The sequence below is a fragment of the Anaerozeibacter quisquiliarum genome (assembly GCF_051162045.1).
GTDB lineage: Bacteria > Bacillota > Clostridia > Christensenellales > Aristaeellaceae > Anaerozeibacter > Anaerozeibacter quisquiliarum.
Genome location: NZ_JBISDI010000001.1, coordinates 114619 through 172289 on the forward strand (window position 1 = coordinate 114619; position 57671 = coordinate 172289).

A 57671-nucleotide genomic window follows, 5' to 3' on the forward strand; every position below is an offset into this window, starting at 1 on the left:
ACGGAGGCGGTGAGGTCGCTCGCGTCCTTCATGTTGAGCACGAACAGAATCGAGCCGGTCAGGTCGCGCTCCATGCCCACGAGCATGCCCGCCACCAGGGTCTCCGGCCCGCCGAGCAGCTCGGTGATGGTCTTGAAGTCGCACAGCGTCGCGGTGGGCACATTGAGCCCGATCGGACGGTCGAGCATCGAAGAGAGCGCCGTGACCGCATGTCCGGCCCCAATGTTTTCAAGCTCTTTAAAAAAATCCAGCTGATCGGCTGACATTCCCTTCATGGCCGTGCCCCCGCCCTTCATGTGTTTTGGTATTCATTTCAAGAGTTTACCACAATCGCGCGAATCCATCAAGAGGAATCAGCCGCCGCACATTAAGGCATGCGCGAGGTGTCGCCCTATAGGAAAGGCCGCCCGTCCAACGATCACGCGGTTTGGGCGGGCGGCCTTGCTGACCTTTACAGGATATACTCTCCCTTTCTCTCCGGTCTCCCCTTCATCTCCTCGCGCTTGGCGCTGTGCTTCTCGCTGTCGAAGCCCATGACCGCGTAGGCGGCCACCTTGCTCTCCTCCACGCCGGGCTGGTTGAACGCGTCGATGCCCAGCAGCGCGCCGGCGTAGGCGGTGACCAGTTCGAAGAAGTACAGCAACTGCCCGATCGTGTGGGCGTTGACCTCGGGCAAGGTGATCGTCTGGCTCATGCGGCCCGAGCGGTACAGCGCGTACTCGGTACCCTGGCGCTCGGCCTCGATCAGCTGGTTGTGACTCTTGCCGCCCAGGAACGCAATGGTGTCGATGTCGGGCACGCCGTGCGGGATGGGCGTCTCGGCGCGGAATTTCTCCACCTTCAGGAAGGTCAGCACCTTGTCGTAGGGGCCTTCGGTGTACAGTTGCAGCTGCGAGTGCTGGTCGGTCACGCCCAGCGTCTTGACCGGTGTCTGGCCGACGTTCACGCGCTCGCCCGTAAGCGTCACGTTCTTGCCCAGGCTCTCGGCCCACAGTTGTGCATACCAGTCTGCGATCAGCCTCAGCGAATCGGCGTAGGGCATCATGACCGAGATGTTCGCGCCCCACTGCATCGCCAGGTGCATCAGCCCCGCGTCCATCAGCGCCGGGTTCCGCCAAGGATCGCCGACCTTGCAGCGCTCGTCCATCGCGCGCGCACCGGCAAGCAGCGCGCGGATGTCGATGCCGCACACCGACGCCGCCAACAGCCCCACCGGGCACAATTCCGAGAAGCGCCCGCCCACGCCGTCCGGGATGTAGAAGGTCTCGTAGCCCTCGCGCTCGGCAATCTTTATCAAGAAGCCCCGGGTCTTGGAGGTGGTCGCGATAATGTGCTTCTTGTAGTCGTCTCCGACCGCTTTCTTCAGCGCCTCCAGCACGATCAGGTACTGGCTCATCGTCTCGGCGGTGCCGCCCGATTTGGTGATGACGTTAAAGCAGGTCTTCTTCAGGTCGATCACGTCGAGCAGCGCGGCCATGCGCTCGGGATCGATGTTGTCCTCGATGTACAGCCGGGGTCCCCGCTTCTCGGCGGGCAGTTGGTTGTAATGCAGGTGGCAAAGCGCCTGATGCACCGCGGCCGGGCCCAACGCGCTGCCGCCGATGCCCAACACGACGAACGCGTCGAATTGCTCGCGTACGCGCTGGGCGCTCCGTTCGATTTCCCGCACCACTTCGTCCTGGTTGTACGGCAAATCCATCCAGCCCTGCATGCCCTTGCCGCGATTTGCCTCCACGGTTCCGTGCGCCATAACAAGTTCGGGAATCAGCGTTTCATATGAAGCGCGCGCAATGCCGCGCCCCCCAATGATATCGGCCATCATGTGATTCACATCGAGCTTGATCGCCTGATTCATGATACCCCTCCTATTTCACTCTGTTGCCATTATAACCATCTAATGTTAAATCAATGCCATGAAATACATTTGCGTTTCGACCTTTTGCGTGGGATAATTGTCGCGGGGGATCCATAGCATGGAACGGAGGGATGGGCATGAAAAAGCGGACGATTGTCTCCGCGGCGCTGTGGGCCGCGGCCTTGCTGTGCGCGCTGCTGCCCAAGCCCTGGCTGGCCGAGCGCGTGTCGCGCCCGCTTTTGAAGCTGCTCGGCCGATGGAGCGCGGGCGTGCCGTTCCCGATCGCGGAGCCGCTGGTGATCGCGCTGATTGCCCTGTTCGCGATCGCGCTGGCCGCCGCGCTGATCCGGTGTGTGACGCTGCGCAGGGCCTCCCCCCTCGCGCGTTTCGCGCTGGACGTCGCGATGGTAACCGGGGCCCTGACGCTTTTGTACTTGATCGTCTGGTTCCCCGTCGCGCGCACCAGCGCGCTGGCAACCCCAACGCCCGCCCAACCGCGGCAGGCGCTCTTCGCGCTGTGCGAGCGGCTGACCGAGCAGGCGGACGGGCTGCGCGCGCTGTTGCCGGACGCCCTCGACTACAAGCGCGAGCGCATCCCGGAGGCGGCACGCCTGGCGATCGGCGCGCAGGCGCCCGCGAAGCTGGCGCGCTACCCCGAGTGGATGGACGCGCTGGGCATCGCGGGCATGCTGTTCCCGTTCACGGGCGAGGCCATCCTGGACCCGGGCGAGCCTATCCTGACGCTGCCGTTCGCGGCCGTACACGAATTGGCGCACCAGCTGGGCTACGGGCGCGAGGACGAAGCCAACTACGCGGCCTACCGCGCCTGCCTGAACGGCGATCCGTTCTTCCGCTACTCGGGCACGATGTACGCGCTGCACTACGCGATGAACGCGCTGCGCTTAGAGGACAGCGCCGCGTGGCTTGCGCAAATGGACGCGATGAGCCCGACAGTGCGCAGAGAGCACGAGCGCATGGGCGGCTACCCGGAGGCCGAAATCCCGGAGCGCATGGCGCGCCTGAACCGGGTATCGGAAGCCTTCCTGCGCCTGAGCGGCCAGGACGGCCTGAAAAGCTACGGGAAGATGGTCGATCTGCTGTTGATGGATGTCGAAACGCCCTGAGGTTGTCCGGCGGCGCCGTGAACAAGGCGTCCCGATTGTACAACCATTGGAAGGCCGCCCGCTCTCGAGTGGGTTTTGCCATCAAACGGAGCGAGCGTCTGTAACGAGGCGTCTCCCCGCAAATTGCATGTCAAGGATCGCTTTATTCAATGTATTTCCGATCCAGCATCAGGTCGCCGGCCGATATATACGGGTTGCGGTATCGCTTCCGCCTATCCGGAAGTCTCATCATGCGCATGAGGGGCGTGTTGATTTGTCGAAGCTGTTCGGGCGGCAAATGGTATTTCACGGCCTTTTTCGGGCAGTAGGAGACGCACGCCATGCAGCAACTGCAATTGTGAAGAAACACAGGGCGGCCGCCTTGCATCACGATATTCCGCTTCGGGCAAACCCTCGCGCATATCCCGCAGGCAACGCAATCATCTGAAGCCGAGAATCCCCTGTCCACCTGCGCTTGTATGGCCTGGTACTTCGGCATCATCCTTGGGTGAATCAGCCTCGTCAGCCAGCCTGCCTTCGGGTAGACATTGCCGGCCCTCCCCTGAATCATGCGAGCTACCTTTATAAGTTTTCGCTCCGTTCGGGGAACGCGCCACCTTGGGGGAGGAAACGGAGGATACACGATGCAGAGATTCGCAACCGAGAACACGCGCTTGGCGTATTGCAGCCTCGCACCTTTCTCCTGCATGAGATGGTCCAGCACCTCAAACGAAAAGCCGTTGATGAAGCTGGGGGTTGAAACGGCAAAGACGTAAGCCCTCGGGTTGATATCCAATGCGGCAATGAAATCTCGTATCGCCTCACAAATCGTCCAGTGATACACCGGAAACACAAACCCGACGACGTCCGCATCGACCGCCGGCACATCGGACGGATCGCACCGCATGGAAATAAGCTCGGTATTGCCCAACGCTTGCGCAATAACCTCAGCGGCCCTCATGCTGTTCCCGGTTCCCGAAAAATAGTATATCCTGTTTGCGCCCGACGACATACCGTCACCTCCAACCCGCCGCATATCACTTCGACACAGAACCGAAAACTCCTTCGCGCAATGGCAAAAAGCGCATGAAAAACCGCCTCGCCCGAGGCGGTCGACGTCCGCCTCCCGCAGCCTTTTACCTCCCTGTCCAATATCTATATGTAGTCCCGCACCTGCAATATAAGTCGTAAGCGATTGCCATTGACAATCGCAGGAAAAGTGACTACACTACAAGATGGGAGTTAATGGATAGGGAAGGAGCGACCTGCATGTTCAAGAAATCACCGATCGTCACCATCGTCGCCATCGGCATCGGCGCCGCGCTGTTCTTCGTGCTGGCCCGGTTCGTCGCCATTCCGAGCCCGGTGCCCAATACCAACATCTCGATCCAGTATGCGCTCCTCGGCTTCATGTCGGTGCTGTTCGGACCGATGGCGGGCCTGGCCATCGGGTTCATCGGCCACATGCTGGCGGATATGTCCTTCGGCTATGGCATCTGGTGGAGCTGGGTGATTACCTCGGGCGTCGCGGGCTTCCTGATGGGCTTCGCCGGGCGGAATATCGAGCTGACCCAGGGCGCGTTCGACAAGCGCGCAATCGTCAGGTTCAACCTCTGGCAGGTCGTCGCCCACGCGGTATCCTGGTTTGCGTTGGCGCCGCTCCTGGACATCCTGATCTTCGCCGAGCCGGCCGCCAAGGTGTTCACACAGGGCCTCATGGCGGGCGTGGCCAACATCATCACCACCGGCATCCTGGGCACGCTGCTGCTCATGGGTTACGCCTCGGCGCGCCCGGCCAAGGGCAGCCTGAGCAAGCAGTAACCGTGATGTTTCATTAAAGAAACCGGGGCCGGATCGTCTTCCCGGCCCCGGCTTTTACTGCGGAGGATAATGTGAGCCGTCCGGTCATCGAGTTCGATCATTTCAGCTTCCAATACGACGCGCAGTCGGAGCCGACGCTCCGGGATGTGAGCCTGACCGTCTTCGAGGGCGAGAAGGTGCTCATCGCGGGGCCGTCCGGCTGCGGCAAATCCACGCTGGCCCACTGCCTGAATGGGCTGGTTCCCTTTGCCTATCCGGGCAGGACCTCCGGCTCCCTGCGGGTGATGGGGCGCGAAACCCGCGAAATGGGCATCTTCGAGCTCTCCAAGCGGGTCGGCACGGTGCTGCAGGACGCCGACGGCCAGTTCATCGGGCTGACGGTGGCGGAGGACATCGCCTTTGCGCTGGAAAACGACGTAGTGCCGCTTCCCGAAATGCGGCGGCGCGTCCGGGAAGCCGCGGCGCTGACGGGCGTCGAGGGACACCTGGCCCACGCGCCTCACGAGCTGTCCGGCGGTCAGAAGCAGCGGGTTTCCCTCGCGGGCGTGATGGTGGACGACGTGGACATCCTGCTCTTTGACGAGCCGCTCGCCAACCTCGACCCCGCCGCCGGCCGCCAGGCGGTGGAATTGATCGACGACATTCGGGCAAAGACCGGGGCGACGGTGGTCATGATCGAGCACCGCCTGGAGGACGCGCTCCACCGCCCGGTGGATCGGGTGATCCTGCTGGACGACGGCCGGGTGGTCTGTGACTTGCGGCCGGACGACCTGGTCTCAGGCGACCACCTCCTGGAGATCGGCCTCAGGGAGCCGCTGTACACGACGGCGCTCAAGTACGCGGGGCTTTCGATTCATCCCGGGATGCGCGCCGGTTCCGTAGCGACGCTCACGCTGTCGGAGGCGGAGGTCGAAGCCGTCCGCCGGTGGTTCCGGCGCGCGCCGGAGGCGCCGCCCCGCCCCGCCCCGAAGCCGCTGCTGGAGGCGGAAAACCTGAGCTTCCGGTATCCGAACGGGCTCAAGGCGCTGGATGGGATCAGCCTGGACGTGGGCGAGGGCGAGATGATGGCCATCGTCGGCTGCAACGGCGCGGGCAAGTCCACATTCGCAAAGCTGCTGTGCGGATTTGAACGGCCCGAGGGCGGCGTCATCCGCTATAGGGGCCGGGACGTCGCCGGGGACAGCGTGAAAAATCGGGCCGACCGCATCGGCTATGTGATGCAGAATCCCAACCAGATGATCTCCCACGCGATGATTCGGGACGAGGTGGCCTCCGGCCTCGTCGCGCGCGGCTTGGAACCGGACGAGATCGACCGCCGGGTGGAGAAGGCGCTGACCGTCTGCGGCCTCTTTCCGCTGCGCGCCTGGCCGGTCTCGGCGCTGTCCTTCGGGCAAAAGAAGCGGCTGACCATCGCGTCCATCCTGACGCTGGAGCCGGAGGTGCTGATCCTGGACGAGCCCACCGCAGGGCAGGATTTCCGGAACTACACGCGGATCATGGAATTCCTGCGCACGCTCAACACCCGGGGCATCGCCATCATCATGATAACCCACGACATGCACCTGATGCTGGAATACTGCCTGCGCGCGGCGGTGTTCGCGGGCGGCAGGCTGATTGCGGACAAAACCGGCGCGGGTGTGCTGACCGATCCGGACATCGTAAAGGCGGCGAGTCTTCGGGAGACTTCGCTGTACGCCCTGTCGCTCAAGTGCGGCATCGCCGACGCGAGGGCGTTCGCGCAGCGGTTCATCGACCACGACCGGGAGGTGCGAGGGTGATAAACCTGTTCAATTACATCGACCGGCGCTCCCCTGTCCACCGGCTGACGGGCGCGGCGAAGCTCATCTGCCTGCTGGTCTCAACCTTCGCCGCGATGACTTCCTTTGACCCGAGGTTGCTCGCCGCAATGGCGGTGCTGTCGGCGGCGCTGTTCCGGCTCTCCCGCATCCGCCTCTCGGACGTGAGGTTCACGCTGGGCATTACCTTCTGGTTCATGGCGCTGAACAACATCCTGATCTTCCTGTTCGCGCCGGAACACGGCGTGGCGCTCTACGGCGCGCGGCATGAACTCGCCAGGCTGCCGCTGGGTTACGCCCTGACGGCGGAGCAGCTCTTTTACCAGTTGAACGTGGTGCTCAAGTACTTCGCGACCATCCCGGCGGTGCTGCTCTTCGTATGCACCACCCAACCCAGCGAATTTGCCGCGTCACTCAACCGCATCGGCCTCAGCTACAAAATCGCCTATTCGGTATCGCTGGCGCTCCGGTACATCCCGGACATCGAGCGGGAGTACCGGGACATCTCGCTGAGCCACCAGGCTCGCGGCATCGAAATGGGCAAGGGGGTCCCCGTGATCCGGCGGATCAAAAACGCCTCCGCCATCCTGTTCCCGCTGATTTTCAGCAGCATGGAGCGGATCGAGGCCATCGCAAACGCGATGGAGTTGCGCGGCTTCGGGAAGCACAAGAAGCGCAGTTGGTACAATGCCCGCCCCTTCGCGCGCGGGGACATCGCGGCCATCGCGCTCAGCGCGCTGCTGCTCGCCATATCCGTCGCACTAACGGCAGCAAACGGCAGCCGCTTCTACAACCCGTTCCGGTAATACATCGAAGGCGCCCGTCATTCGCCTTCCGTACGTCCCCTTACCGCCTCCGCCACCCGCCGCGCGATCGGCACGTCCGCGCCCGTCATCTCGGCCAGCATTTCGGTAAGCTCCGCGGGCGATGCCCAGCGGGCGCGGTCGTGGACGGTCAGGCGCATATCGCCGGCGGTCCATATCGTCCAGTAGGCGCGCAGCAGGATCTCGCCGCGTTCGTAGCGGTGGAGGCTCTCCCCTGCCGGTTCGAGCACGCGCGCCTCGATGCCAAGTTCCTCGCGCAGCTCCCGTCTGAGGCAGGCGCGCTCGTCCTCGCCCGGCTCGAGCTTGCCGCCCGGGAACTCCCACTTGCCCGCATGCGACTGCCCGGACGCGCGCCGCAACAGCAGCACCCGGCCTTCCCTTTCGATCACCGCCGCCGTCACCACGCGCGCCACGCTCACCCCTCCGTTTGGACACGATTTTATTGTTATGGTAATTCAGCGCGCGCGGCAGGAAATCCTGCCCCGCGCGCTGAATTACCATAACAAATCAATATGCAGGAGGCTCGTTATGCACTTTGAATTGCTGCACCCCGCCGATCAGTTGGTCATGCTGATGGAGCGCATCTACCGATACGGCATGACGACCACATCGGGCGGCAACCTGTCGGTGCTGGATGCAAACGGAGACATCTGGATCACCCCGTCGGGCATCGACAAGAATTCGCTCACCCGGCACGACATCGTACAGGTCAAGCCCGACGGCACGCTGATCGGCGCGCACAGGCCGTCGGTCGAGCTGCCGTTCCACAAGAAGATCTACGAGGCGCGCCCCGATCTGCGGGGCATCGTGCACGCCCATCCGCCGACGCTCGTCGCGTTTTCGCTCGCGCGCAAGATCCCCGACACGCACCTCGTGCCCAACGCCTCGCTGGTCTGCGGCAAGGTGGCGCTGGCCAAGTACGACGTGCCGGGCAGCCAGCAACTGGGCGAAAACATCGCGGGCGAATTCGCCAAGGGTTTCAACACGGTGATCCTCGAGAACCACGGCATCGTGTGCGGCGCGCTCGACGTGTTCCGCGCGTTCATGGCGTTTGAGACGCTGGACTTTTGCGGGCGGCTGGAGATCGACGCGCGCAAGCTGGGCACGCCCCGTTCGCTCAGCGACGAGCAGATCCAGATGGACTCCTTAAAGGCGCACCCGGCGCTGGACGCGTTCGTGTCGCGCTCGGTCACGAGCGAGGAATGCGCCGCGCGCCGCGACATGTGCGCGCTGATCCACCGCGCCTACGACCAGCGCCTGTTCACCAGCACCCAGGGCACCTTCTCCCAGCGGCTGTCCGACGGCTCGTTCCTGATTACGCCCTATATGGTGGACCGCAAGTACCTCGAGATTCAGGACATCGTGCGCATCAAGGGCGGCATGTGCGAGGCGGGCAAGACCCCCAGCCGCTCCGCGCTGCTGCACAAGGAGATCTATGATACCCACGAGGACATCCACTCGATCATCATCGCCCACCCGCCCGCGATCATGGCGTTCGCGGTAACCGAAGCGCCGTTCGACTCGCGCACCATCCCCGAGAGCTACATCATGCTGCGCGACGTGAGGCGGCTGCCGTTTGGCGCGACCTCGCTCGACCCCGTCGGCACCAGCGCCGCGTTTTCCACGCATACCCCGGTCGCGATCGTGGACAACCAATGCGCCATCGTCACCGGCTCGTCGTTGCTGAACGCGTTCGACCGGCTGGAGGTGCTCGAGTACTCGGCCTCGGCGATGATCGCCGCGCGCGACATCGGGCCGCTCATCATGATCTCCGATGAAGAGGTGGACGCGATCAGGCAGGCGTTCAATCTGGCGTGACCGACAGACGCGCATCCGGCTTCGGCCGGATGCGCGTAACCAATTTGACAAGCAGAAATGCTTGCAATTGTAACCGTGAGGTTCTATAATGCATATCGTATGAAGGCATTGTGCTTGAAACGGAGTGTTACGTATTCCATGAAGATCGGCAAACGATGGTCGGCGGCGCTGGCGGGCGCGTTGCTGGTGCCTGTGCTGGCGCTGGCCGAGCCCGACGTGCCCGAGCAGTCGTACGCGCAGGACGAGGCAGTGTCGGGCACGCTGCTCACCGAGCCGGAGGGCGCGCCTGAGGAGGCCCCCGAGCCGCCCGAGGGCGAGAGCGCCGAAGGCACGCCGGACTTAGACGTTGAGCCGGTCCTGGTCCGGTCGCTGAGCGTGTCGCTGTCGTCCGGCGTGCTGTTCCCCGGCGGCAACCTCGCGGCCCGCTGTCATGTATCACCCGAGGGCGCTTCGCAGGATATCGAGTGGTCGAGTTCGATGGAGGCGGTGCGAGTGGACGCGTCGGGCATGGTGCGGGCGGCCTCGCGGCTGAAGCTGCCCGACGAGGGCCTGGATGTGGACATATGGGCGCACGCGACCGACGGGAGCCTCGTCATGAACTGCGCCACGGTACGGCTGATGCCCGCGGCCACCTTGCTGCGCTTCTTTGAGGAAACGCTCGAACTCAACGCCGACCAGGACGAGCGCTCGGCGCGCGTGACGGTGGAGCTTGCGCCCGCGGCGCTCTACGGCATCACCCCGATCGAATGGAGCAGCTCCGACCCGGATGTCGCCCGCGTCGAGGGTACGGGCATGCGCGGCGAGATCGGGCTGATCCGCTGGACCGGCACGCGCGGCAGCGCCGTGATCGTGGCGCGCGCGGCCGACGGCTCGGGCGTCCAGGACGCGCTGACCGTCAACGTGGGGTAAAGTGGACGGCCGCGGGCTGTCCACCACATTTTACATAAAAAGTTCTTCGCTTGTGTTTTCTACAAATCTGCCCGGTATTCCCTTTTTCAATCATCCGATATTGCCAGTTTGTCAATTTGATTAAAATCACCGTCGCTGTTTCCCGCTCTTTCGCGCCGATGCGCGCACAATTGCGCGAAACGGCGCTTGCGCGGGGACGCGCGTTTGTGTTAGACTTGAGCGGATTGGGTATACCCTGCATACGTTGGGGGATACCGCATGCTTTTTGTTTGCGAGGAGGCTCATTATGCAAGAAGCGCTTGTGGCGCGCGATATCGGCGCCGCGCTTACCAGGGATCAGATTGTGGAGAGCATCCAGGGCAAGCTGGCGCGGCATTTCGGCTGCGAGATCATCGACGCCACGCCCGACCAGCTCTACCAGGTGATCGCGTCCACCGTGCGCGACGAGGTGATGGCCCGCCGGGCGCAGTCGCGCGGCGTACGCAAACAGGCCGGCAGCAAGAAGCTGTACTATCTGTCGGCGGAATTCCTCGTGGGCCGGGCGCTGCACAACAACATGATCTCGCTCGTCAACGAGCCCAACTACATCGCGGCCTTTCGGGAGCTTTCCATCGACAAATCGCTGATCTTTGAGCAGGAGCCCGAGCCGGGTCTGGGCAACGGCGGGCTGGGTCGGCTCGCGGCCTGCTTTCTGGATTCGCTGTCGGCCTTGAAGCTGCCGGCGATGGGCTGCACGATCCGCTACGAATACGGTCTGTTCCGCCAGAAGCTGGTGGACGGCTACCAGATCGAACTGCCCGACAACTGGCTGGCCAACGGCAACCAGTGGGAGGTGTGCCGCCCCGACCAGACGGTCGAGGTGCGCTTCGGCGGCCACGTCGAATCCTACGAGCAGGACGGCGTGACCTGCTACCGCAGCGTGGACCAATCGACGGTGCTGGCGGTGCCCTACGACATGCCGGTGCTCGGCTACGACTCCACGATGGTCAACATGCTGCGCATGTGGTCGGCGCGCTCGCCCAAGCAGCTGGACATGACCTCGTTCAACCGCGGCCAGTACGCGCAGGCGATGCAGGAGAAGACGCTGGCCGAGGTGATCTCGAAGGTGCTCTACCCCGAGGACAACCACGACGAGGGCAAGGAACTGCGCCTCAAGCAACAGTACTTTTTTTCCTCCGCCACCGTGCAGTACGCGGTGAGCGACTTTCTCAAGCTGCACGGCCCCAACTTTTCGATCTTCCCCGACAAGGTGGCGCTGCACATCAACGACACCCACCCGGGCATGGCGATTCCGGAGCTGATGCGCATCCTGATCGACGAGCACCACCTCCCCTGGGATCAGGCGCAGGACATCGCGCGCCGCTCGTTCGCCTACACCAACCACACGGTGCTGCGGGAGGCGATGGAGCGCTGGCCGATCGACCTGGTCAAGCGGCTGCTGCCGCGCATCTACATGATCCTCGAGGAGCTCAACCGCCGGCTGTGCGACGACCTGTGGCAGGTATATACCGGCCAGTGGGAGCGCATCGGGCGGATGGCGATCATCGGGTACGGCTACGTGCACATGGCGAACCTGTGCGTGTCGATGTCGCACACGGTCAACGGTGTCAGCCAGATCCACGCCGACATCCTGCGCCGCCAGACCTTCCACGACTACTATCTGATCGACCCGCCGCGCTTTTTCGGCATCACCAACGGCATCACCCACCGCAGATGGCTGATGCAGGCCAACCCGCTTTTGACCGCCCTGCTCGACGAGGCGATCGGCGAGGCCTGGAAGAAGCAGCCCGAGCGCATGGCCGACCTGATGCCGTTCGCCAAGGACGCCGCCTTCCTGGAGAAATTCGACCGCGTCAAGCAGGCGAACAAGCTGCGGCTGACAGCGTTCGTGCAGCGCTCGCAGGGCATTGCGCTCGATCCGGGCAGCATCTTCGACGCCCAGGCCAAGCGGCTGCACGAATACAAGCGCCAGCTGCTGAACGCCTTGCACATCCTGACGCTGTACAACCGCATCGCCGAGGATGCGAAGTTTACCATGCCGCCGCGCACCTTCCTGTTCGGCGCGAAGGCCGCGCCCGGCTTCTATCGCGCCAAGCTTATCATCCGGCTGATTAACGCCATCGGCGAGCTGGTGGCGAAGCACCCGCGCGCGAGTCGGCTTATCAAGGTGGTGTTTCTCGAGAATTACTGCGCCTCGATAGCCGAGGTGCTGATGCCGGCGGCCGAGATCAGCGAGCAGCTGTCCACGGCGGGCAAGGAGGCCAGCGGCACCGGCAACATGAAGTTCATGATGAACGGCGCGCTGACCGTGGGCACGATGGACGGCGCGAACGTCGAGATCTCCCAGGCGGTCGGCCGCGACAACATCTACATCTTCGGCCTGTCGGCCGAGGAGGTGGAAGCCGGCTACGCCACCTACAGCGCGCACGAGATGTACGAGACCCATGTCGGCATCCGCCGCGCGATGGAGCAGTTGATCGACGGCACGCTCTCGCCCGACAACCCGCGCCTGTTCCAGGAGCTGTACCACGCGCTGCTGTTCGGCGACGGCGGCGGCATGGCCGACCCCTACTTCGTGCTCAAGGACCTGCCCGACTACGCGAAGACGCAGCTGCGCGTGTCGAAGGACTACCAGGACCGCAAGAAGTGGCTGTCGATGGCGGTGAAGAACGTGGCCGGCTCGGGCGTGTTCTCCTCCGACCGTACGATCGCCGAGTACAACGACCTGATCTGGCACCTGAAGCCGCTGGAACTGTAATATGCTGAGGCACGATTCAAGGGATTCGCGCCATCGCACACCCCCGGGAGCGGGGGTGTGTCTTTCGCGCGTTACGCTGCGGCTCGAGGCCGAGGAAGGCGACCGAGCGTTCTTGCGGCTGTGGTGGGACGGGCGCGAGCAACTGATCGAGATGTACCCGTCGGACGCTCTGTTCGAGGCGACGGTCACGCTGCCGGACCGCCCCGGCAATCTGTGGTACAGCTTCTTTGTCGACCGCGCGGACGGGCGTCTGTGGTACGGCAACGCGCCCGACGGCCAGGGCGGCGAGGGCGCGCTTTACGCCGAGGAGCCGCCCGGCTACCAGATCACGGTGTACGACCCGAACTACCGCACGCCCGAGTGGATGCGCGGCGCGATTTTGTATCAGATCATGGTCGATCGCTTCTGCGCGTCGCGTCCGGCAGGCGACCGGGAACCGCCCTACATGGGCTGGCTGCATGAAGACTGGTACGAGCCGCCCGCGCTTCGGCGCGGCGGCCCCGACGGCGACCAGGAGGCCAACGACTTCTTCGGCGGCAACCTCGCGGGCGTGATGTCCAAACTCCCCTACTTCGAGGCGCTCGGGGTGACGGCGCTGTACTTCAACCCGATTTTCCGCGCGCGCTCGAACCACAAGTACGACACCGGCGACTACCACGAGGTCGATCCCTCGTTCGGCGACGAGGCCGATTTCCGCGCGCTGTGCGCCACGGCCCGCGCGCGCGGCATGCGCGTGCTGCTGGACGGGGTGTTCTCGCATACCGGCGCGGACAGCCGTTACTTCAACATCCGCGGCGCCTATGACTCGGTGGGCGCGTACCAGTCGAAGGACTCGCCCTACGCGCGCTGGTACAGCTTTGAAAAGTGGCCCGACAAATACGCGTGCTGGTGGGGCTTCCCCACGCTGCCCAACGTGCGTGAGCTGGAAGAGAGCTACCTCGACTTCATCATCCGGGACCCGGACGCGGTGTGCGCGTTCTGGGTGCGCGCCGGGGCGTCGGGCTGGCGGCTGGACGTGGCCGACGAGCTGCCGATGGTGTTCTTGCGTCTGCTGCGCGAGCGCGTCAAGCGCGAGAACCCGGACGCCTGCCTGCTGGGCGAGGTGTGGGAAGACGCGTCGAACAAGCTGACCTACGGCGAGGCGCGCAACTACTCGGCCGGCGACACGCTGGACAGCGTGATGAACTACCCGCTCAGGGACGGCGTGATCGGCTTCATGACCGGGCAAACGGGCGCGCCTCAGTTTGCGCGCATGTACGAGCATTTGCAGGAAAACTACGCGCCGCCGTTCTTCTATTCGCTGATGAACATGCTGGGCAGCCATGACAAGCCGCGCATCATCGACGTGCTGTCGGGCGTCGGCGAGCTCGAGCCGCCGCGCGAGAAGCGCCGCGCGCGCCGTCTCACGCGCGCGCAGTACCGGCTGGGCAGCGCGCGGTTCGTCGCGGCCTGGCAGCTGGTCTGCGCGCTGCCGGGCATGCCCTGTCTGTACTATGCCGACGAGGCCGGCCAGACCGGTATGGCCGATCCGTTCTGCCGGGGCACCTACCCCTGGGGGAAAGAGGACAGGGCGCTGCTGAAAGCGGTGGGCGCGATCAACCGCGCGCGGCTCGCGTCGGACGCGCTCAAGACCGGCGAGCTCAGGCTGTACGCGCCGTCGGAAGACGTGCTGGTCATAGCGCGCCGCATCGCGCGCGGCCGCGACGCGCTGGGCAAGCGCGCGGACAACGCGCTGGTGCTGTGCGCCGTCAACCGCTCCGGCGAAGCGCAGAGCGTTCACCTGGAGCGCGACGAATGGCTGCCGCGCGCTCTGACGCTGACGATTGAGCCGATCTCGGCAAGGCTGATCGAGCCATAGTCGCGACGGCGTCCTCCCCCATTCCCCTCCCCGGAGGGGCATTTTTCATTACGCCTCGTGCGCCTTCTCCATCAGCGTAAACCGGTTCTTCTCAAACGTCACCAGCCCTTCGGCCTTGAGTTTTCCCAACTCCGTGGACATGGCGCTGCGGTCGACCGACAGGTAGTCGGCCAACTGCTGGCGGTCGAACGGGATCTCGAACGCGGCCGAACCAGCCGCGCGCGAGGACGAAGACAGGTAGGACAGCAGCTTCTCGCGCGTGGTGCGCCGCGCCATGTGCGTCAGCTTCCCGGTCAGCTGCAAATTCTTCTCGGCCATGACCTCCATCAGGTTCATAATCAGCCGCGCGTGGAACTCGCAGGCCAGCGAGCAGCCGCGCGCAACCCGCTCGATGTCCATCTGCATCACCGCGAGCTTTTCCGCCGCCACCACGTCGAACGCAAGCTTCGCGCCCGAGACCGCGAACGACTCGGCGTACATCTCGCCCGGCTCCACCCCCGACAGGATCGACCGGTTGCCCCAAAAATCCTCCCGGATCAGCAGCGCACGGCCGTGAAGCACCAGCCCGACCGCGCGCGTCTTTCCGCCCGCGCGCATCAGGTATTCCCCCTTATCGTACTGCGCGCGCCGCGCGCCCAGGCAGGTGAGCATCGAGCGGATATCCTCTGGCTCCATTCCGCGGAACAGCCGCGAGGTGCGAATCACCGCAAAATATTCTTCCATTTGGCCCTCCACGTTGTTTTTCAAACAGATTCTTTTGCCGCATTGTACTATACTTTCATCCGGGCGGTCAAGAGGCCGCGCGGGAGGAATTTGTTGTGAAACGCCAGATCATACACATTGACGAAGACCGGTGCAACGGCTGCGGCCTGTGCGCCTCCGCCTGCCACGAAGGCGCGATCGCCATGGTGGACGGCAAGGCGAAGCTGATCCGCGACGATTATTGCGACGGGTTGGGCAACTGCCTGCCGGTGTGCCCGACCGGCGCGATCCGCTTCGTCGAGCGCGAGGCCGCGCCCTTTGACGAGGCGGCGGTGAAAGCCGCGCAGGCGGCGAAGCCGGCCCACTGCGACCCCATGGACGGTTGCCCCGGCTCGCGCGCGCATGCCATCGAACGGCCCCGACAGGCATCCGCCGCCGACGCGCCGTCCGAGCTTAACCAGTGGCCGGTTCAAATTAAGCTGGCGCCGGCGAACGCCCCTTATTTCCGCGGCGCGGACGTGCTGGTAGCCGCCGACTGCACCGCGTTCGCCTGTGGCTCGTTCCACGCAAACTTCATGAAGGACCGCGTCACGCTGATCGGCTGCCCCAAGCTCGACGAGGGCGACTATGCCGACAAGCTGACCGACATCCTCAGCCTGAACGACGTGCGCTCGCTGACCGTGGCGCGCATGGAAGTGCCTTGCTGCGGCGGGATTGAGCGCGCCGCCCAGGAAGCGATCGCCCGCTCCGGCAAGGACATCCCCCTTTCCGTCTCCGTGCTGTCCGTAGGCGGACGGCTGATTGCCAATCGTTGACCCTTAGGTAAGCGCTGATTAAAGCACGCGTGCGGTGGCGAGGTGATTTTTCGTTCCGGTGTGCCTGCAAAAACCGCGGGACTAGCAGCGCTAATTCAAGTGTTTTTGCAGGCGCACCGGGGCGGAAAAGCATCCGTCTCCGCGCGTGGGATTTGATCAGCGGTTACTTAGGACGAAGAAGGAGGAACAGACAATGAGTGAGATGTTTTGCTTCCAGTGTGAGCAGACCGCGCGCGGCACCGGCTGCACCGGCCGCATGGGCGTGTGCGGCAAGACCGACCTGGTGGCCGACGCGCAGGACAAGCTGACCGGCGCGCTGATCGCGCTGGCCCGCGCCGCCGAGGGGCAAAAACCCGGCGAGCAGGCCACCGAGGCCATGCTCGAGGGGCTGTTCACCACGGTGACCAACGTCAGCTTCGACGAGGCCTCGATCGAGCGGATGACCGCCCGCGTGCTGGCCGAGGCCGACGTGCTGGGCGGCGGCGACACCTACGACATGGGCGCTCTGTGGCATGCGCACGCCGATGTGCGCTCGCTCAAGTCGCTGCTGCTGCTGGGCATGCGCGGCATGGCCGCCTACGCCCACCACGCGCGCGTGCTGGGCTACCGCGACGACGAGGTCGACGCTTTCTTCTACACCGGGCTGCGCGCCGTGGCCGATGAGGCCGACGCGGGCAAGCTGCTTAACCTGAACATGGAGCTCGGCCGCGTGAACCTCATCTGCATGGCGCTCTTGGACAAGGCCAACACCGAGCAGTACGGCACGCCGACGCCGACCCATGTGCCGCTCGCGATCGAGCCCGGCCCGTTCATCGTAATCAGCGGCCACGACCTCAAGGATTTGCAGCTGCTGCTCGAGCAGACAAAGGGCAAGGGCGTGAACATCTACACCCACGGCGAGATGCTGCCCGCGCACGGTTATCCCAAGCTCAAGGCCTATCCGCAGCTCAAGGGCAACTTCGGCACCGCGTGGCAGAACCAGCAGAAGGAGTTTAACGGCATGCCCGCTCCGGTGCTGTTCACCACCAACTGCCTGATGCCGGTTAAGGACAGCTACCGCGACCGCGTCTACACGACCGCGATGGTGGCCTATCCGGGCCTTCGGCACATCGGCGAGGACAAGGACTTTACCCCGATCATCGAGCAGGCGATCGCGCTGGGCGGCTACAAGGAGCGCCATGAGATGACGGGCATCAATGGCGGAACGAGCGTCACCACCGGGTTTGGCCACGGCGCGGTGCTTAAGCACGCGGCGGAGGTGGTCGCGGCGGTCAAGAACGGCGACATCCGCCACTTCTTCCTCGTGGGCGGCTGCGACGGCGCGAAGCCCGGCCGCAACTACTACACCGATTTTGCGGCGTCTTCGCCCGCGGATACCGTGATCCTGACGCTGGCCTGCGGCAAGTTCCGCTTCAACGATCTGGACCTCGGCACGGTGGCGGGTCTGCCGCGGCTGATGGACATGGGCCAGTGCAACGACGCCTACGGCGCAATCCGCGTGGCGTTGGCGCTCAGCGAGGCGTTCGGCGTAGGTGTGAACGAGCTGCCGCTGACGCTGGTGCTGTCCTGGTACGAGCAGAAGGCCGTGGTCATCCTGCTGACCCTTTTGCATCTGGGCATCAAGAACATCCACATTGGCCCGACGCTGCCCGCGTTCGTATCGGAGGGCGTGCTCAAGGTGCTCGTCGAGCAGTTTGCCCTGACGCCGATCGGCGAAGCGAAAGAGGATTTAAAGAAGATCCTGGGATAGTCGATTTGAAAAATGAGAAAACCGGCCCTGAAAAGGGTCGGTTTTCTTATGGCCGCGAGCAGCCCTTCTCATTCCCCTTGCGCATCAGCCCTCGTCTTCGGGCCGGGCCTCGTCCTCCGGCTGCGCCTCATGAGTCCCCTCCGGGGCCTCCTGCGCCTTCGGCCAGTTGATCTCCACGTTCACTTCGCCCTTTTCGAAGGCTTGCGCGACCGGTTGCTCGGGCGCCTCGGGCGCAGCTTCCGGCGGCTCTTGCGCCTCGTCGGGCTCGGGCTCAAGCACCGGCGCGTCCTCGGGCAGCCGCGCGCCGCAGCTGGCGCAGAAGCGCGACTCGACCGGCTGGACGCCGCCGCAGCTTAAGCAGCGACGCTGCCGCTTGATCTTGTCGATCGAGTGCGAGAGCTCCTCCGCCTGACCGTTCAACTCGTCGATTTGGACGCACAGCCGATCGGCCGCCTCGTGCCTGCCCTGCGCATCCCGCGTGGCGTAGTATGCCTTGCCGATCTGCGCAAACAGCTCGTCGATCTGCTCCCGGACATCGCCCAATCGTCCGTTCAGCCGGCCGATTTCCGCCGCCTCGATGGCGCGCTTGCCCACGGCCTGCGCGGCCCCGGTCAATTGCTTGCCCAGTTCCTCAAAAAACGCCATACCCTCACCCCTCCGTTCCAAGCTATGCGGGCCCAGCGGGCATCCATGCCAACGACGCACGGGCTCGTAGCATTAGTTTGCACATCTTTACGGAAAAAAGCAAGCATTTCCGAAAAAGTCACATAAGATCTTCCCTGCTTGCGCACCCTTGACAGGTGGAGGGACGATATATGCTGACCATATTTCTGCGCGCCTTCGTGTTGTACCTGATTATGCTGCTGACGCTTCGGGGTATGGGCAAGCATCAATTGGGCCAATTCCAGCCCTACGAGTTCGCAATGGCCATCATCATCGCCAACCTGATTTCCACGCCGATGAGCGACGTGGCCACCCCGCTGCTGCACGGCGCGCTGCCAATCGCCGCTCTGTTCATCACCCACGGCGCGATCACGCTGCTGGTCATGCGCTTTGACAGCTTCCGCGCGTTCATATCGGGCAAGCCGTCGATCGTGGTATCCAGTGGCGTGATCAACCGCAAGGAGCTGCAAAAGCTGTGCCTGACGCTGTCCGACCTGCTCGAGGGCATGCGCTCGAAGGGCATCCTCGACCCGCAGGAGTTGGACACGGCGATCGTGGAGGCCAACGGCTCGGTCAGCGCCTTCCCGCTGTCACAGAAGCGCGCGCCGACCGCCGAGGAACTTGGGGTTGCGACAGCGCGCCACGGCATGCCGCTGATGCTAATCATGGACGGCCGCGTACAGATGATGAACCTCTCGATGAGCGGGCAGGATGAACCCTGGCTGTGTGCGCTGCTTAAGCACTACAACCTCGCGCCCACGGACGTGCTGCTGGCCAGCCTCGACACCGAGGGCATGCTGCGCGTGCAGGACATGCGCGGCGCGCTGATCAGCATGCAGGCGCTCAAGAGCGCGGAGGTGATCTGGTAGTGCGCGTCAAGCTGATCGCCACGCTCGCCGTGCTGGGGCTGGCGCTGGCCGTCTGCGTCGCCTCGATGCTGTTCGTGTTTACGCTCGTCGACCAGATGGAGGTGATGGCGGCGGTGGTGCTCGAGCGGATGGACGTGAACGACACCGTAGGCGCGCGCGAGGCGCTCAGCCAGCTGGCCGAGAAGTGGGCGCGCGCGGGCGGCTGGCTCAAATCGCTGACCCCGCACGAGGACCTGCACGAAGTGTCGATCCATGCGACCGAGGCCGCGACCACCTTAGAGGCCGGCGACACCGACGACTTCCGCCGCTCGATGGCGCTGCTTATGGAATCTCTCAAGCACCTGCGCGAGCATGAGTCGTTCAGCCTGTCGAACGTGCTCTGAAACGGACATAGGCGCTCCGATCCACTTGGATCGTCGCGATCGGCACCTCGACGACGGGCGCGTGGCAACTGGCGTACAGCAGCGCGTTCGCCGCGTATTCATCGCGCTCGCCCGTAACCCGCAGGAGGCCCGGCAGGAGCCTCGCGGGCAGGCCGCGCAGCCCGGCTTGCGCGTCGCGCAGCCAGGGCCCGCCGCGCAGCCTGAGCAGCACGCGCGCGAGCACGCATCGAAGGCGCCGCCTCACCGGCAGTTCCCTTACGTCGCGCGCGCCCAGCACCAGCGCGTCGGGCGCGTCGAGCAGCGCCTGCGCCACCATTTCGATGTCCTCGGCCGCGTGCCGCCCGTCGGCCGCGCAGGTGACCACCATCATCGCGCCGGTCAGGTTCAGCCAGTTGAGCCCGGTCTTGAGCGCCGCGCCAACCCCGCGGTTGGCCTCGTGGTAGAGCACGCGCGCCCCCTGCAGCCAGGCCTCGTTAAAGACGGGCGCATAGCGCGCGCCACTGCCGTCGTCGACCACCACCACCCGCCCAAAGCCTCGCCGCCTGAGCGCGCCGATCAGCGCGTTGAGCCGCGCGTCCGGCCTGTACGCCGGGATGAGCACCGCCACTTCCCTCATAAAATCCCGCCGTCCTTCATGATCATGCCTGTCATAGCATATGCTGGGATGGGCCTGTACTTGCGGACAACCTACGGCTTGCTTCGCACGTTTGCGGCAAAAATGAATCAAAATTCCGCCGAAGGCTGGAACATTCTGGGGATCGAGGCCGTCTATTGGGCAGTGAGAGTTCAAGGGGGATTGTTTTATGAAGATCAAGAAGACCGTCAGCGTGCTGCTCGCCGCGCTGTTCGTGGCGACATGCGTATCGGCCTCGGCCCTCACGCTGGGCGTGGTGCGCATGCCCAGCAAGGACGGCACCGTGTGGCTGCGCTCGGGCGGCGGCACGAGCTATCCGCAGATCGGCTATGCCAGGCACGGCGACATCCTCGGCGTCAACCGGCAGGGCAACTATTGGTACAATGTAACGCTGCGCCAAGGCCCGTCTTCGGGCAAGACCGGCTGGATGTACAAGAAGTACATCACCTTGCTCAAGGACCCGACCGATATGGGCGGCTGGGGCGCGCTGGCCCGGATCAAGACCAAGTACGCCGGGTCCACGGTCAACCTGCGCAAGGGTCCGGGCGATAGCTATGCGGTCAAGGACACCCTGGCCCGCAACGAGATGCTGATCATCCTCGACAAGTACAACAGCAAGTGGTACGAGGTGCAGGTGGTAAGCTCGCTGCGTACCGGCTACGTGTACAAGGAATATATCACCAACGGCGCGCTCGGCAGGACGACGGCCAACGTCAACCTGCGCAAGTCGGCGAGCACCTCGGCGCGCATCCTGCTCACGATCCCGAGCGGCGACGCCATCACGGTGCTCAGCATCGGCAAGAACTGGTCCAAGGTGCGCTACGACGGCAAGACGGGGTATATCTGGAACGGGTACTTCCGATTCTCGTAAGTTGAACGACAAGGGGGCTGCGGCATCAGCAAGTGACGCCGCAGCCCCCCTTTTTTCTCGGCTCCCTCCGGCGCGCGCACCCAAGGATGCGCGCGCCGGAGGGACGGGGAGGGCCTCCCCGTCCCTCGTCAGACGAAGATATCCGTCAAACTCCCCACCGCGCCGGGCAGGCCGGGCATGGGCATATTGCGGGTGCGGATGACGTTTTCGAGGTTCTTCACGTCCGCGGGCGGGATGGGCTTGGGGTTGCCCAAAAGCTTCGCCACGATGATCGACTTGCCCGCCGCCTCCATCATTTCCAGGAACTCGAGCGCGCGCCATATGCCCTCGGAACTGACCATGAGCGCGCCGTGGTTTTCCATCAGGAAGCCGTTCGACCGTTCGATCACCGCCTCGAAATTCTCGGCCAGCTGGTCGCTGAGCGGCTCGGCGTAGGGCACCATGACCATCGGGCCCACCTCGATCGCAGGTTCCGGCAGGAACGGCATCTTCAGCCAGTCGCCGCCCGCGATCGCGAACCCGGTCAGGATGGGCGGATGGGCGTGCACGATGCCGCGCACGTCGGGGCGCCTGTTCATGATGCGCACGTGGAACGGCCACTCGCCGGTGGGCTTGCGGCCCTCCTTGGCGTAGAGCACCTTGCCCTGCATGTCCACCGCGCAGATGTCCTCAAAGGTGATCGAAAGCTTGGCCACCTTGGTGGGCGTAATCAGCACCACATCGTCGTCCGCGCGCAGCGACAGGTTGCCGCCCTGGCTGGTCACGAATCCGACCTCGGCCAGGCGGTTGGCCGCGCGCCTGAGCTCCTCGATCTGCGCCTCGTACTTGCGTTGGAAATCCGTCATACACAGTTCCTCCTCCATGTCATTTGGTAGCGGTTTCTCTGGGATGCTTGAGTGTTACGCCGCCCGAACCTGTGCCCGTCAAGGCCGGAATACAAACGCGTAGTTGCCGCCCGGCGCGTCTTCGGGCATCTCGAGGGTGAGCAGGTATAATGCGCCCCACAGCGCGCGCGCCGGCGCGTCGAGGTCGAACGGCTGCACCGAGACCGCCAAGCGGACGTCGTGGGACATCGTCACCGGGCCCAGAGCGATCAGCCCTTCACCCAGGCGCGGCCGGTGGGGCGTGACGAACCGGAACGCGGCCCGGCCGGGCACGCCGTCGAAATCGAACACCTCCATCAGCCGCACGCCGCCCTCAAACGGGGCCAGCATCCAGGTGCGCTGCCAGCAAGACAGGCGCGCCTCGCGCGGATAGGCCGAAGCGATGTCCATCGACAGCATGCGATAGCCCGGCCCTTCGCGCAGCGCCGCGTCCTGCGCCGGATGACCGTTGCGCGCCTGCTCCCGCCCGTTGACCAGCGGCACCGAATGCGTCTCCGCCGCCATCCCCGCGTCCACGAGCACCGGCTCGCCGCCGTAGAACAGCACCGCATTGCCCGCGTCCAAGTGCGCGCGCGGATCGCGGTTGTCGGTGCCGGTCAACGCCACGTAGAAGCCTTCCATGCGCGCGGCCAGCAGCACGTGTTCGGGCGATTCGACCGCCTCGGGATTGCGCTCGCGCGCGCTCTCGCGCATGAGATCCGCGCGCGAGAGCGCGTCCATCACCTGAGAAAGCAGCGGCGGGCTCGGCCGGTCAAACGGCATGTCCGCAGCGGCCCCCTGCCGGTTCAGGCAGGCGGCCAGCGCGCGCAGCGGTTTCAGGCGCGCGGCCTCCCCCAACCGGAACAGCCGGTCGGGTTCGAGCTGCGGGCGCATCGAGCCGCCGCCGGAATTGAGGAACCAGGCGCCGCCGATGTGGGCGTCCGGGAAGGCGCGCGCCATGGCGATGAACAGCGGCTCGTCGCGCAGCTCCACCTCGCCCCCGCTGGCCTCGCCCAGCAGCGCGAAGCAGTCGTTGACCGCCATCGCGCGATCGAGGTAGTTTTCGAGTCCGAGCGCAAACGCGACGCTTTCGTCCCGGGCGTTCAGGTGCGCCTCGAGCAGGCGCAGCAGTCGCCGGATGCACAGCCAGCGCCGGCGGTCGTCCTCTTCCAGCAGCAGCGCCGCGGTCAAAAGCGCCGCAGCCGCCCGGGGCACGGCCTCGTCCTCGGCCGGCAGCAGCTCGGCCTCGCGCGCGATCAGCGGCGTCAGCAGCCGCCGCTCGACCTCCCAGCGGATGCGCGCGGCGATCAGCGGCGAGAGGGCGTCCAGCTGCGCGCGCATGAGCGCCAGCGCCAGCGCCATGAGCGCCCCGGTCTCGCAGGCGTCCGCGTCGATTGCGCGCAGCGTGAAGTCGGGGTAGCCGCCCTCGCCGGGCGCGCGCGACCAGTCGCTCTCCTCCGCGATCGCGTAGATCAGGTCGGCGGCGCGCTCGGCATAGCGGCTCACGCCCGAGGCGCACGCGCCGAGCAGCAGCGCCTTGAGCAGCTCGCGCCGACTGACGGCAGCGGCGATGTAGCGCGCCGGATTGGTCTTGAGCGCGCCGGCGGGACAAATCGGCGCATCCGCGCGCAGCGCTCGCTCGGCGCGCTCGACGAGCCACCGGGCCAATGCGCCGTCCACCCGCTCCCACGCGCGCCGGTCGCCAACCTCGGGCACCAAACGCACGCTGCCGGCCGGGCGCAAGCTGAGCAGCAGCGCGTCCTGCCTGAGCGAAACCATGGTCTCACCTCCATAGGGAGTTACACCTTTACCCACCGCCGCTCGGCGGCCGACGTCCTCATCGCGTCCATCAACGCCTGCACCCGCGCGGCCTCGAAGGCGTCGGGGCTAACCGGCAGGTCGTGGGCCACGGCATTCAGGAAGGTGTGGTAGCAGTGCATGTGCGCGCGGTCCCAGCCCACGGTGTTCTTGGGCAGGAACGAGCCGCCCGGCGGGGCGTAGCGCTGCACACAGCCAAGGCGCGTAAAGCCGCGCTCGCCGCCGAGCGGCGCTTCGGGTTTATCATTGTCGAAGAATTCCAGATAGTCGGCGCGCATCAGATGCCAGCGCAGCGCGCCGCGGCTGCCGTAGATCTCAAACGCCAGCTCGTCGTCGGTGCCGGTGGCGATCTTGCTGGCTTCGAGCGTGCCCAGCGCGCCGTTCTTCAGGCGAATCAGCGCCGCGACCTGATCCTCGCCCAAGTCGCTGACCGGATTGCCCTCGCGGTCCGGGCGCGAGGGATAGAGCGCGCGCATCTCGCACAAGACCTCTTCGGCCTCGCCCACCAGGTGGCCCATCAGGTCGAGCGCGTGCGAGGCCAGATCGAGCAGCACCCCGCCCTCGCGCATCTGCTTCCAGCCGACCGGCCGCTCGCGGTCGATCGAGCCCGAATGCAGGTAGTCGAACTTGAACGACAGCACCTCGCCGATCCTTCCTTCGTCGATCAACGCTCGGGCGCGCAGCGTGGACGGGAAGAAGCGGTTGTTGTGGGCCACCTGCAGCTTGCGCCCGCTGCGCACGACGGCATCGCAGATGTCCTCGGCCTCGCGCGCGTCCATGCACAGCGGCTTGTCCACGTAGACGTGCTTGCCCGCCTCGAGCGCCGCGATCACCATGTCGCGGTGCAGCGCGTTGGGCGTGCAGATCGACACCACGCCTATGTCCTCGCGCGCAAGCAGCGCGCGGTAGTCGTCGGTATAATGCTCAAACCCGAAGTCCTCGCAGGCCCTCCGCGCCACGTCGATGCGCCGGGAGCACACCGACTTCAGCACCGGCTGAAAATCCATGTCCGGATAGAACATTCGCATCCCGCGCAGCGCGTGGGTATGGGTCTTGCCCATAAACCCCCAGCCGACCACGCCGATCCCGATCTTTTGCATATCAACCCTCCCAGCGAGTGACTGTAGCAAGTCCCCGCAATACGTCGTATTGCCGATTCCCTTTTAGCCCGGCCAGCTGCGCGCGCGATATGAACACGCCCGCGCGGAAGAACAGCCCGAGTATGGGCAAGTCCTCGACCACCTGCAGCTGCACCTTGCTCATCGCCGTTTTGAGCGCTTCGTCGGTGTCGGCGACGAAGGCGTCGTGGAGCCAGCCGTCCATGACCGAACTCGAGTAGCGCGCGTAGTTGCCGCTGTTCTTGGCGTTTGACGCCAGCAGGAACGCCAGGTTGGGCGTGGCGCTCAGCTCATACCCGATCAGCGCCAGGTCGAACTTGCCCTTGTCGATGTCGGAAAGCGCCTTGTCCAGCGGTTTGGTCTCGGTGATGATCTCGAACCCGACCAGCTTAAGCTGGCGCGCGATGGCCTGCACCGCCTCGGAGCGGGTGACCGTGGTGCCGCGATCGTAGGTAATCAGGCCGAGCGACAGCCGCCGGGTCTCGCCGCCGATCGACTTTTCGAGTACGCCATCCTGATCCAGGTCGTTCCAGCCGGCGTCCAGCAGCAGCTGCTGCGCGCGTTCGGGGTTGTAGCCGAATCGGGTGGCCTGAGGTTCGTACAGCCAACTGCCCGGGATGACCGGCACCTCGCTCTCCTGTACCATGCCGGCGTAGTTGTTCTCGCCGAGCGTGGTGCGGTCGATCGCATACATCAGCGCCTGGCGCACGGCGAGGTCGGACAGGATGTCGCTGCGCAGGTTGGGCACGATGCACTCGTAGGTCTGGGTGGAGTAGTCGCGCGTCAGCCGATCGGTCAGGCTGCGGCTCAGCGAGGCCTGCGGATAGTCGGTCGCCAGCGCGTCGACCTCCTTGAGCTCCAGCCCCACCATGGCCGACTTGATCGATTTGTAGCAGCGCACCACCACGCTGTGGATGGCGTCCGTCGGGATGCGCCACCAGTTCGGGTTGGCCTCGAGTCTGAGCGCCACGCCGGTGTCGTAGCGCATGTACCAAAACGGACCGGTACCCGACGGCTGCTCGAGCGCGACGCTCGAGCGCTGCGCCACCGGGAAGGTCATCGCGTACAGCAGCATGTATCCCATGCCGCCGCGGCTCCTGACGCGCAGCGTACGGTCGTCTTGAGCCTCCATCCGATCGATCGACTGCACGAGCTCGTACCAGATTGTCGACTGATTGCTCAACACCGCCTCGTAGCTGGCCACCACGTCATAGGCGGACAGCAGCTCGCCGGTGTGGAATTGCACGTCGCCGCGAAGCGTAAACGTCCAGTCGTTGCCCGAGACCTCCCAGCGCTCGGCCAGCATCGGCGTGGGACGCATGCGCTCGTCGAACTCCATCACGCTCTCGAAGACCAGCTGGTTGACCGCGTAGAAATCGCGGTAGGTATTCTGAAACGGGTTGATCGGCGCGCCGTCGCCCACCACCACGCCGTAGGTCAAGTCTCCGCTGACCATGCTGCCCTCGTTCGAGCCCGGCCGGGCGGAGTCGGCGGGCGCGGACCAGTCGCTCAAGTCGGGCGCGGCCGGCATGATTTCGTCCTCATAGTCCGCAGGCGCGTCCGGCGCGTAGTAGTCGGCGGCGGCGTATTCGCCCTCTGTCGCGCTCTGCTGCGGCGCGATCTGCGTCGGCGGCGCGACCGGCGTGATCGCTCCGTCGCCGGCGCTCGACCGGCAACCGGACAGCAGCGCCGCGACGGCCAGTATCAGTGCCAGCAGCAGCGCCGGCGCTCGTCTCGTCATGCCTCGGTGATCTCCTTGTACTTTTCATACACCTGGCGCACGTGGCGCACGTAGGCGCTCGTGGCCTTGAACGGGATGTTTTCAAGCGTTTGCCCGTCGGGGGAATAAGCGTCGTCACTGAGCCACTGGTCCACCTTGCCGCCGCCGGCATGGTAGGCCGCGGTGGCCTTGGTGAGGTCGCCGTCGAATCGGCCGTCCAGGTAGTTCAGGTACCAGCAGCCGTAGCGGATGTTGGTCTCGGGGTCGAACAGCCGGCCTTGCTCATAGCCGGGTTCGTTCAGCTTCTGCGCGATCCACGCGCCGGTCTCGGGCATGATCTGCATGAGCCCTATCGCGCCGGCGCTCGACACGGCGTCGGGCCGGAAGCTGCTCTCGCAGTAAATTACGGCAAGCACGCGCGCGGGCTCGAGCGCGTATTCCCCGGCGTAGCGGTCGATCATCTCCTCATATTCGAGCGGATAGATCTTCTGCTCCATCCACCCCGGAAACAAGCCGACATAGTACCACGCCGCGCCCACCAGAGCGATGACCAGGACCGCCAGCAGCAAGCCGCCCGCCCTTCGCCGGCGTCGTCGCGGCCTGCGCCGGCGCGCGCCATTGAGCGCCATTTTGTCCATTCGTTATCTTCTCCTCGTAAGCTCCCGGTATAGGCGCTTGAGCTCCGCGCGTACCTCGTCGATCGGCCGCCCGGTCGAGATCACGCGGTCGGCGCGCGCCTCCTTTTCGGCAAGCGGCATCTGGCTTAAGATGCGCGCCTCGGCCTCGGCGCGCGTCAGCCGGTCGCGCGCCATCACGCGCAGCGCCTGCTGCTCGCGCGAGGCCGTCACCACCCACACCTCGTCGCACAGCGCGTCGAACCCGGTCTCAAACAGCAGCGGCACGTCCAGCACCACGACGCTCGCGCCTTCGCGGTCGGCCTCGTCGATTTCGCTCAGCATCTTGCGCTGGATCGCCGGGTGCAGGATGGCCTCGAGCGCGCGGCGCTCGCCCACATCCGCAAACACGCGATCCCCCAACGCCCGGCGGTCGAGCGCGCCGTCGGGGCCGAACACCGCGTCCCCGAACCGCGCGCGGATGGCGTCAAGCGCCTCGCCGTCCTCGGCGGTCAGCGCGCGGGCGATCTCATCGGCGTCCACCACATGCGCGCCCAGCGCCTTGAGGTGCGCGGCCGCGGTGCTCTTGCCGCAGCCCACGCCGCCGGTCAAACCCAACCTGATTGCCTTATCCCTTGCAGTCATGCCAATTGCTCCCGGATCGAACGTCGGCCGCAAGCCTCGCGTCGAGGTGCGCCGCGCCTTCCATCGCGTCCTTCAGTAACGCTTCCACCCGCGCGCGCTCGGCCTCGGGGCACTCGACGATCAGCTCGTCGTGCACTTGCAAGATCAGCCGGGCTTCAAGCCCCTCCGCGCGCAACGCGGCGCTCGCGCGGATCATCGCCAGTTTGATGATGTCGGCGGCCGTGCCCTGGATCGGACTGTTCATCGCCGCCCGCTCGCCGAACGAGCGGGTGTTGTAGTTGGGGCTTTTCAGTTCCGGCAGGTAGCGCCGCCGCCCGAACAGCGTGGTCACGTAGCCCTGCGCCTTGCCCTCGGCCACCTGCGCGTCCATGAACCGCTTGACGTACGGATAGCGTTCGAAGTAGCGCTCGATGAACTGGGCCGCCTCGCCGCGCGTCACGTTGATGTTGCGTGCCAGACCGAAGTCGGAAATACCGTATACGATGCCGAAGTTGACCGCCTTGGCGGCCGAACGCATCTCGGGCGTGACCGCCTCGAGCGCCACGCCGTAGACCTCGGCGGCGGTCCTCTGGTGAATGTCCTGGCCCGTGCGGAAGGCGTCGAGCATCACGGGATCCCGCGCCATGTGGGCCAGTACCCTGAGCTCGATCTGCGAATAGTCGGCGTCCACGAGCACCCAACCCTCGCGCGCCACGAACGCGCGCCGGATCTCGCGGCCCTCGCTGGTGCGCACCGGGATGTTTTGCAGGTTCGGTTCGCTCGAGCTCAGCCGGCCGGTGGCGGTGCCCACCTGGTCGAACGATGTGTGGATGCGCCCGTCCGGCCCGCGCAGCTTGAGCAGCGCTTCGATATAGGTGCTGTTGAGCTTGAAGTACTTGCGGTATTCGAGGATCAGCGGCACGATCTCGTGCCGGTCGGCGAGCGACTCCAGCACCTCGGCGGTGGTGGAATAGCCGGTGGCGGTCTTGCGCCCGCCCGGCAAACCGAGTTTACCAAACAGCAGCTCGCCCAGCTGCTTGGGCGAATTGATGTTAATCGGCCCGCCCGATAGCGCCTGGATGCGCGCGGTGAGATCCGCAATACGCGCGGCGTAGCCCTCGCCCAGCCGCTTGAGCTCCGCCTCGTCGACCAGAAATCCCTCGCGCTCCATCTCGTAGAGCGTATAGGCCAGCTTGAGCTCGATGTCCTTGTAGAGGCTCATCAGGCCGTCCGCCTTGAGCTTTTCCGCCTGGCGCTCAGCCAGCTCGAACAGCCGTGCTGCGCTCGTCGCCGCATCGCCGGGCTCGAGCCCCTCCGCCTCGAGCAGCGCGCCGAGCGCAAACGAGGGCCGCTGGGGGTTGAGCGCGTAGGCGGCCAGCATGACATCCTCCACCGCGCCGCGCGGTGCGATGCCGTGCCGATCAAACGCGGGCAGCAGCGCCTTGACGTCGTGCGTCAGCACACGCCGCGCCTCGGCGAGCGGGCGCGCGAGCGAGCGCACCGCGTCCTCAAGGCTCAAACCAGGCGTCAGCAGGTCGCCGCCCGTCGCCACACCGGCCTGCCGCCCGTCCTCAAACGCGACCGAACAGGCCGCGTTTCCCATCGCGACCGCCATCGGCTGGCCGAAGGGGCCCGTCTCGGCCCAGGCGCGCAGCGCCACCGCGTCGGGCAGGGGCTCGACCGCGCGCCAACTCCGGTCTGTTTCTGTTTCAGACTCCGGTTTGTTTTCGGCCTCTCCCCGCAGCTCCGCCGGCAGCGCCGACAGCCTGGCGGCCAGCGACTTGAGCTTCAGCGCCTCGAGCGCGGGCAGCGCGTCGGCCATGTCGTGCAGGCGGCAGGCGCGCGGGTCGATGTCGAGCGGAACGTTGCGCTCGACCGTGGCCATGACCTTGGAAAACCGGGCTTGGTCTGCAAACTCGATCAGCCGCTCGCGCAGCTTGCCCTTTTGTGAATCGCTCGCGGTCTCGAGCACCCTTTCGAGCGTGCCGTGTTCGCCCAGCAGCTTGAGCGCGGTCTTCTCGCCCACGCCGGGCACGCCGGGGATGTTGTCGGAGCTGTCGCCCATCAGGCCCTTGAGGTCGATCATCTGGTCGGGGGTCAGGGCATATTTCTCCATCAAAAAGGCGGGCGTCACGCGCTCGGTGTCGGTGATGCCGCGCTTGGTATACAAGATCGTGGTGCGCTCGCCCGCCAGCTGGAACGCGTCGCGGTCGCCGGTGATGACCAGCGCGTCGATCCCCTGCTCCTCGCACAGGCGCGACAGTGTGCCCAGCATGTCGTCGGCCTCGTAGCGCGGAAGGCTCACGATCGGGATGTGCATCTGTGTAAGGCAATCCTTCAAAAGCGGCACCTGCGGCCTCAGCTCGTCGGGCGTGGGCGCGCGCCCGGCCTTGTAGGCGTCGTACTGCTCATGGCGGAAGGTGGGCCCGTGCAGGTCGAACGCCACCGCGCAATAGGTGGGCCGCTCCTCCGAGATCACCTTGAGCAGCATCGACAGGAAGCCGAAGACCGCGTTGGTATACACGCCCTCGCCGTTGTCCAAGAGCGGCAGCGCGTGAAACGCCCGGTACATCAGGCTGTTGCCGTCCACCATCACCATCTTTTCGGCCATGGGATATCCCCCTGCATCGATATATTATGGATATTATACGCGTTCCGCCCGAAAAAATCAACCGCGCTGGACAGGCGAGGTGCGTTCGTGGTATCATTGGGCGTTGAAATCATGTCCGTTTGGAGGGAATTCCCATGAGCAAGGCGGCCAAGATCGTGAGCGCGTTGGCGATTTTTGCCTGTGCGCTGACCGCGTATCTGCTGGCGAGCGCGCACTTTCAGGCCGTCATCCTGTCGGTCGAGGTGGAGAGCGCCGCCGACCGGCCGGACGCATTCCGGCCGCTGGCCGAGGCCATCGAACGCGGCGACCTGAGCACGGGTCAGTTCGGGACGCTGAGCAGCGACGACCCCGCCGACTACGCCTTTGTCACCTATGCCGTCGAGCTCAAGGGGCGCAGCCCGCTGCCGGCCGAATGGGCGGTGCTCTGCCTGTCGCCGTTGGGCGGCGACGTAGCGTTCTTGCCGGGCACGGCAACCGACATCCCCCCGTTCGGCGCGCGCACACTGACCGGTACTTTGCTGACGAGCGCCGCGGACGCGGGACAGGCGCGCCACCTGTGGGCGGAATACTACCTGTTCGGGCGGTTGCTGTCCGCCGTGGCGGAGGCCCCGTGAGCACCTTAATTGTGGCTGAGAAGCCCTCGGTCGCGCGCGACATCGCGCGGGTGCTGGGCTGCAAAACGCGCGCCGAAGGGGCGCTGCGCGGCGAGACGTACGTCGTCACCTGGGCGATCGGACACCTGGTGACGCTGTGCGAGCCCGACGAAATCGATCCGCGCTATAAGAAGTGGCGCGCCGAGGATCTGCCCATCTTGCCCGAGGTGCTGCCCACCAAGGTGCTGCCCAAGACGAAGTCGCAATTCGCCGTCGTCAAGGCGCTGATGAACGCCAGGGAGACCGAGCGCATCGTGTGCGCTACCGACAGCGGACGCGAGGGCGAGCTGATCTTCCGCTACATCTATGAGCAGGCCAAGTGCAAAAAGCCGGTCGACCGGCTGTGGATCTCCTCGATGACCGACGCGGCCATCCGCGAGGGGTTCGCTAAGCTGCGCCCGGACAGCGACTACGACGCGCTGCATCTCAGCGCGCGCTGCCGCGCCGAGGCCGACTGGCTGGTGGGCATGAACGCCTCGCGCGCGTTCACGCTCAAGTACGGCGCGCTGCTGTCGGTGGGGCGGGTTCAGGCGCCCACGCTCAAGCTGATCGCCGAGCGCGACGAAGAAATCCGCTCGTTCCTGCCCGAGGACTACTGGGAAATCCGCGCCGACTTCGGCGACTATCAGGGACTGTGGCAGGATCCCGAAAAGAAAGACGGCCGCTGCCGGGACGCGGGACTGGCCGCGCGCGTAAAGGCCGAGACCGAGGGGCAATCGGGCACGGTGATCGAGGCGCGGCGCGAGGAAAAGAACACGCCGCCGCCCCAGCTCTACGACCTGACCGCGCTGCAGCGCGACGCCAACCGGCTGTTCGGTTACTCTGCGGCCAAGACGCTCGAGCTCGCGCAGGCCCTCTACGAGAAGCACAAGCTGATTACCTATCCCCGCACCGACAGCCGCTACCTGCCGCGTGACATGATCGGCAAGGTAAAAAAGACCTTGGTCGCTTTCGGTGCGCCCTACGCTGCGTTCGCCGAGCGGCTGCTGCCCGATCCCCCGACGCCCGCGCGTGTCTATAACGACCGGAAGGTGTCCGACCACCACGCGATCGTGCCCACCGGTCAACAATTAGACCTTGGTCGGTTACCCGACGCCGAGCGCAGGCTGTTCGACCTGGTGGCGCGGCGGCTGATCGCGGCGCTCTACCCCGACTACCGCTACGAGTCCGCCGTCGTCACGACGCAGGTGAAAAATCACCTGTTCCGCACGACGGGCCAGACGCCGCTGGTCGAAGGCTGGAAGGCGCTGTACAAGGGCGTCGAGAAGGCCGACGAGGTCGAGCAGAAGGTTCCGCAGTTGGCGGTGGGCGACGTGCGGACGGCGCAGGCGGTGACGCTCAAGGCGATGAAGACCAAGCCGCCCTCTGCGCACACCGACGCGTCGCTGCTGGGGCTGATGGAGCACGCCGGGCGCGCGGTCGACGACGAGGCGCTCAAGGAAGCGCTCAAGGACAGCGGGCTGGGCACGCCGGCCACGCGCGCGGCGGTCATCGAGCGGCTGATCGCGGTGGGCTACGTGGTGCGCAATAAGAAGGCGCTGAGCGCGACCGAGAAAGGGCTGCGGCTGATGCAGGTGGTGCCCGCGCAGATCGCGAGCCCCGAGATGACGGGCCGATGGGAGCGTGCGCTCAGCGCCCTGGCACGGGAAACCGACCGTGGTTTGATTTCAGCGCGGGCGGAGCGGTTCATGGGCAGCATCCGGCGGTATGCGGCTTTTTTGGTGGAGGCGGCACGCGCGGCGGATGCGTCGGTGCGCTTTGAGCAGGAACCGCGCAAGGCCGGCAAGGGCAAGGCGCGGGTGACGACGCTCGGGCGGGCATGCCCGCTCTGCGGCCAGGGCGAGGTCACGGCGAACCAGAAGGCGTTCGGCTGTTCGCGCTGGCAGGAGGGCTGTAGGTTTACAATCTGGCGCGACCAGCTGACGCGCCAGGGCGGGCCCGCCATCGGGGTCAACGACATGAAAAAGCTGCTCGACGGGCATGAGCTGACCGTAGAGCAGGGAATTGTAAAGCTCGTACAGGGGCGGCTGATGTTGTCCCCGCGTGAGCGGTGACGGGAGCCAGGCAATCGCTGATTAAACGGCGGTGAGGGGAATTCCCGTCAGATCGCGCTTGCAAAAGCCCACAGCGCGGCGGCGCAGCGCCGAGGATTATGTGGGCGCGAGGTGGCGGGCATGAGCCGCCGCCGCGCGGGATTTCATCGACGCTTACCTGGAATGCGCAGCCCTTTGGCGGGGCCGGGGCGCACAGCCCCCAACGTTCTCCCTACCCCATAACATCCTTGACCGCCTCTTCGCGGAATTGGTTCGCGTACAGCCGATAGTAATGCCCCTTGCGCGCGAGCAGGTCGCGGTGGATGCCCTGCTCGATGACCTTGCCGTCCTCGATCACCAGAATCCGGTCGGCGGTGCGGATCGTGGACAGCCGGTGCGCGATGATGAAGCTGGTGCGGCCGTGAAGCACCGTGCCGATCGCCTGCTGAATCGCGCGCTCGGTCTCGGTATCGACCGAGCTCGTGGCCTCGTCGAGCACAAACAGCCGCGGATTCGCGATCAGCGCCCGCGCAAACGAGATCAACTGCTTCTGGCCGGTGGACAGGCGGCCTCCGCCCTCGCCCACCTCGGTGTCGTAGCCCTTCTCGAGCGCCTCGATGAACGGATGCGCCGCCACCCTAAGGGCCGCTTCTTCCACCTCGCGGTCGGTGGCGTCCAGCCGCCCGTAGCGGATGTTGTCGCGCACCGTGCCGCTGAACAGGTGCGGCTCCTGCAATACGTAGCCCAGGTGCGACATCAGCCACAGCTGGCTGCGCGCCTTGTAGTCCACGCCGTCGATCAGGATGCGCCCGCCGGTCGGCTCGTAGAATCGGCACAGCAGGTTCACGATCGTGCTCTTGCCGCTGCCGGTCTCCCCCACCAGCGCGATCGTCTGGCCGGGCGCGACCGACAGGCTGAAGTGCTCGAGCACCTCCTGGCCGCCCTTATAGCCGAAAGACACGTCCTCGAACTCGATCGCGCCCTCCATCTCGGGCCAGTTTTCTTTCCTGGGCGCGAAGCTGTCGCCGTAGCGCTCCACCACCTCGGGCGAATCGACGATGTCGCTCGGGGTCTCGATCAGCGCCATCACGCGCTCGGCCGCCGACTGCGACGATTGCAGTTCGGCGAACACCCGCGCCAGGTTGTTGATCGGGTCGAAGATCTGCGTGGACAGCGTCATGAACAGCGTCAGCGTGCCGAAGGTCAGGTGGCCGTCCGCCACCTTGTACCCGCCGCGCCACAGCACCCAGGCCGCCGCCATCGACGAGATCGACATCACGATCGGCAAGAACAGCCCCGACAGCCAGGCCGCGCGCACCGAGGCAGCCTTCATGCGCCCGGTCAGTTCGGAGAACTCCTTGTAATTTTGTGCCTCGCGCGTAAGCGTCTTGGTGGTCTTGGCGCCCATGATGCCCTCGTTGAACGCGCCGGTGATCTGCGCGTTGGCCTTGCGCACGGCGCGGAAGCTCGAAAGGATCCGATGCTGGAAGAATGCGGTCACCAGCGCGATCAGCGGCAACGCGACGAGCACGGCGATCGCCAGCGCCCAGTCGACCGCCAGCATCACGCCCACGGTAATCAGGATGTAGCTCGATCCCCACACCAGGTCGAGCAGCCCCCAGCCGATCGTGTCGCCCAGCCGCTGCGCGTCGGAGATCATGCGCGCGATCAGGTAGCCGATCGGCGTCCTGTCGTAGAACGAAAACGGCAGCTCCTGCAGATGCACGAACGCGATGTCGCGAATCCTGTGCACCATACCGACCTCCACCCGGCCCGCGAAGAAGCAGAACCCGGCGATCGACAGCGTCTGCATGACGATCACCAGCGCGTACTTGGCGATGAACCAACCGATGCCCCGGGTGACGCCGCGCGCGATGAAGCCGTCGATCGCCTCGCGCGTCAAAAGCGGCAGCAGCACGTCGGTCGCGGCGGTCACGAGCATGCACAGCGCCACGCCCCACAGCTGGGCGTAGTAGGGCCGGGCGTATCTGAGCAGCCGCTTCCATATGGCCAGGTCCACTTTTTTGCTGTAGTCGACTTCCTCATACGCTTGCATCGAGTTCCTCCGTGAGCGCGCTCTGGATCCAATACACTTTTGCGTACAGCCCGCCCCGCTCGACCAGCTGTGCGTGGGTGCCCTGCTCGGCGATCCGGCCCTGATCGAGCACCAGGATCCAGTCGGCCTCGCTGAGCGTAGAGATGCGGTGCGATATGATGAAGGTGGTGGCCCTGCCCGCGCGCGCCTTGAGCGCCGAGCGGATGCGCTCGTCGGTCTCGGTGTCGACCGCCGACAGCGAATCGTCGAAGATCAGGATGTCGCTGTCCTTAAGCAGCGTGCGCGCGATCGCCACGCGCTGGCGCTGCCCGCCCGAGAGCGTCACGCCGCGCTCGCCCACCAGCGTGTCGTAGCCCTTCTCGAAGTCCTCGATGAAGCCCTCGGCGTGCGCGGCGCGCGCCGCCCCGACCACATCGGGCCACTGGGCGTCCGGACGCGCGAACGCGATATTTTCCTTGAGCGTGCGCGAATACAGGAACGCCTCCTGCAAGATCAGCCCCACGCGCGAGCGCAGGTGGCGCTTGTCGATCTTGCGGATGTCCACGCCGCCGATTGTGATGCGCCCCTCGTCCGGCTCGTACAGCCGCTGCAGCATCAGCATCATCGTCGACTTTCCGCCGCCGGTGCCGCCCAAGATCGCTACCGTATGGCCGGCCTTCGCGCAAAAACTCACGCCGCACAGCACGCCCTGGCCCCGGTCGTAGCCGAAATGCACGTCCTCGAACACCACGTCGCCGCCCAGGTTCGGCGTCAGCGCGTCCGGCTCGGCGGCTTCGGGCGGCTCGTCCATCACCTCGCCGATGCGCTTGAGCGACACCATCGCCTTGCCGAGGTCGGACAGGATGCGCCCGAGCTGGCGCACCGGCCAGGTCAGCATCGACACATAGCTGACGAACACGGTGATCTCGCCTACCGTGAGCTGGCCCTCCGCCGCCAGCGCGATGCCGTACACCAGCGTGAGGGCGGTTTGAAGCATGCTGATCATGTCGCCCGACGACCAGAACGCCGCCATCAGGTCGGCCAGCTTCTTCGACTCTTCGTACAGTTTGCCGTTGGCGGCGCGGAATTTCTCGACCTCATGCCGTTGGCGGCCGAACGCGCGCACCACCCGTGCGCCGCCGAGATTCTCCTGCAGAATCGCGCTCATCCTGCCCTCGGCCTCGTCCACGCGGGTGAAGTACTTGCGCACCCGGTGGAAGAACCAGAACGCCAGCGCGAACAGCGGCGGCAACAGCACCACCGACGCAAGCGTCAGTTGGGCGTTGATGCTCAGCATGACCGCAGCCGACGCCAGCAGCATCAGCAGCGTACGGAAAATTTCGACCAGCTGCGTGGACAGGAACTTGCGCACCGTCTCCACGTCGGAGGTGGCGCGCTGGATCAGGTCGCCGGTCTGCGCCTTGACGTGATAGGCGTAGGGCAAGCGCTGCAAGTGATCGTATAAGCGGTTGCGCATCCCCTCGGCGATGGTCTCGCTGGCCTCGGCCGACCATTTCGCGCGCAGGTATTGGCACAGCCCGCCGAACGCGCTCAGCCCAACCAGCAAGAGCGCCGCGATCCACAAATTTGACATGAGAAAACCGCGGCCGCCCAGGCGTTCCACCCACGCGCCCAGCGCGCCCGGCAGCCGCAGCGGACGTACGCTGCCGATCACCGCGTCGATGGTCTCGCCGAGCAGGAGCGGCGTTAAAAAGCCGGCGCACACCGCTCCGGCCATCGCGGCCACCGCCGCCAAGTAGCGCAGCAACTGGCCCCGCGAACACGCGCGCATCAGTTTCCTTCCGCTATCCAACGCCGGCCACCGCCCCCGCCTTTACGGTCAATTGGCATCCGGCCCCGGCCTCGAAATAGCCGTTCACCGCCTCGCGCCCGTCGCGGTTCACCACCAGCATGCCCAGCTTGTAGGGGCCGTCCTCGTAGGCGCGCACCGAGAACACCGCGCGGAAATCGGCGCGCTCGAGGTTCTCTCCGCGCTCGGGCGGATGCTGCACACCGCTTGAGCCGGGCAGCACCTGCGCCTCGTAAAACCGCTGTCCGCTGCTCGAGCGGGGCGATGTCACCAGGTAGATGCGGCTGTGCTGGGCGTCGAAGCCGTCGAGGAAGGCCCAGCCGGTCACCACCACCGAGCGCTGTCCGTCGGCCTCGCTCACCTGGATCGAGGTCAGCTGCCCCTCGCCCGCGGCACTTGCATCCTTGGGCATCATCATGCGCGCGTTTTGCACAGAGTACATCGACAGCGGCATCGGCGTGCTGGCGGGCGGCGGCATGCGCGTGGGCAGCGGCGTGGGTGTGACGACGGGCGCGGGCCTGGGCGTGGGTTCGGGAATCGAATAATCGCCGTCCTCCGGAAAGCGCGCGCGCAGCGGTGCGTCCTCGGGCAAGACGTCGGTGTAGTCGTAGCGCGTCAGCATGCCGATGCCGACGTAGGTCGCCACCACGAGCGCGGCCAGAGCCAACACAAAGAAGGCGACCGCCGCGCCCTTCCGCTTGAAATCCCCGCCCCTGCGTCTCGCCATGCCACCCGCTCCTTTGCCAAACGCATACGTTATATCATACAGTGCGCCTGCGAATTTGTCAATCGGCGCCGCCCGTTGGCAGGGTCGCTTCAAGCGCGTTTTCTCTGCAATACTGTTGACTTTCCGGTGGGCACAATGGTATGATACTTGATAGCGGGTTCTTGAGAATCCAGGTTCAGCTGAAGCCGGGCGCACGGATTCCACCCTATGCAGATTGTGTTATGAAGGCACGGCAGAGCCGAGGCCGCAGAAGCGGTTTTGACCTGTGCGCGCCTGTTTTTGTTGGCGGCGGCGCTTGCGGAGGAAATTCAAACGGAGGAAGACTATGAAAATACTGGTGATCGACGGCCAGGGCGGCGGGATTGGCCGGGCGATTGTAGAGCGGGCGTCAAAGGTGCTGCCGGAGGCGACGCTGATCGCACTGGGAACAAACGCCCTCGCAACGGCGGCGATGCTCCGGGCGGGCGCGCATCAGGGCGCGACCGGCGAAAACGCCATCCGCGCGCAATGCAGGACGGCCGACGTCATCGCAGGGCCGATCGGCATCGTGCTGGCCAACGCCCTGCTCGGCGAAGTTTCCGCGGAAATTGCCCGCGCGGTTGCGGATTCGCCCGCGCAGAAGCTGCTGATTCCCTCCGAGCGCTGCAATATCCACGTCGCGGGCACGAGAAGGCAGACGCTGGACGAGGCGATTGCCGAGATTTTGGACATCATGCGGGAGATGATACAATGAACGAGGCGGTGGAGCGCCTGGGCAAATTCTTCGAGGAATATCCAAGGATGGCGCTGGCCTTCTCCGGCGGCGTCGATTCGGCATACCTGCTCCATGCCGCCGTCAAGGCGGGCTGCGACGTGCGTCCCTATTATTTGCACACCCAGTTCCAGAGCGCGGTTGAGCTGGCGGACGTGCGCAGGCTCGCCGCCGATTTGGGCGTCGAACTGTGCGTAATCGAAAAGGACATCCTTGCGAACGAAGCGGTGCGCAAAAACCCGGCCGACCGCTGTTACTTCTGCAAGCGCGCGCTGTTTGCCGAGATCCTGGACGCCGCGCGGCGCGACGGGTATGCGCTGGTCGTCGATGGCACCAACGCCTCCGACGACGTGTCCGACCGCCCCGGCATGCGGGCGCTGCGAGAGCTCAAGGTGCGTTCGCCGCTGCGCGAGGCCGGGCTCTCCAAGCCGGAGATCCGCGCGCGCTCCCGCGAGGCAGGGCTGTTTACCTGGGACAAACCGGCCAACGCCTGCCTGGCCACGCGCATCCCGACCGGCGTGGCGATCGAGGCGCAAGCGCTTCACAAGGTCGAGCGGGCGGAGGACGCGCTGCGCGCGATGGGTTTTTCTGACCTGCGCGTGCGGGTATTCGCAGGGGCCGCGCGGCTGCAACTCCCCGAGGGCCAGATGGCGGCAGCGCTGCAACGGCGCGGCGAAATCCTGTCCGCGCTGTGCGCCGACTTCGAAGCGGTATTGCTGGATTTGAAGGCGAGGTAGTCAAAATGGACACGCTTGTGCTCTTAAAGCGCGTACAAAGCGGCGAGCTGTCGCCCGAGGAGGCGCTGGTCCGCCTCAAGGCGCAGCCCTTCGAGGATCTCGGCTACGCGAAGATCGACCACCACCGGGTGATTCGCCAGGGGGCGGGCGAGGTGATCTATGGCGCGGGCAAGACGAGCGAGCAGATCATCGGCATTGCTCAGCGCCTGATCGGGGACGGCAGGCGCAACATACTCATTACCCGACTGACACCCGAAAAGGCCGAAGCGGTCTGCGCCGAGGTGGATGCCGCCTATGACCCGGTCTCGCGCATCGCCATCGCCGCGCCGCAGGAGCAGGAGCGCCGCGGCGGCATCGTCGTCGCCACCGGCGGCACCAGCGATATGCCGGTGGCCGAGGAGGCCGCGCTGACTGCCGAGGCGCTGGGAAGCCGCGTGGTTCGGCTGTATGATGTGGGCGTTGCCGGACTCCACCGGCTGCTTGCGCATCTGGACGAACTGCTTGGCGCGCGCGTGGTCGTCGCCATCGCCGGCATGGAAGGCGCGCTGGCCAGCGTCGTCGGCGGATTGGTGGACTGCCCCGTCATCGCCGTGCCCACCAGCATCGGCTACGGCGCCAGCTTCCACGGCGTGGCGGCGCTGCTGTCCATGCTCAATTCCTGTGCCAGCGGCGTGAGCGTGGTGAATATCGACAACGGCTTCGGCGCGGGCTTCCTCGCACACAGGATCAACACAATGGAGGGAATCACGCGATGAAACTCTTGTATCTCGAATGCGCCATGGGCGCGTCGGGCGATATGCTGATGGGCGCGCTGGTCGGTCTCCTGGAAAATCCGGAGGAGTTTGTGCGGGAGATGAACGCGCTGGGGCTGCCCGGCGTGCGGGTGCGCATGGAGCCCTCGGTTAAATGCGGAATCACCGGCACGCACATGTCCGTGACCGTGCGCGGCGAGGAGGAGGAGAGCCTCGACCACCACGGCCATGCGCACGATCACGGCCACGACCACGATCATCCCCACGACCACGATCATCCCCACGACCACGGGCATGACCATCCTCATGTCCACGATCACCCGCACGGCCATTCCCATACCGGCATACGCGAGATCGAACATATCCTCGGTGGTCTGCCGGTGTCTGACGCGGTGAAGCGGGACGCGCTGGCCGTGTACGCGCGCATCGCTCAGGCCGAATCCGAGGCGCACGGAAAGCCCGTGGAGCAGATTCACTTTCATGAGGTGGGCGCGCTGGACGCGGTGGCCGACATCGTGGGCGTGGCGCTGCTGATGGAGCGCCTCGCGCCGGATAAGGTCGTCGCGTCGCCGATCAACACCGGTTACGGTCATGTGCGCTGCGCGCACGGCGTTCTGCCCGTTCCCGCCCCCGCGACGGCATCGATTCTGCGCGGCGTACCCATCTATGCGGGCGGTGTCGAGGGCGAGCTGTGTACGCCCACGGGCGCGGCGCTGCTGAGGCACTTTGTGCGCGAGTTCAAACCCATGCAGCTCATGGCGACGGAGAAAATCAGCTGCGGCATGGGCAAAAAGGACTTCCCCGTGGCCAACTGCGTCCGGGCCTTCTGGGGGGATACGCAGGCGGAACTGCCCCGCATTGCCGAAATCCAGTGCAATCTGGACGATATGTCGCCGGAGGCGATTGGCTACGCGGTGAACTTGCTCCTTGAAAACGGCGCGCTGGACGCCTTCACGACGCCGATCTTCATGAAGAAGAACCGCCCCGGCGTCCTGCTGACCTGTCTGTGCAACGAGCCCAACGCGGAGGCGTTTGCCCGCCTGATGCTCAAGCACACCACCACCCTCGGCGTACGCAAGACCATACAGGAGCGATATACCATGCTGCCCCATGCCGAAACCTTGGAGACCCGCTTTGGTTCCGTCCGCATGAAATACTCGCAGGGCTATGGCGCGCAGAAGCGTAAGCCCGAGTATGACGACGTCGCAAGGATTGCGGCCGCGTATGACCTCTCCATCACGGATGTCCTCGCGGAAATCCTCAAGGCCGACGCGCAATCATACCAATCGAAATCATAAACGCGCAAATGGTTGAGACTGCATAAAACCCTGGCGAGGGCGCCGGGATTTCGCGGGGAATGCGGGCCCAAACGCGCAAGCGGCCGCATTTGGCAACCGGCAGACCATTGACAAACCCAGCGTGCGAGAGAGCGGCGCTGGGTTTGTCAATGGTCTGGGCGGCGCGCAGCGCCGTTCATCCTCTACCAATCGGCATCATGAACGCGCCGGACGGACTCGGGCACTTTGCCAGACTGGCTTCTTGGGACCTCAGGCAAGCCGCCATCGGCGATCTGTCGGCGCTGCGGACGATCCCCACGCCGCGCTCGGCCGCGCGGAGCTAAAGACATGCGTACACGGGCGAAGGCGCATATGGGCGGCGTGGGCTTTTCTATTGTATTCGAGCAGGCAAGGGAAAAAAGTCGCGATAGTGGGCCGACAGCTCACCAATTTTCGTTTTGGATTTGGTATGCTATTGGCAATGACAAAAGCGCAATGCGATTTGCTCAACGAATGAAGGGAGAAAACACAATGGAAAGCAAGCAATCCCGCTTTGTGACCAAGTTTCAGGCGAATTTCCACAAGGCCATCGCCCTCATCAGCCAAACCCTCGGTTGGCTGTTCTTGCTCGGCATGGGCGGCGCGGCGATGAACGATAGAGGCAACACCAACTGGAACGGCGCGATTTGGGGCGTGCTCGTCTGCGTCTATCTCATCGTCATTGGGCGCTGGGCGTACAGGGTCTATCGGGGTGGTGAAACAACGCAGAAGTCCGCGATACGCGTAGTCAGGTGGCTGAACCTCGTCAGTTTCGTGTTCTTCCTGCTGGGCATCGCGTTTCTCATCGGCAATATCATCGACCCGTACCTCTACCGGAAACTGGGCCTCGACCTTTGACCTGAAATGCTTGCCGTCGATCGTTCCGGAAAGGCTAGACAAGGAGGCAATTCGATGAAAAAGCCATTTGCCATCGCGCTGTCACTCGTGCTCGCGTTGGGCGCGCTGCCCGCGTTCGCTGCGGAAAGCGGCGGTATCGCTCTGGAAATCAACACGCAAGAAGAAGCCGACGCGCTCTATACGCAGTACGCCGACACGTTCAACGGCAAGGACGTCCGTCTGAGAATCTCCGGCGACCGTGACATCTATATCCCCTTCCTGCTGCGCTTCTCCTTTGGCTCGCTCGCGCTGGATGTGCCGGCACTGAGCAGCAGCATAGGCACATCGGTAAAAACGATCGAAAACCTGACGGAGCTTGACAGCCAGGCAAACATATTCAACGGCGACGACGCCGAGGCGCTGCACACGCTCACCTCGCGATTCGAAACGGCGGATCAGGCGGTCGATGTCGCCCAAATCGGCATATACGCGCCCGGTCTTACATCATGGACGCTCGCGTTTTCCTCCGCGAAGGGCTGTAACGCCTACCTGTCGCGCGGCATTTGCCTGCCGGAATCGTTGTCGACCGTCGTCATCACCCTGGACGGGCAACCTGTGATTCCGCAGGAGGAATTTGCCGGCCAACTCATCGCCGCGCTCAAGGTCGCCAATCCACAGGCGACGCTCAACGGCGCGTCCGTGGCAGACTTGGACGAAGCGGCGGGGCTTGACGAAGAAGCCATCCCGCGTGTGCGCCAGATCTCTGCCGATGTGGCGCTGTATGGCCTCTATCGCCAAATTGACGATAAAAAGATGCCGGAGCTTCCCGGCGATCCGGTGCTGGGCAGGAAAATCGCAGTGCTAATCCATGACAGCTCAACCTTTAAGACCTCCCTGGAAAGTATGCTGTCCGGCGAGGCTTTTTACGGGCTGCCCCGTGACCGGTTGGCTGCGAGCATGGACGAGGCGGATACAGCCGTCATCGTGTATCGCGTTGGCAAGCTGGTGGGCCGTTATACCAACGGCGTGCTGGCGTTTGGCACATCGACGATGGTCGCCGTCGTCGATCTCGCGCGCGGCGCGATGTACGCGCCCTACGCCGCCGCCTATGAAGCGCCGCCCTCGACGATCAACCGCTTCGGCAGCAATACCGGCAGGTTTCTGCCGGAAAATGCGCTTACGAATATCGCCCGATTGCTGGAAGCGAGCTAAGGCCAACCGGAACCATGCCCGCATCCATCAGGCGGCGTCTTTCCCCCGGCCGCAACGTGCGTCATGGCGGTACGGAGCCGGAACAAGCCGGCGCCGCCAAGCTCTATCGATATAGGCACATCAAGATCGTTCCGGATGGAACAATCTTGCAAAAGCAGGTCTGCCCATGCGGCTGAAATGCCGCTTCGGCAAAGGCGGCAATCCGATGGATGAAGGGAAGGAACCGAGAATGAAGAAGTTGATTCCAGTCCTCATGGTCATCGCAGTGATGGCATCCTTCGCATTTTCACAGGCGCGCGCTGAGAACGCCGCGGTTGCAGGCGTTACGAAACCCCTTGAGCCGCCAACCGTCGCCGCCAAAGGCTTTAGCTGGCCTGCTCCCGCCGAGGGAGAAAGGTTGTATATTGGCGAAGCGCATGTGTCGCAGGCCAAGCGGATGTACATGGCATTCGTCGTATCCGCAGATGGTACAACGCTCCATGACCTGACGATTCATTCGGAGGGCATCGCAATTGAATACAAAAGCGGCGGCGGCGTTACGCGATTGACAGGCGGTTCTATCACCGAAAAGACAAGCGGATCATTGTCCGTTGGCCAAACGGCAATCGATATCGATTTAGGCGAGACGCAGATCGATGATCTGGCCATTACGGGCGACACGGCCTCCTGCACGCTGGCCTATGTGTATCGGCACACGGACGCCCATACGGGCACGCCCATCAGCCTTCCGTTTGATGTCGCCACGATTATGCTGGAGAATTACTCCCTTGTGGGGGCCCCGACCGCAAGGCCCGCCATCCAGCCGCCAACCGCCGCCGAGATAGAGCGGCGGGGGTTTAAACTGCCGGCCCCGGCAGATGGCGAGAGCGTATATATCGGCGCGGCAAATGTCTCACAGGCAAACAAGTTGTACGCTGCGTTTATCTTATCTGCCGATGGCACACAGATACATGATCTGACAGTCTACATTGCGGATTTGTCCATCAAGATTAAATCCGGCAACACCGTAACGCAGCTGACGGGCGGTTCCGTTACGGGAATGTACAGCGGTCTCTACGATGTCGGTGAGAACGCTTCCGCCATCAACCTGGGAAAGACGCAAATCACAGATTTCGTCGTTACAGGCGATACGGCTTCCTGTGTGCTGGCCTATGTCTACCATTATTCCGGTTCGCCGGGTTCCGGCGCTTCATCCGCAGATGTGCCCTTTGACATCGCAGCGGTCTCCTTCCAACGTCAATAAGCCGCTTTCGGCTGTGAAATGCTTCAAAAAACGAAAGGGGCCCATCCATGCGCGAGCCAAACCACAACCTGAAATCCGTCCTCGAACACCTTGGACTGACCAACCTCGCGGTGGCCAAGGCCATCGGCGTTGATCCCTCCTCCGTGAGCCGTATTCTATCCGGGCAACGGCGGCTGCCGGCCGCCAGCCCGCAGATGGAGGCGCTTGCCGATCATATCCTTGTTCAAAGTCGGCGGGTGGCGGATATGGACTGGCTCAAGGCGCAGTTTCAGGCGGCGGGACTGCCAACCGATATCTCAACCGTCTATCGCTTCAAGCAAAACCTGATCATGTGGCTGGCGACGGACGGGAAGAAGCTGCGCAGGAATCTGGGCGCTTCCCTTCCCAGCGACATCGCGGGCGGCGCTCCGCGCGCGCCGAAACAGACAGCGCCGGAGGCGTCATCGGCGCAAAGCGACGTGAAGATCGGCCTCGTGGAAATCGTATTTGCCCTGCGCCCCGCGCTCGCCGCGCTGAAAAAGGGCGAGGCGGTGAACATCTTTCTCTCCAACGACCGGCTGACCACGGTGACGAACGAGGATGTATCCGCGCTTGTGTGCCGGATGATCGCGGAAAACGGCCTGTACGTCAATATGGTGGTCTGCGTTTCCGGCGATACGCGGGCCATGTCAAAGCTGTTGGACAGCTACATGAGCACGCTCATCTCCGGCCATGTGAAGCTGTCGGTGGTGCATGGCATGACACAGACCGTCACCAGCTCCATGCATATCCTCATGCAAAATGGCTATGCCATGCTGGTGACGGAAACGGCCGGGGCCGCCGCTCCGCCCATCGCCACGGTGATCCGCAACGCGGACTTTGTGCGGGAAATGCAGGATAGCTTCGCCGCCGCGGCCCGCTACGCGCAGCCCATTTTGAATATTTACAACGACAACTTCTCCCGAAACATCCTGGAAATCCTCTATATGGAGTTCTGCACGCCCGGCGCGCTGGATATCGTCAAGGACAGTTTGAATCCCCTTTATATGAAGCCGAAAGCCTATGACCGATTTCTGCGAACGCGCGGACATGCACAGGCGGAATATGCTTGGCGCAGCGCCGAGTTTGTGCGCTTCAAAAACGGCATGGACGCCGTGCTGAAGGCCGGCTCCCCCTACCGCGAGATCATTTCCCTCACGCGTCTGAACGATATCGCTCTGCGCGGCTCCTGCCGGATGGCCGGGCTGTATTTCATGGAACTGGGCTACATAGACCTTGACGCGGAGGGCTGCGCCGCAATTCTGACAGGCTACATCGATTACTTGGAGCACGAGCCGAATTTCAATCTGCTGATTCTGGACGACCTGTCTATACTGCATCAGAACAACTGTTGGCATATTAAGCAGAACCAAAGCATTGGCATCAACCACTGGCAGGGGCGCGAGCCGGTGATGATACACTCCGACCAGCTCATGCTGTTGCGGGAGTTTCAGGCGCATTTTGACAAGCTGTGGGAAGACGGGCAAAAGGCGGTAGGCAATCGTGCGAACGTAATCAGCATATTGCAGGATGTCGTTAGGCGATTGCGCGCGACATGTGATTCGTTTTCGGCCCAAAACAACGGACAATAATATATAGAAATGGGAGGATACAGACATGCGGCGGATGAGGATATTCCTATCAACGATCCTTACGGCGGTACTATTCGTAGGCGCTTGCGCCCACGCGGAAACCGGGTTTACGAAGAGGGAAATTGAAACGCTGGATGCGTCCGTGCCGTTTGACAGCGACTTTGGGCGGATTTCGATTGCGTCGGTCAACGAGAAGCCCATGTTCGCCCCGGCGGGCATGACGGATGAGCAGCGCGCGGTGATGATTTCGCTCTCCATGCCGCCCGCGTTTCTCGACGATCTGAAAGCAAAAGGCGCGGAAATCTCCTCCGAGTTTTTCCTCCTGAGCGCGGAAGGGCTATTCAAGCCCGGCGCGGTCACGCAGATGGACGGCGAGGATGGGTTGATGACCGTCAACCTCATCATCGCCATTCCCAAGGCCGGTGCCTTGGAGGATCATCGCCTTATCTTCAATGGGCAAGCGCGGACGCTTGTTTTTGCGGATGACGCCGAGACCGTCCCGGCCCACGCGGAGGGCGACGTCGCCTTTACGGTGGGCGGCGTGGTATACACCGTCTGTCGACTCGATGATGCGCCGGCCCTTGCGCTGCCCAACCGGCTGGACGGCCACGAAGGCCATGCGGTCGCGTTTTCCTACACGGTTCCCGCCGCGCAGGCCAAGGACGCCAACGCGCAGCTGTACTCGAACACATGGCTGCTGCAACCCGACGGCCGGGAGGTGCACGTCTACTCAAACGCCGATAACCTGGGCAATCCCTACGAGCTGTATTTCGGCCTCTCGGACGGCGTGCTGCTCAACGAATGCGTGCTGGCCGTCCGCACCGACGACGGCGAAAAGCTGTTCGCGCTGTCGGACGATGCAAAGGCGGCGTTCGAGGCCCGCGGCACGGCGTATCCGATCGCCGAAGCGGGTGCGCAGCCGGAACCCGCGGCGGCACCCGCGGAAGAACCGGGTGGGATGAGCGAGGAAACCGATGCCCTCCAGGCGTTTGCCGGCGACTGGGTGGGCAGCACAGGCAATATCGACCTGTCTTTCACAGTCAACGCGGACGGCACGGGCCTTTATACCTTTGAGCAGAACGGGTATACGGAGAGCTACGATGTCGCGCTGAGCGCCGCGTCGGAAACCTTCACCGTGGACATCCCGGCAGACAACAAGCTGGGCATCGTCACCTGCGAAGGCGGGTATCAATACGCCGACGGCGCGCTGACGCTGGATGTCCGCACCACCTTCAAAAGCGGTCGGGTGTTCGAGTACACCATCCCCTGCCGGCGTGTGGAAGCGTCAAACGAGCCGACTGCATTTCACGACGACCAGTCCAAGCCGGCCCTCCCAGAGCATGCGAGCGTCACCTTTGAGGGCACGGCATACGACATCCGCGTGACCGATATCGCTCTGGACGACAACGGCAACCGCTCGATCACCATCGACGGCTTCGGCGAAGCATTGCACATCCGCAGCGGCAAGACCATCGCCCACATCCAGCTGGAGATGCTGGCGGGCGGGACGACCTACAAATGGTCGAACCTGTCGGTCAAGAACGGCCGGGCCACCTTCTCGTTCGATACGGCACTATACCCCGAGACGATCTACGCGTACAGCTACGACGACGACACGCGCGTAGAGATGCGTGTGGCGGCCGAAGCGGCGCCGGCCGCTGACGCGCCCGCACCCGAAGCCGCGCCGACTGCGGAACCGGCCGCCGATATGACGGAGGCCGTCTCCAATCTGCTGTCCGAACTGGCGCAATCGGAAGCCGCCGACCCGTGGCGGCTGGCGATTTACCAGGCGGGCGCGCAAACCGTGACCGGCGACGGGCAAGCGCTGTCGTTCCTGTTGCGCTCCTTCAATCCCGGGTTGGATCGGCTGGGGAACTACGATGCCGGCAAGAAGGCCTACCTGGACGGCCTGCTGAGCAACGTCAGGGCCTATGACCTGGAGGTAAAGCTGGCGCTCGAGGACGGCGCGATCGGGGCGGACGCGAAGGAAACCATTCGGGACGCGGTGGGAAAGGCGGCATCGGCTGCGAAAACGGCGTTCGATCAGAAGGCGGTGCGCATCGCCATCGCGGATTACCTCTTCCCCGCACACGAAGATGCCGACGCCGAACGCGCGCCGCTGTTCCGGGCGCAGGCCAAGCAATCGCTGTCGGTCGCCGGCGGCCCGCACGCGCTGTCGCTGCGCTGCAGCGGGGCGAACCCCGAAAAGCTGCTCGAAGCGGCGCGCACCAATGCCTACGCGGCCTTCGCCAAGGTGTCCGGCGCCAATCAGAGCGAATCGGCCGCCATACGGGAAGCGTTTCTGAGCGCGCTGGCGGCGCGCGCGGCGGAGGTTCGGAAAAAGCCCGACGAGGAATTCACGCTGACGCTGGACATCGACGACCTCGCGCAGGACGAAGTCGGCGACTACGACGCCTACTTGAAACGATACGCCTTCGACGAAGCGCTCGACGCGCTGGCCGATCAAGTATACGGTTTGCCCGACGTTCCGGCGCAGGAATTCCCCAAGAGCGGCCGCGTCAGCGGCTCCACGAAGGGCACCAAGGTCATCGTCAAAGCGCCGGACGACCAAAAAGGGCGCTATATCCAGCTTCGCCACGACGATACCGGCGAGGTGGCCGTCACAGGCTTCATCCGCTCCGGCAAGTCCTGCACGGTGCGCGTTCCCAAGGGGCAATACCATATCCTGGTCGCCAGCGGCGCGACCTGGTACGGCGAGAAAGCGCTGTTCGGCGACGCCGGTTCCTACAGCCGTACCGAGGCGTTTGAGGTGCTTGGCGGCAACTACTACCACACGATCACGCTGGGGGGCGTCACGGACGGGAACATGTCGTCCTACGGCGCAGATCCGTCGGACTTCCAATAGGGCAAATCGAACCGCGGCACGAAGCATCATGCCATCACAATAACGGGGAGGGCTCATGCCAATCGAAACCGTTCATGCGCTCATCAGGCGAGTGGATTTTTCGTCCTGGCGCCGCTCGGCGGCTCGGTACCGCACGGTGCGGCAGGGGAAAAGACGCCGCCTGATGGGCGCGGGAACGGTCGGAATTGGTATGGGCACGATCAAGAGAATCGTTTCGAGTCTGCGGCGTACTTTTTGTACTGTGTGACAGAAAGCGCCCGCCTCGGCCGCGGATGCCGCGATGGAATTGGGGTTTTCCAGCAGCAACTGCTTCGCCGGGGGTGTTCCGCCGGCACCGGAGATGCCCGCCGAGGGCGTTCATGAGGAAAAGGCGGCATCGCCATAACGGCGCGTTCCCTCATTAGGCGATCTCCCCTATCCCCTCCCGCACCCGTTTGGGCAGCGACATCAGCACCGCCCGGTAGGCGTCGTCGGCCATGTCGCGCACGATGGCGTCGGGGACTTCGCCGGTCAGGTAGAGGCTGTTCCAGTGCAGCTTGTTCATGTGGTAGCCGGGGATGATGGCGCAGGGGTATTGGGCGCGCAGGAACTGGCCGAAGGCCGGCTCCAGCTTCATCGTGTAGATGGGCGTACCGCGCCCGTCGCCGCCGGCCATCATAAGCATCTTGCCGCCGACGAAGTAGCGCGTGGCCTCCCACTCGGGCTTGTAATCCCGCGTGACGCCCGGCTTGTCCAGCAGGTAGGCGTCCAGCCAGTCATAGGGCATGCACATATCCCCCCGCTTGATCGAGTTCCGCCGTCAGGTCGCCACCCCACCCTTCCAAGGAGGGGAATGGGGTCCCCCTTTTAGGTAAGCGTTGGTTCTAGCACGCGTGCGGTGGCGAGGGGAATTTTTGCCGGATTGGGCTTGCAAAATCCGAAGGCGTAGCAGCGCTACGTCGAGGATTCTGCGGGCCCGAGCTGGCGAAAATGCAACCGCCACCGCGCGTGGGATTTGATCAGCGGTTACCTAGATCGAGTATTCGACGAATCGTTGCTCCCCCGTTCCCAGCGCCCAGGCGGTCTTGTAACCGGCTGCGCGCAGCAGCGCGTAGGCGCGGTCGTAAGCGGCGTCGAGGTGCTGCGTGTCGTGACAGTCGCTCGACACGATCGCGCGCCCGTCAAGCTCCCGCCAGCGGCGCAGGAACTTTAGCGACGGGTAGATCACGTCGCGGTAGCCGCGCGCGGTCGCGCCGGTGTTGATTTCGAGCAGCGCGCCTGTCGCCGCCATGCGCTCAAGCGCGCCGAACCCCGCGTCCAGGAACCGGGGCGAATCCCCGTCGAACAGTTGCCCGTCCCCGTTATGCTTGACCAGCAGGTCGAAGTGGCCGATGATGTCGGGCCGGTAGTCGGCGACGAAGTCGGCGAATTCCTCAAAATACCGATCGGCCAGCGCGTACCAGTCGCCGCCGAATTGGCGCATACAGCCCGCGAGCACCGTCTCGCGCGCGGCGTCGACGGCGAAGAAATCCGCCCCGTCCACGATATAGTGCTTCGAGCCGATCACATAGTCGTAGCTTGCGCGGTCGGCCGCGCCGTATTGGTCGCGTTCGACACCCAGCCACAGCCTGAGCCGCCCCGCGAGCTGCGCCTTGAGCGCCGATACCTCGGCGATATAGGCGCGCTCGCTTTCCGGGCTGAGCCCGTAAATCGCATCAAAGGTCTGCCGGCCGTGCTCGGACAGCCCGAGGCTGTGGAATCCCTTCGCAATGGCCGCCTCGGCCATCTCGAGCGGGGTGCCTTTGCCGTCAACGTAGCGCGTGTGCGCATGGGGCGTGGACAGCAACATCACCAGCACCTCACGCCGTACACGGTGTCGAGCGCCTTCATCTGCGCGGCGATCTCCTTCTTGCGCTCGAACACGTCGTCGAGGTCGAGCACGGTATAGGCCAGCTTATCGCGCGATTTGTTGACCATCGAGGCGATATTGATGCCGTACTGCGACAGCACCGCGGTCAGGTTGCCCACGACGTTGGGCACGTTCCGGTGCAGCACGGCGACGCGGTGCCCCTCGACCGCCGGCAGCTCGCAGTTGGGGTAATTGACCGAGTTGCGGATGGTGCCGTTCCTGAGGTAGGCGTCGATCTGCCGGCCGGCCATCATGATGCAGTTGTCCTCGCTCTCGGGCGTGGACGCGCCCAGGTGCGGGATGGCGATCACGCCCTTGCGGCCGATCAGGCCGTCCGACGGGAAGTCGGTCACGTAGACGCGCAGCTGGCCGCGCGACAGCGCGGCGCACACGTCCTCGTCGACCACCAGCTCACCGCGCGACAGGTTAATCAGCACCGCGCCCGGCTTCATGCGCAGCAGCATTTCCTCGTTGAACAGGCCGCGCGTCTCGGGAAGCAGCGGCACGTGCACCGATATGTAGTCGCTCTTTGAGATGATCTCCATCTGGTTCTTGACGCGCGCAATCGCGCGTGACAGCATCCACGCGTGCTCGACCGAGATGAAGGGGTCATAACCCAGCACCTCCATGTCGAGCGCGTGCCCGGCGTTGGCCACCAGCGCGCCCACCTCGCCGAGGCCGATCACGCCCAGCGTCTTGCCGCGCAGTTCCGGCCCTATGAACTGCTTCTTGCCCTTTTCGACGAGCGCAGGCACCTCGTCGCCCCGGCCGGCGAGCTCCTTCACCCATTCGATGCCGCCCACCACGTCGCGCGAGCCCAGCAGCATCGCGGTGACGGCCATCTCCTTGACCGCGTTGGCATTGGCGCCGGGCGTGTTGAACACCACGACGCCGCGCTCGGCCAGCTCCGCGACCGGGATGTTGTTGTAGCCGGCGCCGGCGCGCGCCACCGCCAGCACGCTGTCCTCGAGATCCATGTTGTGCATGTCGGCGCTGCGCACGATGATGGCGTCCGGGCGCGGCACGCTGGGCGCAACCTCGTATTCGTCGTCGGGCAGGTAGTCGCGGTAGACCGGCGAAATCGGATTGAGCGTCTTGATTCGAAACATCGTCAATGCCTTCTCTCAAATTCTTGCATATAATCCACGAGCGCCCTGACGCCCTCGATCGGCATGGCGTTGTAGATGCTGGCGCGCATGCCGCCCGCGGCGCGGTGCCCCTTGAGCCCGCTGAGGCCGACGGCCGCCGCGCCCTTGACGAACGCGTCGTCGAGCGCCTCGTTACCGGTCCTGAACGTGACGTTCATCCGCGAGCGGAAGGGCACTTCGGCCACGCCCTTGAACAGGCGGCTCCCGTCGAGGCAATCGTAGAGCAGCTTGGCCTTCTCGATGTTGATTTGCTCGATCGCGGCCACGCCGCCCTGGGCCTTCAGCCATTTGAGACACAGACCGCACAGGTAGATCGCGTAGGTGGGCGGGGTGTTAATCATCGAGCCCGCGTCGGCCATCTTCTTCCAATTCATGATGTTCGGCGTGATCTCCATCGCGCGGCCCAGCAGGTCGCGTCTCACCACCACCAGCGTGACGCCCGCCGGCCCGATGTTCTTCTGCGCGCCGGCGTACATCACGCCGAACTTCGTGATGTCGTACACCTCCGACAGGATGTTGGACGAGGCGTCGGCCACAAGAGGCACGCCCGCGGTATTGGGCAGCTCGGTAAAGCGCGTGCCGTAGATCGTGTTGTTGGTGGTGATGTAGAAATAGTCTGCGTCCTTGTCGAAATCGGCTTCATTCCAGCGAGGGATGCCGGCGTAATTTTGTTCGCGCGAGGAGGCCACCACGCGCACATGGCCGTATTTTCCGGCCTCGACGATCGCGCTGTGCGCGAAGTTGCCGCTGTCGATGTAGTCGGCGGATTTCGATACGGTCATAAGGTTCATCGGCACGCCGGCAAACTGGGCGGTAGCCCCGCCCTGCAGCAGCAGCACCTCGTACTCGTCCGGCAGCGCCATCAGCTCCCGGACGAGCGAGACCGTCTCGTCGAAGATCGCCTGGTAGGCCTTGCCCCGGTGGCTCATCTCCATGACCGACATGCCGCTTCCGCCGTAGTTGGTCATCTCGGCGGCCGCGCGCTCGAGCACCTCCAGCGGCATCGTCGCCGGGCCCGGCGCAAAGTTGAAAACCCGCTTATCGCTGCCCATGTTACCGTCCTCCCCGCTTTTCGTAATGGTAGGCATCCAGTTGTTCGTACATCCGCTCCTCCTCCGAACCGGCCGACACCATCTCGACGTCGGTCAGGCGAAAGGTCATCTCGCTGCATCGCTCGCCCATGAAATCGACCGGCCGAAGCGTCACGTACAGGTCGTTGACCTGCGAGGCGAATCCGGCGTAGGTCTCGGTGGCCGTCCACAGCGTAACCACGCGCCCTTTATCCTGCGCCCATTCGAGCAGGCGCTGCAAAGCGTCCTCGTCGCTTGAGACCGTGAACTTCTGCGCCTGCTCGCCCGCAAGGCGCATCAGCAGCTCCAGCCGCTCGGCATACAGCGCGTCGTGCGTAACCTCGAGCACAGCGGTCAGCCGGATTGCGAAGAAACCGTCGGCATGGCCGTAGGGCGTGATCGAGGAAACCAAGGACGTGCGCGCGCCCACGCTCTGCACATACCCGGCGATGAAATCGTCGGGGTTGTTGGGGTCGGTAAACACCGAGGCGACCGCACCGTCCTTCATCAGCTCCTTGAGCTGGTAACTGATATAACCCACCGCGTTGTTCATCAGATTTCCATACCATCCTTATCCAGTTCAAAGTACATCGCGCGGCCCAACACGTCGTTCAGCCGGATCGCCGGCGTGCCGGTCAGCACCGGCAGCCTCAGCCGCGCGGACAGCGCGGGCTTTTGGAGCGTGCGCGCCTCCTCGGCCATCTTGAAGAACACGCCGTCGCGCAGGTAGCCGACCGCCCAGTTGTCGAGCGCGTCCAGCCCCGGGAACACCCGCGTCGACGCGCCGTTTTCCATCTGATAGCGCGTGAGTTCCACCTCGTAGTAGCCCACGCCCACCAGCGCGCGCGCCTCGACCGACGGCCTACCCTGCGCAGGCGGGGCAAAGTAGCTGACGTTCGCACCCATAAGTCGCCGCCTTATCACGTGCATCGACGGCTTGCCCGCATCCGCGCCCGCGAACCGCCGGCCCATCGACCAGGCCACGGCCAAGGTGGTACCCGAACCTGCGAACAGGTCCATCACCAGGTCGTCCGGCCGCGTCGAGCAGCCGATGATCCGTTCGAGCAGCCGCGCGGGCTTCTGCGTGTCGTAGCCGGTGCGCTGGGGGTCCTTCTGATGCAGGTGGCTGACGTCGTCCCACACGTCGCTCGGGTAGACCGGGTCGTCGTCGTAGTAGGTGTATACCTTGCCGCCCGAGCGGATCGAGCGGTACACCCGCCCGTCGGCGTCCACGTGCCGCTTCATGTGGTTGCGTCGCGCCTCGGGGTTGACCATGCCGGTCGCCTTGATGTTAAAGAAATAGCGCGCGCCCTTGCGGTAGAACAGAATCACGTCGTGCTTGCGGCTGAAATAGCGCTTGGCGCGCCCGCCGGTCTGATAAGTCCATATGATCTCGTTGAGCAGGTTGTGCTCGCCGAACACCTCGTCCATGAGCAGGCGAAGCTGGGCGTGCATCCGAAAATCGATGTGCAGGAAGATCACGCCTGTGTCGTGAAGCAGCGTGCGCGCGCCTTCAAGCACGGCGCGCATCATGGCAAGGTACGCCCCCCTGTCCTGATCGTCCTCGTAGGCGGTCAGGGTCAGCGACGGATGGCCGCCCTTCCAGTCCTTCTCGCCCACGCGCATCTTCATCACGAACCGGTTGCCGGTCGCAAACGGGGGATCGAGGTAGATGCATTGCGCCTGTCCCCGGTAGCGCTCAAGCAGCTCCGGCATCATGGCGGCCGCATCGCCCAAGAAGAACGCGCCCGGCGCGCCCTCGCCCACCTGGCACTCCTGTATGACGTCTACTGGCGTCAGCCGCATCGAATCCCCCTTCCCCGCCAAGGCGGCTTTCGTATCAATCGTCCGGCCACGCGCTTACCCGTTTGCCCTTGACGAGGTAGGCCCGCTCGGCCAGCCGCGCCATGGGCGCGTCGCTGAGCGAGTCAGAGTAAAACGCGAACGGCCGCACGGCGTGTTCGTCCAGATACCTTCGCACCTTTTCCTCGCCGTGGCAGTTCTCGCCCGTGTAGTCGCCGGTGCGCGCGTCCACGCGCGAGGCGATCAGCGTAGCGATCCCGAGCGAGCGGCACGCGGGCTCGAGCAGGAACTCGGGCGAGGCCGAGATCACCACGTCGCCCTCCGCGCGCCGGTCCAGATACCAGCGCTTGACGCGCCCCATGTTCGCACGCCAGAACGCGCCGAGCAGCGCTTGCGCGTCGATCCGGGGCAAGATCGCCCGGTACAGCGCCTGCTTGGCCTCAGTCTTGGACAGCCGCCTTACGGCGTACAGCAGGAACGCCCGGCCGACCCGGGGCAGCGCCGCGGCGAGCGACGGATGCCGCGCGATCGCGTAGCGCAAGAACCGCGCGGTCGCGTCGCCGTCAAAAATCGTGCGGTCAAAATCGTAGACGTTGATCACTTCTTGTACAGGCGGTCTACGCCCATGTACTTCCTGAGCGCCTCGGGCACGATCACGCTGCCGTCGCCCTGCTGGTACTGCTCGACGATCGCGGGCATGAGCCGGCTGGTGGCCAGGCCCGAGCCGTTGAGCGTGTGCACGAACTCGAGCTTCTTGCTGTCCTTGCGGCGCAAGCGGATGTTGCCGCGGCGCGCCTGGTAGTCCATGGCGTTCGAGACCGACGAGCACTCCTTGTACTCGTTCATGCTGGGAATCCACAGCTCGATGTCGTAGGTGGTGGCCATCGAAGCCGAGCAGTCGCCCGCGGCCAGCTTGCTGAGCTGATAATGCAGCCCCAACCCCTCGACCAGCTTGCAGGCCTTTAGGATCAGCTCCTCGAGCATCGCCTTGCTGTCCTCGGGCCGGGTGTAACCGAACATCTCCACCTTGTTGAACTGGTGGCCGCGGATCATGCCGCGCTCGCTGGCCCGGTAGGCGCCCGCCTCGCGCCGATAGCAGGGCGTGTAGGCGAACAGCCGCTTGGGCAGTTCCTCCTCGTCGAGTATCTCGCCGCGGTACAGGTTAATCAGCGCGGTCTCGGCGGTGGGCAGCATGAAGTGGAAGCCCTCTTCGTCCACACGGTACACGTCCTCCTCGAACTTGGGGAACTGGCCGGCCGTCAGCCCGCATTCGTAGGTCAGCATATGCGGCGGCAGAATGAAGGTGTAGCCGTCCTTTATGTGCTCGTCGATGAAGTAGTTGAGCAGCGCCCACTCGAGCCGCGCGCCCTCGCCGGTGTACAGCCAGAACCCGTTGCCGCCCATCTTGACGCCGCGCTCGTAGTCGATCAGGCCGAGCTCGGTGCACAGGTCGACGTGGTGCTTGGGCTCATAGGGGAAGCTGGGCTTCTCGCCGAACACCTTGATTACCCGGTTGTTCTCCTTGCCGCCCGCGACCACGTCCTCCGCCGGCAGGTTGGGCAGCGCCTGCACGAAGGTCTTGATCTGTTCCTCGAGCGCCGACTGCTTCTCGTCCATCTCCTTGACGCGGTCGGCCATCGCCTTGAGCGCTTCCATCAGCGCTGCGGTATCCTCGCCCCGCTTCTTGAGCATCGGGATGTCACGGCTCTTCTTGTTGCGCTCGGCCTTGACCGCCTCGTTCTCGGTCAGCAGCGCGCGCCGCTCGGCGTCCCAATTCAGCAGTTCGGTGAAATCGGCCTCGTAGCCGCGCTTTTGCAGCGCCGCGCGCACCGCTTCGGGATTGGTTCGGATCAGGTTGATGTCCAGCATGTGATGTAAATCCTCCCGCAAAATCTTGAAAAATGAAAAAGCCCGTCCCTGCGATATGCGCAGGGACGGGCGCAATGCCCGCGGTGCCACCCCGATTGAGCGCCTTCGCGCTCCACCTCGTAAGGCGCTGTATCGGGCGCGCCCGCCGGACTCCTCGCCCGAATGCTCCCGGGTGGAAGACGCGGCGCGCGCCCCCGGCTCGCACCGCCCGCCGGTTCTCTGAAAGCGCTAAGCAGTCTGCGAAGACTACCTGACCCGTCCGTCCCGTTCATCGCTTGGGGTTTATTATAGCATGGTTTTGGGTGTTGGCAAGCTTTCCGGGGGAATTTTAACATTTATGCCCGCTCCGCCGCGGACACGATTTTGTAGTAGGTGCGCGCGGTCAGCGCGTAGATGGCCAGGTACAGCGCGGCGAAGATCGCGAGCGACACAGCGGTGCTCGTCGCGAACAGCGGCACGTTTGTGAGGCTCAGCACGCGCAGCAGCCGCGTAATCATCGGGAAGGCGAACGAGA

The 57671-nt window shown here is 64.6% G+C and carries 51 protein-coding genes (2 of these 51 only partly in view); 25 read left to right on the forward strand and 26 right to left on the reverse strand.

All coding sequences use genetic code 11. From position 1 onward, the window contains the following. Together ACH6CV_RS00515 and ACH6CV_RS00520 are read right to left on the reverse strand one after the other, a co-directional pair. A protein-coding gene (locus ACH6CV_RS00515) for a chemotaxis protein CheC (protein WP_456356191.1) crosses the window boundary here: on the reverse strand, window positions 1-275 show its 5' end (the start). The gene continues 346 nt to the left of window position 1, outside the view; only the first 275 of its 621 coding nucleotides appear in the window; its start codon is at window positions 273-275; its stop codon lies beyond the left edge, outside the window. Window positions 276-451: 176 nt separating this feature from the next. Then, window positions 452-1855: a glucose-6-phosphate isomerase gene (locus ACH6CV_RS00520; protein ID WP_456356192.1), complete on the reverse strand. Its 1404-nt coding sequence runs from the start codon at window positions 1853-1855 to the stop codon at window positions 452-454. A 137-nt stretch (window positions 1856-1992) separates the two neighbouring features. On the opposite strand from ACH6CV_RS00520, the gene ACH6CV_RS00525 reads away from it, so the two are divergent. Continuing rightward, on the forward strand, window positions 1993-2979 hold the full coding sequence (locus ACH6CV_RS00525; RefSeq protein ID WP_456356193.1) for a DUF3810 family protein: 987 nt from the start codon (window positions 1993-1995) through the stop codon (window positions 2977-2979). Window positions 2980-3121: 142 nt separating this feature from the next. On the opposite strand, the gene ACH6CV_RS00530 is transcribed toward ACH6CV_RS00525, so the two are convergent. Beyond that, window positions 3122-3970 carry an EFR1 family ferrodoxin gene (locus ACH6CV_RS00530; RefSeq protein WP_456356194.1) on the reverse strand — a complete coding sequence of 283 codons (849 nt, stop codon included), beginning with the start codon at window positions 3968-3970 and terminating at the stop codon, window positions 3122-3124. A 257-nt stretch (window positions 3971-4227) separates the two neighbouring features. On the opposite strand from ACH6CV_RS00530, the gene ACH6CV_RS00535 reads away from it, so the two are divergent. From ACH6CV_RS00535 to ACH6CV_RS00545, 3 genes are all read left to right on the forward strand, one after another. Then, a complete protein-coding gene (locus tag ACH6CV_RS00535; protein ID WP_456356195.1) occupies window positions 4228-4779 on the forward strand; it encodes an ECF-type riboflavin transporter substrate-binding protein in 552 nt (183 codons plus the stop codon). A gap of 71 nt (window positions 4780-4850) precedes the next feature. After that, the gene (locus tag ACH6CV_RS00540) at window positions 4851-6557 is read left to right on the forward strand and encodes an ABC transporter ATP-binding protein (protein ID WP_456356196.1); all 1707 of its coding nucleotides are present in this window, start codon (window positions 4851-4853) and stop codon (window positions 6555-6557) included. After that, a complete protein-coding gene (locus ACH6CV_RS00545) occupies window positions 6554-7381 on the forward strand; it encodes an energy-coupling factor transporter transmembrane component T family protein (protein WP_456356197.1) in 828 nt (275 codons plus the stop codon). Before ACH6CV_RS00540 ends, ACH6CV_RS00545 begins: the two co-directional genes overlap by 4 nt. 17 nt (window positions 7382-7398) lie before the next feature. On the opposite strand, the gene ACH6CV_RS00550 is transcribed toward ACH6CV_RS00545, so the two are convergent. Then, window positions 7399-7812, reverse strand: coding sequence for a (deoxy)nucleoside triphosphate pyrophosphohydrolase (locus tag ACH6CV_RS00550; protein ID WP_456356198.1), 414 nt, complete (start codon window positions 7810-7812; stop codon window positions 7399-7401). Between the two features lie 115 nt (window positions 7813-7927). Between ACH6CV_RS00550 and ACH6CV_RS00555 the strand changes: the two genes are divergently transcribed. The 4 genes from ACH6CV_RS00555 (at window position 7928) to ACH6CV_RS00570 (ending at window position 14742) form a co-directional block, all read left to right on the forward strand. Further along, window positions 7928-9217 (forward strand): class II aldolase/adducin family protein, encoded by a 1290-nt coding sequence (locus ACH6CV_RS00555; RefSeq protein WP_456356199.1) that lies wholly within the window; start codon window positions 7928-7930, stop codon window positions 9215-9217. Between the two features lie 114 nt (window positions 9218-9331). Continuing rightward, complete coding sequence (locus ACH6CV_RS00560; protein WP_456356200.1) at window positions 9332-10126, forward strand: Ig-like domain-containing protein; 795 nt, start codon at window positions 9332-9334, stop codon at window positions 10124-10126. A gap of 286 nt (window positions 10127-10412) precedes the next feature. After that, window positions 10413-12884 carry a glycogen/starch/alpha-glucan phosphorylase gene (locus ACH6CV_RS00565; RefSeq protein ID WP_456356201.1) on the forward strand — a complete coding sequence of 824 codons (2472 nt, stop codon included), beginning with the start codon at window positions 10413-10415 and terminating at the stop codon, window positions 12882-12884. A 55-nt stretch (window positions 12885-12939) separates the two neighbouring features. Then, a complete protein-coding gene (locus ACH6CV_RS00570) occupies window positions 12940-14742 on the forward strand; it encodes a glycoside hydrolase family 13 protein (protein WP_456356202.1) in 1803 nt (600 codons plus the stop codon). Between the two features lie 48 nt (window positions 14743-14790). Here ACH6CV_RS00570 and ACH6CV_RS00575 read toward each other — a convergent pair whose 3' ends face one another. Next, window positions 14791-15465: a Crp/Fnr family transcriptional regulator gene (locus tag ACH6CV_RS00575; protein ID WP_456356203.1), complete on the reverse strand. Its 675-nt coding sequence runs from the start codon at window positions 15463-15465 to the stop codon at window positions 14791-14793. Between the two features lie 95 nt (window positions 15466-15560). Between ACH6CV_RS00575 and ACH6CV_RS00580 the strand changes: the two genes are divergently transcribed. Beyond that, window positions 15561-16259, forward strand: coding sequence for an ATP-binding protein (locus ACH6CV_RS00580; protein WP_456356204.1), 699 nt, complete (start codon window positions 15561-15563; stop codon window positions 16257-16259). A 193-nt stretch (window positions 16260-16452) separates the two neighbouring features. Next, complete coding sequence (gene hcp, locus ACH6CV_RS00585; RefSeq protein WP_456356205.1) at window positions 16453-18009, forward strand: hydroxylamine reductase; 1557 nt, start codon at window positions 16453-16455, stop codon at window positions 18007-18009. A gap of 84 nt (window positions 18010-18093) precedes the next feature. Here hcp and ACH6CV_RS00590 read toward each other — a convergent pair whose 3' ends face one another. Next, window positions 18094-18654, reverse strand: coding sequence for a hypothetical protein (locus tag ACH6CV_RS00590; protein WP_456356206.1), 561 nt, complete (start codon window positions 18652-18654; stop codon window positions 18094-18096). 170 nt (window positions 18655-18824) lie between these two features. Here ACH6CV_RS00590 and ACH6CV_RS00595 point away from each other — a divergent pair, with 170 nt between their 5' ends. Both ACH6CV_RS00595 and ACH6CV_RS00600 read left to right on the forward strand, forming a co-directional pair. After that, window positions 18825-19541 carry a DUF421 domain-containing protein gene (locus ACH6CV_RS00595; RefSeq protein ID WP_456356207.1) on the forward strand — a complete coding sequence of 239 codons (717 nt, stop codon included), beginning with the start codon at window positions 18825-18827 and terminating at the stop codon, window positions 19539-19541. Further along, on the forward strand, window positions 19541-19924 hold the full coding sequence (locus ACH6CV_RS00600; RefSeq protein WP_456356208.1) for a DUF4363 family protein: 384 nt from the start codon (window positions 19541-19543) through the stop codon (window positions 19922-19924). The genes ACH6CV_RS00595 and ACH6CV_RS00600 overlap by 1 nt, the downstream gene beginning before the upstream one ends. On the opposite strand, the gene ACH6CV_RS00605 is transcribed toward ACH6CV_RS00600, so the two are convergent. Beyond that, a complete protein-coding gene (locus ACH6CV_RS00605) occupies window positions 19902-20540 on the reverse strand; it encodes a glycosyltransferase (RefSeq protein ID WP_456356209.1) in 639 nt (212 codons plus the stop codon). The genes ACH6CV_RS00600 and ACH6CV_RS00605 overlap by 23 nt on opposite strands. A gap of 187 nt (window positions 20541-20727) precedes the next feature. Here ACH6CV_RS00605 and ACH6CV_RS00610 point away from each other — a divergent pair, with 187 nt between their 5' ends. Continuing rightward, window positions 20728-21429, forward strand: a complete 702-nt coding sequence (locus ACH6CV_RS00610; RefSeq protein WP_456356210.1) for an SH3 domain-containing protein — start codon at window positions 20728-20730, stop codon at window positions 21427-21429. A 128-nt stretch (window positions 21430-21557) separates the two neighbouring features. Here ACH6CV_RS00610 and ACH6CV_RS00615 read toward each other — a convergent pair whose 3' ends face one another. The 7 genes from ACH6CV_RS00615 to polA form a co-directional block, all read right to left on the reverse strand. Further along, window positions 21558-22274, reverse strand: a complete 717-nt coding sequence (locus ACH6CV_RS00615) for a class II aldolase/adducin family protein (RefSeq protein ID WP_456356211.1) — start codon at window positions 22272-22274, stop codon at window positions 21558-21560. 78 nt (window positions 22275-22352) lie between these two features. Continuing rightward, window positions 22353-24071: a hypothetical protein gene (locus ACH6CV_RS00620; RefSeq protein ID WP_456356212.1), complete on the reverse strand. Its 1719-nt coding sequence runs from the start codon at window positions 24069-24071 to the stop codon at window positions 22353-22355. Between the two features lie 20 nt (window positions 24072-24091). Continuing rightward, window positions 24092-25210 (reverse strand): Gfo/Idh/MocA family protein, encoded by a 1119-nt coding sequence (locus ACH6CV_RS00625; RefSeq protein WP_456356213.1) that lies wholly within the window; start codon window positions 25208-25210, stop codon window positions 24092-24094. A gap of 1 nt (window position 25211) precedes the next feature. Continuing rightward, the gene (locus ACH6CV_RS00630) at window positions 25212-26969 is read right to left on the reverse strand and encodes an ABC transporter substrate-binding protein (protein ID WP_456356214.1); all 1758 of its coding nucleotides are present in this window, start codon (window positions 26967-26969) and stop codon (window positions 25212-25214) included. Then, window positions 26966-27586 carry a lytic transglycosylase domain-containing protein gene (locus ACH6CV_RS00635; RefSeq protein ID WP_456356215.1) on the reverse strand — a complete coding sequence of 207 codons (621 nt, stop codon included), beginning with the start codon at window positions 27584-27586 and terminating at the stop codon, window positions 26966-26968. Before ACH6CV_RS00635 ends, ACH6CV_RS00630 begins: the two co-directional genes overlap by 4 nt. A gap of 3 nt (window positions 27587-27589) precedes the next feature. After that, the gene (coaE, locus tag ACH6CV_RS00640; protein ID WP_456356216.1) at window positions 27590-28207 is read right to left on the reverse strand and encodes a dephospho-CoA kinase; all 618 of its coding nucleotides are present in this window, start codon (window positions 28205-28207) and stop codon (window positions 27590-27592) included. Continuing rightward, complete coding sequence (polA, locus tag ACH6CV_RS00645; protein WP_456356217.1) at window positions 28191-30797, reverse strand: DNA polymerase I; 2607 nt, start codon at window positions 30795-30797, stop codon at window positions 28191-28193. Before polA ends, coaE begins: the two co-directional genes overlap by 17 nt. Before the next feature lie 134 nt (window positions 30798-30931). Here polA and ACH6CV_RS00650 point away from each other — a divergent pair, with 134 nt between their 5' ends. Together ACH6CV_RS00650 and ACH6CV_RS00655 are read left to right on the forward strand one after the other, a co-directional pair. Beyond that, window positions 30932-31411 carry a hypothetical protein gene (locus ACH6CV_RS00650; RefSeq protein ID WP_456356218.1) on the forward strand — a complete coding sequence of 160 codons (480 nt, stop codon included), beginning with the start codon at window positions 30932-30934 and terminating at the stop codon, window positions 31409-31411. Next, window positions 31408-33504 (forward strand): DNA topoisomerase 3, encoded by a 2097-nt coding sequence (locus ACH6CV_RS00655; RefSeq protein ID WP_456356219.1) that lies wholly within the window; start codon window positions 31408-31410, stop codon window positions 33502-33504. Before ACH6CV_RS00650 ends, ACH6CV_RS00655 begins: the two co-directional genes overlap by 4 nt. A 211-nt stretch (window positions 33505-33715) precedes the next feature. On the opposite strand, the gene ACH6CV_RS00660 is transcribed toward ACH6CV_RS00655, so the two are convergent. Genes ACH6CV_RS00660 through ACH6CV_RS00670 form a run of 3 tightly spaced genes read right to left on the reverse strand, consistent with a single transcriptional unit; the run spans window position 33716 to window position 38055 of the window. Next, window positions 33716-35539 carry an ABC transporter ATP-binding protein gene (locus ACH6CV_RS00660; RefSeq protein ID WP_456356220.1) on the reverse strand — a complete coding sequence of 608 codons (1824 nt, stop codon included), beginning with the start codon at window positions 35537-35539 and terminating at the stop codon, window positions 33716-33718. Next, a complete protein-coding gene (locus tag ACH6CV_RS00665) occupies window positions 35526-37310 on the reverse strand; it encodes an ABC transporter ATP-binding protein (RefSeq protein WP_456356221.1) in 1785 nt (594 codons plus the stop codon). The genes ACH6CV_RS00660 and ACH6CV_RS00665 overlap by 14 nt, the downstream gene beginning before the upstream one ends. 13 nt (window positions 37311-37323) lie before the next feature. Next, the gene (locus ACH6CV_RS00670) at window positions 37324-38055 is read right to left on the reverse strand and encodes a hypothetical protein (protein ID WP_456356222.1); all 732 of its coding nucleotides are present in this window, start codon (window positions 38053-38055) and stop codon (window positions 37324-37326) included. 325 nt (window positions 38056-38380) lie between these two features. On the opposite strand from ACH6CV_RS00670, the gene ACH6CV_RS00675 reads away from it, so the two are divergent. The 10 genes from ACH6CV_RS00675 (at window position 38381) to ACH6CV_RS00720 (ending at window position 49379) form a co-directional block, all read left to right on the forward strand. Further along, window positions 38381-38788 (forward strand): DUF3842 family protein, encoded by a 408-nt coding sequence (locus tag ACH6CV_RS00675; RefSeq protein WP_456356223.1) that lies wholly within the window; start codon window positions 38381-38383, stop codon window positions 38786-38788. Continuing rightward, a complete protein-coding gene (larE, locus tag ACH6CV_RS00680) occupies window positions 38785-39543 on the forward strand; it encodes an ATP-dependent sacrificial sulfur transferase LarE (protein WP_456356224.1) in 759 nt (252 codons plus the stop codon). Before ACH6CV_RS00675 ends, larE begins: the two co-directional genes overlap by 4 nt. Window positions 39544-39548: 5 nt before the next feature. Next, window positions 39549-40298 carry a nickel pincer cofactor biosynthesis protein LarB gene (gene larB, locus ACH6CV_RS00685; protein WP_456356225.1) on the forward strand — a complete coding sequence of 250 codons (750 nt, stop codon included), beginning with the start codon at window positions 39549-39551 and terminating at the stop codon, window positions 40296-40298. Next, window positions 40295-41593 carry a nickel pincer cofactor biosynthesis protein LarC gene (larC, locus tag ACH6CV_RS00690; RefSeq protein WP_456356226.1) on the forward strand — a complete coding sequence of 433 codons (1299 nt, stop codon included), beginning with the start codon at window positions 40295-40297 and terminating at the stop codon, window positions 41591-41593. Before larB ends, larC begins: the two co-directional genes overlap by 4 nt. A 143-nt stretch (window positions 41594-41736) precedes the next feature. Then, complete coding sequence (locus tag ACH6CV_RS00695; protein ID WP_456356227.1) at window positions 41737-41916, forward strand: hypothetical protein; 180 nt, start codon at window positions 41737-41739, stop codon at window positions 41914-41916. Window positions 41917-42103: 187 nt separating this feature from the next. Next, window positions 42104-42469, forward strand: a complete 366-nt coding sequence (locus ACH6CV_RS00700) for a hypothetical protein (RefSeq protein WP_456356228.1) — start codon at window positions 42104-42106, stop codon at window positions 42467-42469. 54 nt (window positions 42470-42523) lie between these two features. Continuing rightward, on the forward strand, window positions 42524-43660 hold the full coding sequence (locus ACH6CV_RS00705; protein ID WP_456356229.1) for a hypothetical protein: 1137 nt from the start codon (window positions 42524-42526) through the stop codon (window positions 43658-43660). Between the two features lie 229 nt (window positions 43661-43889). Beyond that, entirely contained in the window at window positions 43890-44903 is a 1014-nt protein-coding gene (locus ACH6CV_RS00710) for a hypothetical protein (protein WP_456356230.1), read from the forward strand. A 47-nt stretch (window positions 44904-44950) separates the two neighbouring features. Continuing rightward, entirely contained in the window at window positions 44951-46513 is a 1563-nt protein-coding gene (locus ACH6CV_RS00715) for a helix-turn-helix domain-containing protein (protein ID WP_456356231.1), read from the forward strand. Between the two features lie 25 nt (window positions 46514-46538). After that, on the forward strand, window positions 46539-49379 hold the full coding sequence (locus ACH6CV_RS00720) for a hypothetical protein (RefSeq protein ID WP_456356232.1): 2841 nt from the start codon (window positions 46539-46541) through the stop codon (window positions 49377-49379). Window positions 49380-49779: 400 nt separating this feature from the next. Here ACH6CV_RS00720 and ACH6CV_RS00725 read toward each other — a convergent pair whose 3' ends face one another. The 9 genes from ACH6CV_RS00725 to ACH6CV_RS00765 form a co-directional block, all read right to left on the reverse strand. Then, complete coding sequence (locus ACH6CV_RS00725; protein WP_456356233.1) at window positions 49780-50145, reverse strand: MmcQ/YjbR family DNA-binding protein; 366 nt, start codon at window positions 50143-50145, stop codon at window positions 49780-49782. Between the two features lie 243 nt (window positions 50146-50388). Beyond that, window positions 50389-51207: a PHP domain-containing protein gene (locus tag ACH6CV_RS00730; protein ID WP_456356234.1), complete on the reverse strand. Its 819-nt coding sequence runs from the start codon at window positions 51205-51207 to the stop codon at window positions 50389-50391. Next, on the reverse strand, window positions 51207-52376 hold the full coding sequence (locus ACH6CV_RS00735; RefSeq protein WP_456356235.1) for a phosphoglycerate dehydrogenase: 1170 nt from the start codon (window positions 52374-52376) through the stop codon (window positions 51207-51209). Before ACH6CV_RS00735 ends, ACH6CV_RS00730 begins: the two co-directional genes overlap by 1 nt. Window positions 52377-52378: 2 nt before the next feature. Beyond that, complete coding sequence (serC, locus tag ACH6CV_RS00740) at window positions 52379-53467, reverse strand: 3-phosphoserine/phosphohydroxythreonine transaminase (RefSeq protein ID WP_456356236.1); 1089 nt, start codon at window positions 53465-53467, stop codon at window positions 52379-52381. Window position 53468: 1 nt separating this feature from the next. After that, a complete protein-coding gene (locus ACH6CV_RS00745; protein WP_456356237.1) occupies window positions 53469-54038 on the reverse strand; it encodes a hypothetical protein in 570 nt (189 codons plus the stop codon). Beyond that, window positions 54038-55291, reverse strand: a complete 1254-nt coding sequence (locus ACH6CV_RS00750; RefSeq protein WP_456356238.1) for a DNA methyltransferase — start codon at window positions 55289-55291, stop codon at window positions 54038-54040. Before ACH6CV_RS00750 ends, ACH6CV_RS00745 begins: the two co-directional genes overlap by 1 nt. Before the next feature lie 34 nt (window positions 55292-55325). Beyond that, window positions 55326-55889, reverse strand: coding sequence for a haloacid dehalogenase-like hydrolase (locus ACH6CV_RS00755; RefSeq protein ID WP_456356239.1), 564 nt, complete (start codon window positions 55887-55889; stop codon window positions 55326-55328). Further along, window positions 55886-57157 (reverse strand): serine--tRNA ligase, encoded by a 1272-nt coding sequence (serS, locus tag ACH6CV_RS00760; RefSeq protein ID WP_456356240.1) that lies wholly within the window; start codon window positions 57155-57157, stop codon window positions 55886-55888. The genes ACH6CV_RS00755 and serS overlap by 4 nt, the downstream gene beginning before the upstream one ends. 335 nt (window positions 57158-57492) lie before the next feature. After that, window positions 57493-57671, reverse strand: partial view of an FtsX-like permease family protein gene (locus ACH6CV_RS00765; protein WP_456356241.1) — the end only. It continues 1801 nt past the right edge of the window; only the last 179 of its 1980 coding nucleotides appear in the window; its start codon lies beyond the right edge, outside the window; the stop codon is at window positions 57493-57495.

Coding starts and splice junctions, on each gene's coding strand:
- ACH6CV_RS00520 (WP_456356192.1), bottom strand. CDS start 1,855: ATGAATCAGGCGATCAAGCTCGATGTGAATCACATGATGGCCGATATC.
- ACH6CV_RS00525 (WP_456356193.1), top strand. CDS start 1,993: ATGAAAAAGCGGACGATTGTCTCCGCGGCGCTGTGGGCCGCGGCCTTG.
- ACH6CV_RS00530 (WP_456356194.1), bottom strand. CDS start 3,970: ATGTCGTCGGGCGCAAACAGGATATACTATTTTTCGGGAACCGGGAAC.
- ACH6CV_RS00535 (WP_456356195.1), top strand. CDS start 4,228: ATGTTCAAGAAATCACCGATCGTCACCATCGTCGCCATCGGCATCGGC.
- ACH6CV_RS00555 (WP_456356199.1), top strand. CDS start 7,928: ATGCACTTTGAATTGCTGCACCCCGCCGATCAGTTGGTCATGCTGATG.
- ACH6CV_RS00565 (WP_456356201.1), top strand. CDS start 10,413: ATGCAAGAAGCGCTTGTGGCGCGCGATATCGGCGCCGCGCTTACCAGG.
- ACH6CV_RS00575 (WP_456356203.1), bottom strand. CDS start 15,465: ATGGAAGAATATTTTGCGGTGATTCGCACCTCGCGGCTGTTCCGCGGA.
- hcp (WP_456356205.1), top strand. CDS start 16,453: ATGAGTGAGATGTTTTGCTTCCAGTGTGAGCAGACCGCGCGCGGCACC.
- ACH6CV_RS00590 (WP_456356206.1), bottom strand. CDS start 18,654: ATGGCGTTTTTTGAGGAACTGGGCAAGCAATTGACCGGGGCCGCGCAG.
- ACH6CV_RS00595 (WP_456356207.1), top strand. CDS start 18,825: ATGCTGACCATATTTCTGCGCGCCTTCGTGTTGTACCTGATTATGCTG.
- ACH6CV_RS00605 (WP_456356209.1), bottom strand. CDS start 20,540: ATGAGGGAAGTGGCGGTGCTCATCCCGGCGTACAGGCCGGACGCGCGG.
- ACH6CV_RS00610 (WP_456356210.1), top strand. CDS start 20,728: ATGAAGATCAAGAAGACCGTCAGCGTGCTGCTCGCCGCGCTGTTCGTG.
- ACH6CV_RS00615 (WP_456356211.1), bottom strand. CDS start 22,274: ATGACGGATTTCCAACGCAAGTACGAGGCGCAGATCGAGGAGCTCAGG.
- ACH6CV_RS00620 (WP_456356212.1), bottom strand. CDS start 24,071: ATGGTTTCGCTCAGGCAGGACGCGCTGCTGCTCAGCTTGCGCCCGGCC.
- ACH6CV_RS00625 (WP_456356213.1), bottom strand. CDS start 25,210: ATGCAAAAGATCGGGATCGGCGTGGTCGGCTGGGGGTTTATGGGCAAG.
- ACH6CV_RS00630 (WP_456356214.1), bottom strand. CDS start 26,969: ATGACGAGACGAGCGCCGGCGCTGCTGCTGGCACTGATACTGGCCGTC.
- ACH6CV_RS00635 (WP_456356215.1), bottom strand. CDS start 27,586: ATGGACAAAATGGCGCTCAATGGCGCGCGCCGGCGCAGGCCGCGACGA.
- coaE (WP_456356216.1), bottom strand. CDS start 28,207: ATGACTGCAAGGGATAAGGCAATCAGGTTGGGTTTGACCGGCGGCGTG.
- polA (WP_456356217.1), bottom strand. CDS start 30,797: ATGGCCGAAAAGATGGTGATGGTGGACGGCAACAGCCTGATGTACCGG.
- ACH6CV_RS00650 (WP_456356218.1), top strand. CDS start 30,932: ATGAGCAAGGCGGCCAAGATCGTGAGCGCGTTGGCGATTTTTGCCTGT.
- ACH6CV_RS00660 (WP_456356220.1), bottom strand. CDS start 35,539: ATGCAAGCGTATGAGGAAGTCGACTACAGCAAAAAAGTGGACCTGGCC.
- ACH6CV_RS00665 (WP_456356221.1), bottom strand. CDS start 37,310: ATGCGCGCGTGTTCGCGGGGCCAGTTGCTGCGCTACTTGGCGGCGGTG.
- ACH6CV_RS00670 (WP_456356222.1), bottom strand. CDS start 38,055: ATGGCGAGACGCAGGGGCGGGGATTTCAAGCGGAAGGGCGCGGCGGTC.
- ACH6CV_RS00675 (WP_456356223.1), top strand. CDS start 38,381: ATGAAAATACTGGTGATCGACGGCCAGGGCGGCGGGATTGGCCGGGCG.
- larE (WP_456356224.1), top strand. CDS start 38,785: ATGAACGAGGCGGTGGAGCGCCTGGGCAAATTCTTCGAGGAATATCCA.
- larB (WP_456356225.1), top strand. CDS start 39,549: ATGGACACGCTTGTGCTCTTAAAGCGCGTACAAAGCGGCGAGCTGTCG.
- larC (WP_456356226.1), top strand. CDS start 40,295: ATGAAACTCTTGTATCTCGAATGCGCCATGGGCGCGTCGGGCGATATG.
- ACH6CV_RS00700 (WP_456356228.1), top strand. CDS start 42,104: ATGGAAAGCAAGCAATCCCGCTTTGTGACCAAGTTTCAGGCGAATTTC.
- ACH6CV_RS00705 (WP_456356229.1), top strand. CDS start 42,524: ATGAAAAAGCCATTTGCCATCGCGCTGTCACTCGTGCTCGCGTTGGGC.
- ACH6CV_RS00710 (WP_456356230.1), top strand. CDS start 43,890: ATGAAGAAGTTGATTCCAGTCCTCATGGTCATCGCAGTGATGGCATCC.
- ACH6CV_RS00715 (WP_456356231.1), top strand. CDS start 44,951: ATGCGCGAGCCAAACCACAACCTGAAATCCGTCCTCGAACACCTTGGA.
- ACH6CV_RS00720 (WP_456356232.1), top strand. CDS start 46,539: ATGCGGCGGATGAGGATATTCCTATCAACGATCCTTACGGCGGTACTA.
- ACH6CV_RS00725 (WP_456356233.1), bottom strand. CDS start 50,145: ATGCCCTATGACTGGCTGGACGCCTACCTGCTGGACAAGCCGGGCGTC.
- ACH6CV_RS00730 (WP_456356234.1), bottom strand. CDS start 51,207: ATGTTGCTGTCCACGCCCCATGCGCACACGCGCTACGTTGACGGCAAA.
- ACH6CV_RS00735 (WP_456356235.1), bottom strand. CDS start 52,376: ATGTTTCGAATCAAGACGCTCAATCCGATTTCGCCGGTCTACCGCGAC.
- serC (WP_456356236.1), bottom strand. CDS start 53,467: ATGGGCAGCGATAAGCGGGTTTTCAACTTTGCGCCGGGCCCGGCGACG.
- ACH6CV_RS00745 (WP_456356237.1), bottom strand. CDS start 54,038: ATGAACAACGCGGTGGGTTATATCAGTTACCAGCTCAAGGAGCTGATG.
- ACH6CV_RS00750 (WP_456356238.1), bottom strand. CDS start 55,291: ATGCGGCTGACGCCAGTAGACGTCATACAGGAGTGCCAGGTGGGCGAG.
- serS (WP_456356240.1), bottom strand. CDS start 57,157: ATGCTGGACATCAACCTGATCCGAACCAATCCCGAAGCGGTGCGCGCG.